Origin of the sequence: Paenibacillus dakarensis (assembly GCF_001373415.1) — a bacterium.
Classification (GTDB): Bacteria; Bacillota; Bacilli; order Paenibacillales; family Paenibacillaceae; genus Paenibacillus_AQ; species Paenibacillus_AQ dakarensis.
In genome coordinates, this window is record NZ_CDSE01000099.1 from 1 (window position 1) to 47,573 (window position 47,573).

The 47,573-nt window shown below is 46.1% G+C and carries 47 protein-coding genes and 1 pseudogene; 46 read left to right on the plus strand and 2 right to left on the minus strand.

The features are described from left to right. From BN1234_RS22645 to BN1234_RS21315, 3 genes and pseudogenes are all read left to right on the plus strand, one after another. A pseudogene (locus tag BN1234_RS22645) lies at positions 1 to 1,133 on the plus strand (hypothetical protein); the annotation flags it as partial. After that, the gene (locus BN1234_RS21310) at positions 1,130 to 1,462 is read left to right on the plus strand and encodes an EscU/YscU/HrcU family type III secretion system export apparatus switch protein (RefSeq protein ID WP_156337294.1); all 333 of its coding nucleotides are present in this window, start codon (positions 1,130 to 1,132) and stop codon (positions 1,460 to 1,462) included. The pseudogene BN1234_RS22645 and the gene BN1234_RS21310, both read left to right, overlap by 4 nt. Further along, entirely contained in the window at positions 1,459 to 1,848 is a 390-nt protein-coding gene (locus tag BN1234_RS21315) for a YraN family protein (RefSeq protein ID WP_054958651.1), read from the plus strand. Before BN1234_RS21310 ends, BN1234_RS21315 begins: the two co-directional genes overlap by 4 nt. Before the next feature lie 171 nt (positions 1,849 to 2,019). Here the strand turns inward: BN1234_RS21315 and BN1234_RS21320 are convergent, their stop codons facing one another. Further along, entirely contained in the window at positions 2,020 to 3,648 is a 1,629-nt protein-coding gene (locus BN1234_RS21320) for a YifB family Mg chelatase-like AAA ATPase (RefSeq protein ID WP_054958652.1), read from the minus strand. 288 nt (positions 3,649 to 3,936) lie between these two features. On the opposite strand from BN1234_RS21320, the gene BN1234_RS21325 reads away from it, so the two are divergent. The 3 genes from BN1234_RS21325 to BN1234_RS21335 all read left to right on the plus strand — a co-directional run bounded on the left by BN1234_RS21325 (position 3,937) and on the right by BN1234_RS21335 (position 7,394). After that, positions 3,937 to 5,472 carry an extracellular solute-binding protein gene (locus BN1234_RS21325; protein ID WP_054958653.1) on the plus strand — a complete coding sequence of 512 codons (1,536 nt, stop codon included), beginning with the start codon at positions 3,937 to 3,939 and terminating at the stop codon, positions 5,470 to 5,472. Between the two features lie 125 nt (positions 5,473 to 5,597). Continuing rightward, positions 5,598 to 6,518 carry an ABC transporter permease gene (locus BN1234_RS21330; protein ID WP_054958654.1) on the plus strand — a complete coding sequence of 307 codons (921 nt, stop codon included), beginning with the start codon at positions 5,598 to 5,600 and terminating at the stop codon, positions 6,516 to 6,518. A gap of 12 nt (positions 6,519 to 6,530) precedes the next feature. After that, on the plus strand, positions 6,531 to 7,394 hold the full coding sequence (locus BN1234_RS21335) for a carbohydrate ABC transporter permease (RefSeq protein ID WP_054958655.1): 864 nt from the start codon (positions 6,531 to 6,533) through the stop codon (positions 7,392 to 7,394). 308 nt (positions 7,395 to 7,702) lie between these two features. On the opposite strand, the gene BN1234_RS21340 is transcribed toward BN1234_RS21335, so the two are convergent. Then, the gene (locus tag BN1234_RS21340) at positions 7,703 to 9,952 is read right to left on the minus strand and encodes a helix-turn-helix domain-containing protein (protein ID WP_054958656.1); all 2,250 of its coding nucleotides are present in this window, start codon (positions 9,950 to 9,952) and stop codon (positions 7,703 to 7,705) included. Between the two features lie 375 nt (positions 9,953 to 10,327). Here BN1234_RS21340 and sucC point away from each other — a divergent pair, with 375 nt between their 5' ends. The 40 genes from sucC to BN1234_RS21540 all read left to right on the plus strand — a co-directional run. Next, a complete protein-coding gene (gene sucC, locus BN1234_RS21345) occupies positions 10,328 to 11,488 on the plus strand; it encodes an ADP-forming succinate--CoA ligase subunit beta (protein ID WP_054958657.1) in 1,161 nt (386 codons plus the stop codon). 98 nt (positions 11,489 to 11,586) lie between these two features. After that, the gene (sucD, locus tag BN1234_RS21350; protein WP_054958658.1) at positions 11,587 to 12,516 is read left to right on the plus strand and encodes a succinate--CoA ligase subunit alpha; all 930 of its coding nucleotides are present in this window, start codon (positions 11,587 to 11,589) and stop codon (positions 12,514 to 12,516) included. A 112-nt stretch (positions 12,517 to 12,628) separates the two neighbouring features. Beyond that, a complete protein-coding gene (gene dprA / locus BN1234_RS21355) occupies positions 12,629 to 13,750 on the plus strand; it encodes a DNA-processing protein DprA (protein WP_054958659.1) in 1,122 nt (373 codons plus the stop codon). A gap of 34 nt (positions 13,751 to 13,784) precedes the next feature. After that, entirely contained in the window at positions 13,785 to 15,884 is a 2,100-nt protein-coding gene (gene topA, locus BN1234_RS21360) for a type I DNA topoisomerase (protein WP_054958660.1), read from the plus strand. Between the two features lie 20 nt (positions 15,885 to 15,904). Further along, positions 15,905 to 17,236 carry an FADH(2)-oxidizing methylenetetrahydrofolate--tRNA-(uracil(54)-C(5))-methyltransferase TrmFO gene (gene trmFO, locus BN1234_RS21365; protein WP_054958661.1) on the plus strand — a complete coding sequence of 444 codons (1,332 nt, stop codon included), beginning with the start codon at positions 15,905 to 15,907 and terminating at the stop codon, positions 17,234 to 17,236. A gap of 26 nt (positions 17,237 to 17,262) precedes the next feature. After that, a complete protein-coding gene (gene hslV, locus BN1234_RS21370) occupies positions 17,263 to 17,805 on the plus strand; it encodes an ATP-dependent protease subunit HslV (RefSeq protein WP_054958662.1) in 543 nt (180 codons plus the stop codon). A 25-nt stretch (positions 17,806 to 17,830) separates the two neighbouring features. After that, positions 17,831 to 19,234 (plus strand): ATP-dependent protease ATPase subunit HslU, encoded by a 1,404-nt coding sequence (gene hslU / locus BN1234_RS21375; protein WP_054958663.1) that lies wholly within the window; start codon positions 17,831 to 17,833, stop codon positions 19,232 to 19,234. A 383-nt stretch (positions 19,235 to 19,617) separates the two neighbouring features. Then, positions 19,618 to 20,025: a flagellar basal body rod protein FlgB gene (gene flgB / locus BN1234_RS21380; protein WP_054958693.1), complete on the plus strand. Its 408-nt coding sequence runs from the start codon at positions 19,618 to 19,620 to the stop codon at positions 20,023 to 20,025. 6 nt (positions 20,026 to 20,031) lie between these two features. Continuing rightward, positions 20,032 to 20,484: a flagellar basal body rod protein FlgC gene (gene flgC / locus BN1234_RS21385; protein ID WP_054958664.1), complete on the plus strand. Its 453-nt coding sequence runs from the start codon at positions 20,032 to 20,034 to the stop codon at positions 20,482 to 20,484. A 37-nt stretch (positions 20,485 to 20,521) separates the two neighbouring features. After that, complete coding sequence (fliE, locus tag BN1234_RS21390) at positions 20,522 to 20,830, plus strand: flagellar hook-basal body complex protein FliE (RefSeq protein WP_054958665.1); 309 nt, start codon at positions 20,522 to 20,524, stop codon at positions 20,828 to 20,830. A 33-nt stretch (positions 20,831 to 20,863) separates the two neighbouring features. Beyond that, complete coding sequence (gene fliF / locus BN1234_RS21395) at positions 20,864 to 22,441, plus strand: flagellar basal-body MS-ring/collar protein FliF (protein WP_054958666.1); 1,578 nt, start codon at positions 20,864 to 20,866, stop codon at positions 22,439 to 22,441. 12 nt (positions 22,442 to 22,453) lie between these two features. Continuing rightward, the gene (gene fliG, locus BN1234_RS21400) at positions 22,454 to 23,470 is read left to right on the plus strand and encodes a flagellar motor switch protein FliG (RefSeq protein ID WP_054958667.1); all 1,017 of its coding nucleotides are present in this window, start codon (positions 22,454 to 22,456) and stop codon (positions 23,468 to 23,470) included. After that, a complete protein-coding gene (locus BN1234_RS21405; RefSeq protein ID WP_054958668.1) occupies positions 23,463 to 24,326 on the plus strand; it encodes a FliH/SctL family protein in 864 nt (287 codons plus the stop codon). Before fliG ends, BN1234_RS21405 begins: the two co-directional genes overlap by 8 nt. Next, on the plus strand, positions 24,313 to 25,632 hold the full coding sequence (gene fliI / locus BN1234_RS21410) for a flagellar protein export ATPase FliI (RefSeq protein ID WP_054958669.1): 1,320 nt from the start codon (positions 24,313 to 24,315) through the stop codon (positions 25,630 to 25,632). The genes BN1234_RS21405 and fliI overlap by 14 nt, the downstream gene beginning before the upstream one ends. A gap of 10 nt (positions 25,633 to 25,642) precedes the next feature. Continuing rightward, complete coding sequence (fliJ, locus tag BN1234_RS21415; RefSeq protein ID WP_054958670.1) at positions 25,643 to 26,086, plus strand: flagellar export protein FliJ; 444 nt, start codon at positions 25,643 to 25,645, stop codon at positions 26,084 to 26,086. Between the two features lie 43 nt (positions 26,087 to 26,129). Next, positions 26,130 to 27,056 carry a MotE family protein gene (locus tag BN1234_RS21420; RefSeq protein WP_245640249.1) on the plus strand — a complete coding sequence of 309 codons (927 nt, stop codon included), beginning with the start codon at positions 26,130 to 26,132 and terminating at the stop codon, positions 27,054 to 27,056. A 44-nt stretch (positions 27,057 to 27,100) separates the two neighbouring features. Further along, positions 27,101 to 28,540: a flagellar hook-length control protein FliK gene (locus tag BN1234_RS21425; protein WP_054958671.1), complete on the plus strand. Its 1,440-nt coding sequence runs from the start codon at positions 27,101 to 27,103 to the stop codon at positions 28,538 to 28,540. Between the two features lie 20 nt (positions 28,541 to 28,560). After that, positions 28,561 to 29,127: a flagellar hook capping FlgD N-terminal domain-containing protein gene (locus tag BN1234_RS21430; RefSeq protein WP_054958672.1), complete on the plus strand. Its 567-nt coding sequence runs from the start codon at positions 28,561 to 28,563 to the stop codon at positions 29,125 to 29,127. Next, positions 29,127 to 29,516 carry a TIGR02530 family flagellar biosynthesis protein gene (locus BN1234_RS21435; protein ID WP_054958695.1) on the plus strand — a complete coding sequence of 130 codons (390 nt, stop codon included), beginning with the start codon at positions 29,127 to 29,129 and terminating at the stop codon, positions 29,514 to 29,516. The genes BN1234_RS21430 and BN1234_RS21435 overlap by 1 nt, the downstream gene beginning before the upstream one ends. Before the next feature lie 75 nt (positions 29,517 to 29,591). Continuing rightward, complete coding sequence (flgG, locus tag BN1234_RS21440) at positions 29,592 to 30,407, plus strand: flagellar basal body rod protein FlgG (protein WP_054958673.1); 816 nt, start codon at positions 29,592 to 29,594, stop codon at positions 30,405 to 30,407. 57 nt (positions 30,408 to 30,464) lie between these two features. After that, positions 30,465 to 30,689 (plus strand): flagellar FlbD family protein, encoded by a 225-nt coding sequence (locus BN1234_RS21445; RefSeq protein WP_054958674.1) that lies wholly within the window; start codon positions 30,465 to 30,467, stop codon positions 30,687 to 30,689. Then, positions 30,686 to 31,138 carry a flagellar basal body-associated FliL family protein gene (locus tag BN1234_RS21450; protein WP_054958675.1) on the plus strand — a complete coding sequence of 151 codons (453 nt, stop codon included), beginning with the start codon at positions 30,686 to 30,688 and terminating at the stop codon, positions 31,136 to 31,138. Before BN1234_RS21445 ends, BN1234_RS21450 begins: the two co-directional genes overlap by 4 nt. Positions 31,139 to 31,170: 32 nt before the next feature. Continuing rightward, positions 31,171 to 32,169 (plus strand): flagellar motor switch protein FliM, encoded by a 999-nt coding sequence (gene fliM / locus BN1234_RS21455; RefSeq protein ID WP_054958676.1) that lies wholly within the window; start codon positions 31,171 to 31,173, stop codon positions 32,167 to 32,169. Then, a complete protein-coding gene (fliY, locus tag BN1234_RS21460; RefSeq protein ID WP_054958677.1) occupies positions 32,159 to 33,436 on the plus strand; it encodes a flagellar motor switch phosphatase FliY in 1,278 nt (425 codons plus the stop codon). The genes fliM and fliY overlap by 11 nt, the downstream gene beginning before the upstream one ends. A gap of 26 nt (positions 33,437 to 33,462) precedes the next feature. Then, the gene (locus BN1234_RS21465) at positions 33,463 to 33,828 is read left to right on the plus strand and encodes a response regulator (protein ID WP_054958678.1); all 366 of its coding nucleotides are present in this window, start codon (positions 33,463 to 33,465) and stop codon (positions 33,826 to 33,828) included. 12 nt (positions 33,829 to 33,840) lie between these two features. After that, positions 33,841 to 34,359, plus strand: a complete 519-nt coding sequence (locus BN1234_RS21470; protein ID WP_054958679.1) for a FliO/MopB family protein — start codon at positions 33,841 to 33,843, stop codon at positions 34,357 to 34,359. Beyond that, positions 34,356 to 35,108 carry a flagellar type III secretion system pore protein FliP gene (gene fliP / locus BN1234_RS21475; protein WP_054958680.1) on the plus strand — a complete coding sequence of 251 codons (753 nt, stop codon included), beginning with the start codon at positions 34,356 to 34,358 and terminating at the stop codon, positions 35,106 to 35,108. The genes BN1234_RS21470 and fliP overlap by 4 nt, the downstream gene beginning before the upstream one ends. Positions 35,109 to 35,140: 32 nt before the next feature. Further along, on the plus strand, positions 35,141 to 35,410 hold the full coding sequence (gene fliQ / locus BN1234_RS21480; RefSeq protein WP_054958681.1) for a flagellar biosynthesis protein FliQ: 270 nt from the start codon (positions 35,141 to 35,143) through the stop codon (positions 35,408 to 35,410). Between the two features lie 11 nt (positions 35,411 to 35,421). After that, entirely contained in the window at positions 35,422 to 36,225 is an 804-nt protein-coding gene (gene fliR, locus BN1234_RS21485; protein WP_054958682.1) for a flagellar biosynthetic protein FliR, read from the plus strand. A gap of 5 nt (positions 36,226 to 36,230) precedes the next feature. Beyond that, positions 36,231 to 37,319: a flagellar biosynthesis protein FlhB gene (gene flhB / locus BN1234_RS21490; RefSeq protein ID WP_054958683.1), complete on the plus strand. Its 1,089-nt coding sequence runs from the start codon at positions 36,231 to 36,233 to the stop codon at positions 37,317 to 37,319. A gap of 24 nt (positions 37,320 to 37,343) precedes the next feature. After that, positions 37,344 to 39,377 (plus strand): flagellar biosynthesis protein FlhA, encoded by a 2,034-nt coding sequence (gene flhA, locus BN1234_RS21495; RefSeq protein ID WP_054958684.1) that lies wholly within the window; start codon positions 37,344 to 37,346, stop codon positions 39,375 to 39,377. Continuing rightward, complete coding sequence (gene flhF / locus BN1234_RS21500) at positions 39,374 to 40,777, plus strand: flagellar biosynthesis GTPase FlhF (protein ID WP_054958685.1); 1,404 nt, start codon at positions 39,374 to 39,376, stop codon at positions 40,775 to 40,777. The genes flhA and flhF overlap by 4 nt, the downstream gene beginning before the upstream one ends. Then, complete coding sequence (locus tag BN1234_RS21505) at positions 40,774 to 41,658, plus strand: MinD/ParA family protein (protein ID WP_054958686.1); 885 nt, start codon at positions 40,774 to 40,776, stop codon at positions 41,656 to 41,658. The genes flhF and BN1234_RS21505 overlap by 4 nt, the downstream gene beginning before the upstream one ends. Before the next feature lie 41 nt (positions 41,659 to 41,699). Further along, complete coding sequence (locus tag BN1234_RS21510) at positions 41,700 to 43,082, plus strand: protein-glutamate methylesterase/protein-glutamine glutaminase (RefSeq protein ID WP_054958687.1); 1,383 nt, start codon at positions 41,700 to 41,702, stop codon at positions 43,080 to 43,082. A 24-nt stretch (positions 43,083 to 43,106) separates the two neighbouring features. Next, positions 43,107 to 45,182 (plus strand): chemotaxis protein CheA, encoded by a 2,076-nt coding sequence (locus tag BN1234_RS21515; RefSeq protein WP_054958688.1) that lies wholly within the window; start codon positions 43,107 to 43,109, stop codon positions 45,180 to 45,182. A 102-nt stretch (positions 45,183 to 45,284) separates the two neighbouring features. Further along, positions 45,285 to 45,746, plus strand: coding sequence for a chemotaxis protein CheW (locus tag BN1234_RS21520; protein ID WP_054958696.1), 462 nt, complete (start codon positions 45,285 to 45,287; stop codon positions 45,744 to 45,746). A 37-nt stretch (positions 45,747 to 45,783) separates the two neighbouring features. After that, positions 45,784 to 46,377, plus strand: a complete 594-nt coding sequence (locus BN1234_RS21525) for a chemotaxis protein CheC (RefSeq protein ID WP_170308102.1) — start codon at positions 45,784 to 45,786, stop codon at positions 46,375 to 46,377. Beyond that, positions 46,370 to 46,867, plus strand: a complete 498-nt coding sequence (locus BN1234_RS21530; protein ID WP_054958690.1) for a chemotaxis protein CheD — start codon at positions 46,370 to 46,372, stop codon at positions 46,865 to 46,867. Before BN1234_RS21525 ends, BN1234_RS21530 begins: the two co-directional genes overlap by 8 nt. Positions 46,868 to 46,869: 2 nt before the next feature. Further along, positions 46,870 to 47,286, plus strand: coding sequence for a hypothetical protein (locus BN1234_RS21535; protein WP_054958691.1), 417 nt, complete (start codon positions 46,870 to 46,872; stop codon positions 47,284 to 47,286). A 15-nt stretch (positions 47,287 to 47,301) separates the two neighbouring features. Then, positions 47,302 to 47,573: sigma factor (locus BN1234_RS21540; RefSeq protein WP_281177665.1), on the plus strand; the 272-nt coding region annotated here is incomplete at its 3' end.

Genomic DNA, 47,573 nt, shown 5'->3' on the forward strand with positions numbered 1-47,573 from the left:
AGGCGGCGCAGCCGGCCACGCAGCCCGTGCCACCGCGGGCGATGCCTGCAGCGCAAGCGGCTCAGCCGCCAACACAGGCGCCGCCGCAGCTGCAATCGCCGGTGGCTAATCAGGCGGCTGCTCAAGCTGCGGTCCCCGTAAATTCAGCAACGGCCCAGTCTGCAGGGTCTGCACAACCTGATATTCCTACACAACCAGCATCCGCACCACAGACAGCAGCGCCTACGCCGCAGACAGCGCCACCGCAGGCGACCCAGTCAGCCCATGCCCAATCCACCCCAGTACAGCAGGCAGCCGCTCAGCCTTCCACAGGGACAGTGGCTGCCCAAACCGTAGCTGCACCAGCAACTACGCCAGCTTCGGTCAGAGCGGTGAACAACCCGGCATCGGCGCAAGTCGAGACCATCAACACACCTGAATCTCCGGTCACCTCGAGCGGTGACCGGAGCACGAACGCCGTCACAGCAGCCCAAGGGACCCAGCCGCAGGCTGGCCCGGCTTCAGTGGAGCGTCAGCCTTTAAACCCGGTACAACAACAGCTCGTATCGACCGCAGCCGTAAATCAGTCAGGGAAGGAGGCTGCTGAAACGCTCAAGGGACTGCTGCTTCAGCTGACTGGCACCCAGGATATCCCGCCAGCCCTGAAAGAGTCTGTACAGCAGGTCGTACAGCATCTTACAGGCCAGCAGCTGCTGTTGAATACGGACCGGACGGCCCCTTTTGCACAGGTTACCCTATTCATCCCGCTCCAGGGGCCAAGCGGAGAGCAGACAGCCTCCGTACATATTCAGTCCCGCAGGGGCCGCAAGGGCGAGCTGGATTCAAGAAATTGCCGGCTGTGGTTTGATCTGGACATGAAGCAGCTGGGCCATACCGTGGTCGATGTTAATGTGGTGGATAAGATCGTCAGCCTTCATATACGAAATGACCAGAAGTGGGCAGGAGAGCTGTTTGAATCGAAGCGTGAAGAGCTGGCAGCAGCTGTTGAATCGATCGGATATCAGCTGTTCAGCCTGAAGTCCGGGCCGCTTCCCGAAAATACTTCTGTCAAGCTGGAGCCGCAGCAGCCAGCAGGAGGAACAGCTGGAGAATATACTCCACAGATCTATAAAGGGGTGGACCTCAAAATATGAGCCCGAAAAAATTTCCAAAGCCTGTCCCCAAGCCTGGACGCGACTCTGACCTTGCCATGAAAAGGGCGGTGGCATTGAAATATTCTCCCGAGCAGAGTGACGCTCCGATTGTTACCGCCAAGGGCCAGGGAAAAGTGGCGGAAGCGATCCTCGAGCGGGCGAGGGAGCATGGGGTGCCAGTCCAGGAGGATGCAGCCCTGGTTGAAGTGCTGTCCAAGCTGGATCTAGACCAGCAAATCCCGGCCGAGCTGTACCAGCTGGTGGCGGAGGTGCTGAGCTATGTATATCAGGCAGAAGGCATGGCCAGAAAAGGGGGCGGAACAGGATGAAACCAGATATCCGTGGAAGACAACCGGCTAATCGCAGACAAAAAGGGGCTGCCGCAGAGGAAGCTGCCGCGCAGCATCTCATCCAGAACGGTTACCGTATCCTGGACCGTAACTGGCGCTGCCGGACCGGCGAGCTCGATATAGTGGCAGAGAAGGACAGCGTGCTGGTCATTGTAGAAGTGAGAAGCCGCAGTGGCAGCAGCAATTTCGGCACACCGAGCGAGTCGGTAGACCGGCGCAAAATGCAACAGGTCCGCAGCACGGCAGAGCATTACCTCCATGTCAAAAAACAGTACGGAAGACCGATCCGCTTTGATGTCATCGCTGTCATGCTGAATGCTGAACTTACTACGGCTTCCATCGAACATATACCAAATGCATTTTAAGAGAAAGAAGGGACAGCTTGATCGCAAAATCAAGCAAGCTGCAGGCGCCTTAAGGAATGTCGTCAACACCGGCTTTCTTAAAGCAGCAGCGTATTCCGTATTTATCCTGAAAACCGGTCTCCCCAGGCTAGCACGGAGACCGGTTTCGTTATTTTTGTTAGTACATTCTCCTTACATACTGCCTGCCTCGTCAGACACAATCGTCTTTATGTCCAGCTGGCGGTACTGGATCGCTTCCGCAATATGAGACGTCGAAATGTCGCCTCCACCTTCCAGGTCGGCGATCGTACGCGAAAGCTTCAGGATCCGATCATAGGCACGCATGCTGAGTCCGAGCGCATCCAGCGTGGCGTGAAGCAGCTTCGCAGCCTCAGGATTAAGCGGGGCAAATCGCCTGAGGGCGCTGCCGTACAGTTCACTATTCCAGCGAAATGACGTGTTTCGGTAGCGCTTGAGCTGAATGTCCCGTGCTGCCTCCACCTCACTGCGCATATCTCCCGATGACAGAGGCTCCGAGGCACCTGGTATTTCCTTCGGGCGGGGCACCTCCACCTGGATATCGATCCGGTCCAGCAGCGGACCGGATATTTTAGAGCGGTAGGCAGAGATTCTCTGCAAACTGCAGGTGCAGCGCTGTAAGGGGTGATCACTGCCGTAATAGCCGCACGGACAAGGATTCATGGAACAAGCGAGCATAAAACGGGCGGGATAAGTGAATACCGCCCGGGCCCGGCTGATCGTCACTTCATGATCCTCCATTGGCTGTCTCAATACCTCCAGAACGCTGCGTGAAAACTCGGGGAGTTCATCCAGAAACAGGATGCCCCGGTGTGCAAGGCTTACTTCTCCAGGCTTCGGTATGGTGCCTCCGCCAATAAGACCTCCTTGGGAAATCGTATGATGCGGCGAGCGGAACGGACGCCGGCGCAGCAGACCGTCCGCTTGCTTCAGCTTACCCGCTGCGCTGAAGATTTTGGTCGTTTCCAGCGATTCCTGTTCCGTCAGCTCGGGCAGAATGGACGGCAGGCGCTTGATCAGCATGGTCTTGCCTGTACCTGGTGGTCCAATCAGCATAATGTTGTGCATCCCGGCTGCGGCGATCGTAAGGGCGCGTTTAATATGCTGCTGGCCGATCACATCCCGGTAATCCTCCAGCTGATCCTCATTCAAGCGATTCACAGAGCGTCCACCCTTCCCGGCTGGAATGATTCCATCTGTAAGCCTCTCCAGTTCCACATGAACAGGTGCTGCTGTAGCACCGAGCCCTACAACTGCCTCCGAATTACCCTCAACTCCAGCCGCAGAATCCCGCAGATCATTCAAATGCCTGATACTGTAGATTTCTATGCCGCCGATCAGGGCGGCTTCCGGCGCATTTTCCAGCGGCAGCAGCACACCCTGAAAGCCGTCCCTCTTGGCGCGTTCTACCATCGAAAGTACGCCGGTTACCGGCCGGAGGCTGCCGTCCAGCGACAGCTCGCCGATGATGAGGAGCCGTTTCGTATCGGGCAGAATCAACTGACCACTCGTCGTCAAAATGCCAAGGGCGATCGCCAGATCGAAAGCTGCCCCTTCCTTCCGCAGATCCGCAGGCGCGAGGTTTACAGTAACCCGCTGAAGCGGATAAGTATAGCCGCAATTTTTGATCGCAGCCCGAACACGTTCCACCGATTCACGGATCGAGGAATCCGGCAGCCCGATGATGGAGGTTTGGGGGAGCCCGTTGGCCAAGTCTACCTCCACCTGAATCATCACGCCATCAATGCCATAAAGACAAGCACTGTATAATTTTCCATACATAACAAAACACCTTCCTTCAGATCAATCCGCACATAAAGAACGGGTGGTGACCGGAAAAAAGGTGCTTCCTTATTTTCACGTAATCTTGTATTCTAACGGTATTTTATGGCACAAGCACAGTGAAGTCAATATTTACTGAATTTAAGATGATTGCCATATTTTAAGATTCTAAAGTTTGGGCAGTAACGAGAAGGATTGGAAATAGCGTACTAACCAGTATCGAGATAAAATCAATGGCAAGCGCATCAATTGATAGCGTTTACAAAGAACAAAAAAGGAGAGGGTTATATGAAAGCACGAGCTAAAAAGTGGATTTCCATTTCTCTGGCAGCCATGATGGCAGCTTCCCTGCTGGGAGGCTGTGGTAAAGAGGAAGCGTCACCGAATACTGGAGGAGGCGGTGGAGATAAAGAGAGTAAGCCGATAACGCTGTCCATGATGACCAGTTCGCACACCAGCTTCCCTTATAAGGAGGACTGGCCCATTTATAAATTTTATAAAGAGAAAACCAATATTGGCTTTAAGGTCCAGCCGGTCATGGACGATTATGCAACTGTAATGAACTTGGCCATTTCGTCAGGCGAGATGCCTGATCTTATGCTGGTGACCGACCTGAGAGCGGCAAATACCTATGGTTCTAGTGGAGCGTTTGTCAACTTCTTTGACCATCTGGACATCATGCCGAACTACAAGAAATTCCTTGATGAAAATCCTGATGCCAAGGCCTCGATTCTGTCGCCGGAGGGAAAAAACTACATTCTGCCGTTATCCGGGCTTGAGCAGCAATCACGCCGCTCCTGGCTGTACCGCGCCGATATTTTCAAAAAACATAATCTGACTCCGCCGACAACCTACGAAGAGCTGTACACCGTTTCCAAAAAGCTGAAGGAAATTTATCCGGACAGTTATCCAATCGCTGCATTCAATAACTTGTCTACGCTCGAGAAAATGGCACCGGGCCTGAATACAAGAAACACCTACTATTATGACTACGAAAAAAATGAATGGCGCTATGGTCCAACTGAAGAGAATTACAAGACGCTCGTTACTTACATGAATAAGTTCTATAAAGAAGGTCTTGTCGCTCCTGATTTTATGGCACTCAAACGCAAGCAGTTCAATGACGCGCTCTTGCAGGACAAATCTTTTATTTCCATTGACTATATAGGGTTAATTGATGAAATTCCACAGATGCTGGGTGACCAAGCGGGAGATTTCAGTCTGGAGTTTATGGCTCCGCCTGTCGGCTCGCCGGACGGAAAACCGGAGAATATCTTCTCTGGATTGCTCGGTGACGGATTTGCCGTATCTGAAAAGTCCAAGGAAAAGGAAGCGCTGCTGAAATATATCGATTTCCTTTACTCTCCTGAAGGCATTGAAATTGCAACCTGGGGTAAGGAAGGCGAAACCTACACCGTGGAGAATGGGGCCAAAAAATTCAAGGCTGAGTACGAGGGCTTTGGCGATCTCCGTAAGAAGACAGGCATAGCAACCTACGGCTCGTATTTTGTGCTCGATATGAAAGCCTATGATCCAATGAACAGCGAAAAAATGCAGAGTGCAATGGATCAAATCGGTAAACACGAGACCAAAGCCCAACCACGCCTGCCATTTACCAATGAAGAAAATGAAGTGATCAGCTTGGTGGGTGAGTCTGTCAAGAAATATATGGAAGAATCCATTTCGAAGTTCATTCTGGGGCAAAAGAGTATGGACGAGTGGGACGCATACGTCGCTGAAGTTAATAAACTTGGAGTGGACAAAGTTCTGGACGTTTACCGCACAGCTTATGAACGGAATCAGAAGTTCGTAGAACAAAAATAACAGAATGAATAAACGCTAAATCAAGAACTTATAAAACCATGCCTCCGGCTGAAGCACTTGGTCTATGCCGGAGGGTTTCCTTTTAAGGGTTTGATGTGAAATATGGGTGGAGGAGGAATCATCGTATGAAGAAAGCCGGACAGCCCAGTTTTCTAAGCAGGGTAAGTAGAGATAAATATTTACTGATATTGCTCCTGCCCTGCGCACTTTATTATCTGATTTTTAAATATGTCCCTATTTTCGGGATCATTATCGCATTTAAAGACTTCAACCTGGTCAGAGGGATTTCAGAGAGCAGCTGGGTCGGGTTTAAATATTTCAAAATGTTCTTTAATACGCCAGATTTCTGGCCCGTACTGAGAAATACGTTTCTGCTTGGCTTCTATAAACTGGTCATCGGATTTCCGGCACCGATTATTCTGGCGCTGCTCATCAATGAGGTAAGAAAGTCCTTTTTGAAGCGCTTTGTGCAGACGGTCAGCTATCTTCCGCATTTTATTTCCAATGTGGTTGTTGCAGGCATAGCCGTAATGTTCCTGTCTCCTACAGGAGGGATGATTAACAACATTCTGCATGCGATTGGATTTGAAAAAATCAACTTTTTGGTTGAAGCCTCCTGGTTCAGAACCATCTACATTTCGACGGATATCTGGCAGCATATTGGCTGGGGAACAATTATTTATCTCGCGGCACTGACGGGCATTGACCCTCAGCTGTACGAGGCGAGCAGAATGGATGGAGCAAACCGCTGGAAGCAAATGAAGCACATAACACTGCCGGGGATTGCACCGGCGATCGTCATTATTCTCATTCTGGATATCGGAAAAATATTGGAGATTGGCTTTGAAAAGGTATATCTGCTGGCAACGCCTGCTACGTATTCAACGGCGGACATTATATCAACCTATGTCTACCGGATCGGTCTGACGCAGGGTAACTACAGCTATGCGACAGCCATCGACCTGTTTACAGGAATTATCAGTTTTATATTTATCATTTCCGCAAATACGTTCAGCCGCAAGGTCAGCGGCAGCAGCATCTGGTAAGGAGGGGCTGAAATGAAACAACGATTTGGATGGTTTGACGTGTTAAACGCCCTGATATTGTCAGGAGTCGTTGCTGCTTGTCTGTACCCGTTTATATACATGCTGGCAGTATCACTCAGCGATTCGGCTTCCATAGCCAAGGGGCAGGTTTGGTTATGGCCAAAGGGCTTCAACCTGGACATGTACCGATATGTGTTTGAAGATGGACGTGTATTAAAAGGTTACAAAAACACCCTGATCTACACATCTTTGGGGACGTTCATCTCCCTCATCGTGACGGCTCTCGGAGCCTATCCGCTGTCGAAGAGCAAAATGGTAATGGGCAAGCCGATTTTACTTATGATTGTCTTTACGATGTTCTTCAACGGCGGGATGATTCCTACTTTCCTCGTAGTAAAGGAATTAGGATTTATTAATACCGTCTGGGGAATGGTGCTGCCCGGTGCGGTAGCCACCTGGAATTTACTGATTATGCGAACCTTCTTTTTGGGCCTTCCGCAGGAGCTGGAGGAGTCAGGCAAAATTGACGGGCTGTCCGAGATCGGAATCTTTTTCCGGATCGTGCTTCCCCTGTCCAAGCCTGTGCTCGCTACCATTGGCTTGTTCTATGCCGTCAGCATGTGGAATAACTTTATGGGTCCGCTTCTATATCTGCGTGAGGCTGATCTACAGCCCCTTCAGGTTATCCTCCGGAATATCGTCCTTTCAGGACAGTTTACCGGGACGGAAGGGCCGGTTGTCGGAGATATTGTCGTCGTAGAGGATGGCTTGAAATTCGCCACAATCATGGTCTCCACACTGCCGATTCTTATGGTCTATCCTTTTATTCAGAAATACTTTGTTAAAGGCGCTCTGATTGGATCTGTAAAAGGTTAATCAGCCGGCCATTCACCCGTTGTCCCGGAAATGCTGTTATTTCCGGTATACCTCAGGGTGAAGGCCGGTTTATTTTCTTTATTTCATATATTTTACATATTTACGATTCTCAAGTTTGGGCAGTAAGGAGAAGGATTGGGAGCGAGATAGATCAATGTCAAGCGCATAATTAATAGCGCTTACCAAAAACAGAAATGAAAGCTAAATGGGAGATCAATGTCCTTCAGGACGATGATCTCCCATTTTTTTATAATTCATATTAAAGATGCTCTGGTCAGATCTGAAAAAGGTTAAGCGGCACTGGCCGGTTAACCGTTGTCCCGGAGTTGATGCTTTTTTCGATAGTCTCCAGGTGGATGGCCGGTTTCTTTTTTGAACATTCTGATAAAGGAGGTAACGTTACGGTAGCCGATACGGGTTCCGATTTCCTGAATCGAAAGGTCTGTCGTTTCCAGAAGCTCCTTAGCCTTGCGGATACGGATCGCGTTTAGATGCTCACTGAAATTGCTCCCAGTATTTTCTTTGATGTAGCCGGACAGGTAAGTCGGTGACATGTTGAACTTTTGCGCCAGTATATCAAGAGAGATATCCTCAGCATAATGGGTTTCCAGGAATCCAAGTATGTGTTGGTTTATACCATAGTTTTTCTCCAATTTCAGCTGAATCGCGTCAGCCGCCTCCGTAAGCTTCTTCTCCAAGAGTTCATGGTATTGAGCAGCTGTGGCACAGTAAGACAATGTTGAGGAAGGTTCCACTAACTCATCTGTTGTAATGCGGTATTGGTCCAGCACCTTCTGCACACGTTCCAAAACATAGTCGGCGAACCATCTTACTTGATCCGCAGTGGCCCCGTCCCGTTCAAGCTTCTCGATAATTCGGCTGACCCAACTGCGGCAAGCAGTCAGGTTTCCGGCCTGCAGATTCATTAAAAACTCCTGCTCCTGCTCCGGCGTCAGACCGGTGAGTTCTAGCGTTGAATCCATTTCCCATATGATCTGGGTTTCTTCCAAAGGCTTGCCAAGCCGGATTAGAGACAGTGCTTCAGAATAGGCCTGATCGAAATCTGCCGACTGCTGGAACAGAGAGGATACCCCTATTGTGACAAGGTAATCCTCATGGTCGTGGTCCAGAATGTGTTTGATGTTTTCCAGGCAGTCCTTCAGCGCGTCCGGTTCCTCATTTGCATAGATAACAGAAAGAATCTGATAGGACTCCATCTGGAAGGTATGCGACAGCGGAAAGGCTTCCTGCACGTGGATATTGATCATTTCTTTGATTTTCCGTGTCAGTTTGTAAATGGTTCTGTCATCTTGATTGGTTGAAAGCCGGCGGTATCTGAGCTGATAGACGACCACCGTAAAGGCTCCTTCAGCAAGCTCCATTCCGTCCAGTGGAGTGGATTCAAGATCCAGCTTCTTGAAGCGGGCCATATAGTTGTAGTTGGTCAACAGCGGCTTGGAGCTTTCAATCCAATCCTTGATCTGGCTGCGTTCCTTCTGAAGTCCCTTCAAATGGCTGGAGATGGCATTGAATTCGGTAATGCTGCCGTTGTAGCTGACAGCTTCATTACGGTTAAGTCCTTGAATGATGCTTTTGAGCGGGCGATTGATAGTCCGGCTGAAGAACAGCGATGCACCGATACCGATGAGCAAGGTCAGACCAAATAGCAGAATGGCGATCCAGTTCATCTTGCTGATTGACTGGTGCAAATAACGGTGTGGAATGACATTCACATAGGTGAAGCCTGAAGACTCTCCTTGTTCAAAAAAATAATAAGTTCCCTTGCTGAGTATCCATTCCTGTTTGCCGTCCCAGTCCGGAATTTGTGAAAGGTCTAATTCTTCAGTCGCTGATTGGAAAAGCAAACGTCCGCTGCTGTCCAAAAGAAAAAAATGCGAATCGGCTAAACCTTTATAGGACTGGTACCATTTCTTAACGTCCACCAGAGCGATGATTTCCCAGTTGTTAGCCGCTACATAGGTCTTCAATGGGAGCAATTCCGAGATCCGGCCCTCCGGTTTGATGATAAATCGGCTGGCAGGAAGGGCTTCAAGAAATGATGAACTCTTCTTCTCCTGCTTCCAAAAGGATAACGGGTAATCCTCACTCGTATAAAAATGCCCGAACATCCGATCCTCACTGACACTGCCATCCTTCTCAATCAGAAAACCCTGGTTATAGCGGATTATCACATTGTCCAGATTGTAATAAGTGTTGGAAACCAGGCTTCGGATCTGCCCGTTTATCTTGTTAACCTGCAAATAATCGATCCCGCTTTTCCCTTTTTCTCTGGCCTGGCGGTCAATGTTTTTCACAAATTCATTATGCTGAAGGTTAAGAAGTGCATTTTTCCAGTTCGTATACTGCTTTTCAAAGCTGTCCACGGTATTCCGCATCATGGTCCTGTTATATTTGACGATTTCGCTGCTGACATGACTGGAATAAAAGGACATGGTCCAGATATTGTAAACCGAGAGCAAAATAATAACGATTAGAAAGTACATCAACATTTTTACAAACAGCGAGTTAAATGGTAGGTATTTTCTTAATTGAGCCATAATAAGGCAATCTCCCTTTTTAAACGCCTTCATAAAACTAATCTTAGTAGAAGAATATCAAAAGATAAAGAAATATATGGGTATTTAAATGAGCTTGCGGTTATTAGTAAGTCCGCAGATTTTATTACATAAAAGCTATTAAAGCGGCGTAAACCGTTCTTACTATGAGGTAATGGTTAAGAAGAGTGAGTTCTTTTGTCTTCCATGTATTTCCAATTATTCTCTGGACGGAATCATATCCATATCAAAAAGCTGTGGATAAGTTGTGAACTTTTTAAGGTAAGCGTTTTAAAAACATGTTACAATAGCTTGGGTTGTTTGTATAGATAGGTTTAATAAGCCTTGTTCCAGTCATGTTGATAGGAGGATTCCAGAATGAATATCCATGAATATCAAGGAAAACAAGTACTGAAGCAATATGGAGTGGCCGTTCCTAACGGCAAGGTAGCTTTTACGGTAGAGGAAGCTGTTGAGGCAGCAAAGTCGCTGAACAGTCCCGTAACCGTTGTCAAGGCTCAGATCCATGCAGGGGGACGCGGTAAAGCAGGCGGTGTTAAAGTTGCCAAGAGCCTGGATGAGGTTCGTGCTTATGCCGAAGAGATTTTGGGCAAGGTGCTGGTAACACACCAGACTGGACCAGAAGGTAAAGAAGTTAAGCGTTTGCTTATTGAAGAAGGCTGCGATATCCGCAAGGAATATTACATCGGCGTAGTTGTGGACCGGGGAACCGGACGCGTTGTCATGATGGCTTCAGAAGAAGGCGGAACGGAGATCGAAGAGGTTGCTGCAGCAACACCTGAGAAAATCTTCAAGCAAACGATTGATCCAGCGGTCGGAATGCAGATGTTCCAGGCTCGCAAACTGGCTTATGCAATCAACATTCCAAAAGAATTGGTAGGCAAGGCAGCTAATTTCATGATCGCCTTGTATACGGCTTTTGTTGAGAAAGATTGCTCGATTGCTGAAATTAATCCATTAGTTGTAACAGGTGATGGAAACGTTATGGCTCTGGATGCCAAACTTAACTTTGATTCCAATGCGTTGTTCCGTCATAAGGATATTCAGGAACTGCGTGACCTGGAAGAAGAGGATGAGAAGGAAATTGAAGCATCCAAATATGATCTCAGTTACATAGCTTTAGATGGCAATATCGGCTGCATGGTAAACGGAGCTGGACTTGCTATGGCTACGATGGATATTATTAAATATTACGGCGGAGATCCTGCCAATTTCCTCGATGTAGGGGGCGGCGCAACAACGGAGAAAGTAACAGAAGCATTCAAGATTATTTTGTCCGATCCACAGGTTAAGGGTATCTTCGTTAATATTTTTGGTGGAATTATGCGTTGTGATGTTATTGCATCCGGCGTGGTGGAAGCGGCGAAGCAGCTCGGACTTACACGTCCGCTGGTTGTTCGTCTGGAAGGTACAAACGTTGATTTAGGCAAACAAATTTTGGCTGAGTCCGGACTGAATATCGTTCCTGCAGATTCCATGGCTGATGGAGCGCAGAAGATCGTTTCACTCGTTCAGTAATATTCATTCCTGAAGGGGCATGGCACGTGGGACGAAAGGTTAGTCCAGCCGTGCGGTTGCTTTCATTTTCAAATAAAGATAGGGGATGTGAATCAATCGTGAGTATTTTGGTCGATAAAAACACAAAAGTCATTACACAAGGGATTACAGGTAAAACGGCTCTGTTTCATGCAAAAGGTGCACTCGATTATGGTACGAAAATGGTAGGAGGAACTTCTCCGGGCAAAGGCGGAACAGAAGTTGAGATCACGCTTGAGAATGGTGAAACAGTAAGTCTTCCAGTATTTAATACTGTTGAAGAGGCGAAAGCTTCAACGGGTGCAACAGCAAGCGTCATTTATGTACCTCCTGCATTTGCTGCGGATTCCATTATGGAGGCCGTAGATGCAGAAATGGAGCTTGTCATCTGTATTACAGAAGGAATTCCGGTTCTGGACATGGTGAAAGTTGCCCGTTATATGGAAGGCAAGAAGACTCGCTTGATCGGACCAAACTGCCCTGGCGTCATTACTCCAGGTGAATGTAAAATCGGTATTATGCCGGGATATATTCATATGCCGGGTCATGTGGGTGTCGTATCTCGCAGCGGTACCTTGACTTACGAAGCTGTTCATCAGCTGACTACTCGTGGTATTGGACAATCTTCTGCGGTAGGTATCGGTGGAGACCCTGTAAAGGGCTCTGAGTTTATCGATATTCTTAAACTGTTCAATGAAGATCCACAGACTCACGCTGTTATTATGATCGGTGAAATCGGTGGTACAGCGGAAGAGGAAGCAGCTGAATGGATCGCTGCTAACATGACCAAGCCGGTTGTCGGATTTATCGGCGGTGTCACAGCTCCTCCAGGAAAACGTATGGGGCACGCTGGTGCAATCATTTCCGGAGGTAAAGGAACAGCTAAAGAAAAAATGGCAGTTCTTGAGGCTTGTGGAATCAAAGTTGCTCCAACACCATCTGAGATGGGTTCAACCCTTGTGAGTGTGCTTGAAGAAAAAGGTATACTGAGCTTGTGCACAACGCACTAAGCTAACATATTTAGTATAATATCGAAGTAGGTAAGCAACCTTTTATTTCCGAACAGGAAATGAAGGGTTGCTTTTTGTATTTTTCAATCCTATACGATGTGGGAGGTATATAATGAAGGAATTGCTTGAACGTGCATTGTTGATTGCCTTGCATGAGACAGAAGGAATAGGATGGAAAACAATACATCGTCTCATTGATAATGGCATATTCGGTGTGGCGATGATTGATTACGAAGCGAAGGATTGGATTGCTTGTGGACTGAGTGTCGAAATTGCTCATAAACTAGCAGCCGAGCTTCGTCCATCCGTTAATGATAAATATCGGAATTTGTCAAATAATACGTATCAAGTCATCACTGCACTTGATGAAGAATACCCTGACATGTTAAAGTCATCTCCTCAGGCACCATGGGTTTTATACCTGCTCGGTAACATCCAGTTGCTAAAACAATCGGGAATTGCAATCGTTGGCACAAGGGTACCCACTGCCTATGGACGCAAGGTTGGTTCAATTCTGACAGAGGAATTATGCAGAGCCGGTTTGGTTGTTGTGAGCGGAATGGCACGGGGCATCGATAGTGTAATTCATGAAACCGCACTTCAATGCGGAGGCGGAACGATTGCCGTTCTTGGAGCGGGTATTAATGTTGTATATCCTCCGGAGAATCGCTCTTTATATGAAGAGATTAGATTAAAAGGGCTTATTATATCTGAGTATCCGCCAGGGACGAAGGCGCATCCTGGTTTCTTTCCGCAGAGAAACCGGATTATTGCCGGTCTTACCTTGGGAACACTGGTGGTTGAGGCTGATGCCAGGAGTGGCTCATTGATTACTGCCGATGCTGCTTTAGAAGCTGGAAGAGATGTTTTTGCTGTTCCGGGTCCTATTACTTCGCCGAAGAGCCGAGGTACACTGGACTTAATCAAACAAGGTGCCAAGCTGATCACTTGCGGGCAGGATGTGATTGAAGAGTATGAATCATGGTTACCTAATTTGGAAAAGAGCAGCTCAATGTTTGAGCCGAATGACATTTCTTCTAATAATTATGATACGAGCGGGTTGACAAAAGACGAAATGGAAATATACCATATGTTGCATCAGGGGTCGGCTACGCTGGATGAACTGCTCGAGCGGACTCGTTGGGATTTTGGACATTTGCATTCAGTTCTGTTATCTTTAATCATAAAAAAGCAGATAACCCAATTACCTGGTGCAATATATAAGATTATTTAACCGTATATTCAAAGTTTGAGAGGAGGATGAACCTGTGGCGGATTCACTCGTCATCGTAGAATCGCCTGCTAAGGCGAAGACGATTGGCAAATATCTCGGCAGCAAGTATATCGTGAAAGCTTCAATGGGACACGTTCGTGATTTGCCGAAGAGCCAAATCGGGGTTGAGGTTGAAGACGACTTTAATCCAAAATACATTACGATCCGCGGAAAAGGTTCTGTCTTAAAGGAACTTAAGGATGCTAGTAAAAAGGTGAAAAAAGTGTATCTGGCAGCTGACCCCGATCGTGAAGGGGAAGCTATTGCATGGCATCTTGCCCATGCGCTTGAGCTGGATAATACTCAAAACCTTCGTGTTGTATTTAATGAAATAACGAAAACAGCGGTAAAAGACGCTTTTAAAACACCCCGCAAAATCAATATGGATTTGGTAAACGCTCAGCAGGCAAGAAGGATTTTAGACCGCCTTGTTGGATATAAAATCAGTCCATTATTATGGAAAAAAGTGAAGAAGGGTTTGTCTGCCGGCCGTGTTCAATCCGTTGCCGTGAAGATCATTTTAGACCGTGAGAATGAGATCAGTGCGTTTGAGCCGGAAGAGTACTGGAGTATTACAGCTAAGCTTGCGGTTAAAGGCTCTTCATTTGAAGCGAAGTTTCTGAAATTGAATGGTGACAAGAAGGAACTGAACAATGAGCAGGATGTAAACGAGATTCTCTCTCTTATAAAGGATTCTTCCTTTAAAGTGGGTGAGGTTAAGGAAAGAGAACGCCAGCGCCATCCATCCGCTCCGTTTACGACAAGCTCGCTTCAGCAAGAAGCTGCCCGTAAACTAGGCTTCCGCGCTGCTAAGACCATGTCTGTCGCTCAGCAGCTCTACGAGGGAGTTGAGCTTGGTAAAGAAGGCACAGTCGGATTGATCACGTATATGCGTACAGACTCAACCCGTATTTCGGAAACAGCACAAGTAGAGGCCAAAGAGTATATTTTGGAGAAATTCGGTGAGAAGTTTGTTCCTGAAACTCCTCGAAATTATTCGAAAAAAGCGGCTAATGCACAGGATGCTCACGAAGCGATTCGTCCGACCTCGGTACTTCGTAATCCGGAGAGTATGAAACCTTTCTTGAGCAGAGATCAACTGCGATTGTACAAACTGATTTTCGAAAGATTTGTGGCTAGTCAGATGGCTTCAGCTGTTCTGGATACTTTGTCTGTCGATATTACTGCTGGACCTGCAGTATTCCGTGCTACAGGCTCAAAGGTAAGATTCCCAGGCTTTATGAAAGTGTATGTTGAAGGTAATGATGATGGCACGACAGAAGAAGAGAAGTTCTTGCCTGAGCTTCGTACAGGTGATGAACTGACTCAAGAGGCGATTGAGCCGAAGCAGCATTTTACTCAGCCGCCGCCTCGTTATACGGAAGCGCGCTTGGTTCGTACACTCGAAGAGCTGGGTATTGGGCGCCCGAGTACGTATGCACCTACACTGGAGACGATCCAAAAACGTGGTTATGTTGCGATAGAGGAGAAGAAGTTTGTCCCAACTGAGCTTGGTGAGCTTATTATCGAGCAGATGGAACAATTCTTCCCGGAGATTTTGAACGTTGAGTTTACAGCTAATATGGAAGAAGATCTCGACCATGTAGAGGAAGGATCGGAAGACTGGGTTAAGGTTCTCGGTGTGTTTTATGAGACTTTTGAGAAAAGGCTAAAAGTCGCTGAGGAAGAAATGAAAGAAATCGAGATTGAAGATGAAGTCTCGGATGAAATTTGCGATAAATGCGGTAAACCGCTTGTATATAAACTAGGTCGGTTCGGGAAATTCCTTGCTTGCTCGGGGTTTCCGGATTGCAGAAATACAAAACCGATTGTGAAGAATATTGGGGTTACTTGTCCAAAATGTAAAGAAGGCCATGTCGTTGAACGCCGCAGTAAAAAAGGACGCGTCTTCTACGGATGTGATCGTTATCCTGAGTGTGATTTTGTATCCTGGGATAAGCCGTCACTCAAGCCATGTCCAAACTGCAGCAGCTTAATGGTCGAGAAGAAGAGTAAACAGGGCATTAAACTGCAATGCACTGCATGTGACCATTCTGAAATGGTGGAAGAATTAGACGAAGCAGAGGATCTGTAAGGCATACAGGGGGGATTACCATGACAGAAACACAAAGAGTTACGGTTATTGGTGCAGGACTCGCGGGCAGTGAGGCAGCTTGGCAAATCGCAAGTCGGGGCGTGCCGGTGACTTTATATGAAATGCGGCCGGTCGTAAAGACACCGGCTCACCATACAGATCAATTTGCCGAGCTCGTCTGCAGCAATTCGCTTCGCGCTAACGGGATGACGAATGCGGTTGGCGTGTTAAAGGAAGAAATGAGACAGCTAAACTCTCTGGTTATAGGATCAGCTGACCGAAACGCGGTTCCGGCAGGGGGAGCCCTTGCTGTGGACCGCGACGGTTTCTCTGGAGAGATAACGAAGACACTTCATGAACATCCGTTAATTGAGGTTGTAAATGAAGAAATTCAGCATATACCTGAAGAAGGTATTGTTGTAATTGCTACTGGCCCGCTCACATCACCGGCATTATCGGCGGAAATTAAAAAGCTAATGGGCGAGGATTATTTTTATTTTTATGATGCAGCAGCTCCGATCATTGAGAAAGATTCAATTGATATGAGCAAGGTTTACCTTGCTTCCCGTTATGACAAAGGTGAAGCGGCATATTTAAACTGTCCGATGACAGAAGAAGAATTCGATGCATTCTATGATGCGCTTATCCATGCAGAGGTAGCACAGCTGAAGGAATTCGAAAAGGAAATCTATTTCGAAGGCTGCATGCCGATTGAGGTGATGATGAAGCGCGGGAAACAGACGGCGCTCTTTGGCCCCATGAAGCCGGTCGGCCTTGTGAATCCCCATACCGGTGAACTTCCATATGCTGTCGTTCAGCTTCGTCAGGACAATGCAGCGGGTACACTGTACAATCTGGTTGGATTCCAGACACATTTGAAGTGGGGAGAGCAGAAGCGTGTATTCTCCATGATACCTGGACTTGAGAATGCTGAAATTGTGAGATATGGAGTAATGCATCGTAATACATTTGTGAATTCTCCGAAACTGCTCGAACCAACTTATCAGGTGAAGAACCGTCCAAACCTGTATCTGGCGGGCCAGATGACTGGTGTAGAAGGTTATGTCGAGTCGGCAGCCTCTGGACTGATCGCAGGTATTAACGCCGCTAGAGCAGCCCAGAATCAAGATGGGCTTGTATTTCCGCAGGAAACAACCATCGGAAGTATGGCCTATTACATCACGAATGCAGATCCGGAGCATTTCCAACCCATGAATGCTAACTTTGGTTTGCTGCCTGGTCTAGAGATTCGTATACGTAACAAGAGAGAGAAGAACGAGGCGCTCGCTAACCGGGCACTGGAGCAGGTTCGAGAGTTTATTAGCTTAAATGCGCTTCACACGAATTCTTAATCCGTAATATAGGGAGGTCCTTCATCATGGATATGACTTTTCACGCGACGACCATCTGTGCAGTACGGCATAACGGAAAGGCTGCTATTGCGGGAGATGGACAAGTTACATTCGGGGAAAGTGTAGTAATGAAGCAGACCGCCAAAAAAGTACGCCGACTTTACCGGGGACAAGTTGTCGCCGGTTTTGCCGGTTCTGTGGCGGATGCAATTACATTGTTTGAAAAGTTTGAAGGAAAGCTGGAAGAGCATCACGGAAATTTACAGCGGGCTGCCGTTGAATTAGCTAAGGACTGGCGTCAAGATCGAATTCTCCGCAAGCTTGAAGCGTTAATGATTGTAATGGATAAGACAGGAATGCTGCTTATTTCCGGTGGAGGCGAAATCATTGAACCTGATGATGATGTGCTTGCTATTGGTTCAGGCGGCAATTTTGCGTTATCTGCAGGGCGTGCATTAAAGCGGCATGCCGGGCATATGGAAGCTCGCGATATTGCAAGAGAAGCGCTGCAAATTGCATCTGAAGTATGCGTGTATACGAATAGTAATATCATCGTGGAAGAATTGTGATTAAAGCACAGGTGGAGGGATGACGATGAGTAATGAAGCAATGACCCCAAGACAAATTGTGGCGGAGCTTGATAAATATATTGTTGGTCAGAAACAAGCAAAGAAATCCGTAGCCGTCGCACTTCGCAACCGATATCGGAGAAGCAGACTGTCTGAAGAGGAAAGAGATGAAATCGTTCCTAAAAATATTCTAATGATCGGTCCGACAGGAGTAGGTAAAACAGAGATTGCAAGACGTCTTGCCAAACTGGTTAATGCGCCTTTTGTCAAAATCGAGGCAACGAAGTTTACAGAAGTGGGTTACGTTGGACGCGATGTAGAGTCAATGGTCCGCGATCTTGTTGAAACTGCAATCCGAATGATTAAGGCGGAGCGAACCGAAAAGGTTAAGGACAAGGCAGAAGAGATGGCGAATGAACGTATTGTACAGATCCTGGTTCCTTCGGCGAGTAAAAATAAAAGTCAGCGAAATCCGTTTGAGATGCTGTTTGGCGGAAACCAATCCAATAATGAAGTAGAAAATGACACTGAAGAGAAAGACAGTAACATTAAAGAGCAGCGGAGACAGGTAAGGTTTAAATTGCTGTCAGGAAGTCTTGAGGAAGACCTCATAGAAATTGATGTTGAGGATACAGCGCCAAACATGTTTGACATGTTTGCGGGTCAGGGCAATGATCAAATGGGAATGAACATGCAGGAAATGTTTGGGAACCTCATGCCCAAGCGGACGAAGAAGCGTAAACTTCCTATTAAGGAAGCTCGTAAAGTTCTGATTCAGGAGGAAGCTGCAAAGTTAATCGACATGGATGATGTTATCCAGGAATCTGTAAGAAGGGCCGAACAGTCGGGGATCATTTTTATTGACGAAATCGATAAGGTTGCAAGCCAAGGCAACTCATCAGGGCCTGATGTATCCCGTGAAGGAGTGCAGCGTGATATTCTGCCGATCGTTGAAGGATCCACCGTAATGACCAAATATGGTCCTGTAAAGACGGATTATGTGCTGTTTATTGCTGCTGGAGCTTTCCATGTATCCAAGCCATCGGATCTGATTCCTGAGCTTCAGGGACGTTTTCCAATTCGGGTCGAACTGAGCAGCTTATCTCTTGACGACTTTGTTTCCATTCTTACAGAACCTCAGAACGCGTTAACAAAGCAGTATGTGAACTTGCTCCGCACAGAAGACATTGAAATCGAGTTTTCGCCGGAAGCGATTCGGGAGATTGCGCAAATTGCTGCATCAGTGAATCAAAACACGGAAAATATCGGTGCCCGGAGGCTTCATACAATTTTGGAAAAGCTGCTCGAGGACTTATCGTTTGAGGCTCCTGAACTAACTCTGGAGCGAATGGTCATTACTCCCCAGTATGTTAAAGAAAAATTGGCTGACATTGCCCAGGATCGGGATTTGAGTCAATACATCCTGTAATGTCGAATTGTCGAAATGATTTCATAAGTCGGCAAGCAAGCAGGACCGATAGAGTATAGGTACATTTTCGGGCAAGACCTAGTCAGCATTTTAGAAAATGAAGTGATTTTTCCATAATTATCCACTGAAATTTGCAGATTATAGAAGAAAAATGGATAAAAATGAATAAAAAGCCCTTCTTTTTGACAAAAGATAGGGCTTTTTTCTCATTGAAAAAAGTCCCATTCTCTAAGAAACTTAGTTTATATGACATCATATTGTCTTTTTCTACTAAAGACCTAGATTACGGCATAGAGTTATAATAGAGAATGTCGAATAAAAGAGGATTTAGTTGGGTAATGTGGAATATGTTTCTTTAGCACTATTGAGAAGGGGTATGATTGGTGAACTTATTAAACAACAGCAGCTTTCAAAGGCTTCAAAGCGGGCTAAATGCCGCAAATCTTAGAAACCAGGTGCTTGCGAACAATATTGCCAATGAAGACACACCCTATTTTAAAAGGTCGGATGTAGCATTTGAAAGTCTCTTGCAAAAAGAGATGAACAGTGTACAGGGGACACTGCAAGGAAAGCGAACAGATCCCAGACATTTTATGATTGGTCCGTCAGGCCGTATTCCGGGTGTATCTGTACGCAGCGATAATTCAAGTTCAATGAACAATAACGGGAATAATGTCGACGTGGAGAGGGAAATGTCTCTGCTTGCAGAGAATCAGCTTCGATATAATTCCTATGTTCAATCTGTAAATGACCAGATCCGTATTATGCGGGCAGCAGTGGAAGGGAGATAAGGGTGCATGATGTTCAGTAACAGTTTTAGTGTCAGCGCCTCCGCGTTAACGGCACAGCGTTTAAGAATGGACGTGATTTCCTCTAACATAGCGAATTCGGAAACGACGCGTGCTCGCATAAGCAATGGAGAGCTTGTTCCATACCGCCGGAAGGTTGTTGTTATGGAGCCTCAGAAGAATTCTTTTGAGAGTGTTTTGCAATCTCAGATGGGCGCTGGTGCAGGAATTGGCCAAGGGGTAAAAGTCGGTGCGATCAGGGAAGATCAATCACCGCTCAAGCCCGTGTATAACCCCAGCCATCCGGATGCGAATGCTGAAGGTTATGTGTATATGCCTAATGTGGATATTACAAAAGAGATGATTGATATGATTTCGGCCAGCCGATCTTATGAAGCTAATATCACGGCATTAAACGCTTCGAAAGCGATGGTGATGAAAGCCCTAGAGATAGGAAAATAGAGAATTATACATATAGAAGGAAGAGGAGGGAATAGTCATGATTCAGAATACGATGTTCGGCCCCGCAGCGGTACAACCTTTGAAAATGCAAACCTCTGTTAAACTGGAAGCAACTCCTTCAGAATCGTTTCAGAAGTTTGGTTCATATCTTGAGGATGCACTTCAATCGGTATCTGCCCAAGAGAAAAGTTCACATTTAATGACAGATAAAATGATGCTGGGCCAAGTCAACGTGGATCAAGCGATGATATCGGCCCAACAGGCTTTACTGAGCGTTCAGCTCACAACACAGGTCCGAAATAAAGTGGTAGAAGCCTATCAAGAGATCATGCGCACGCAAATCTAATGTTTCTAGCAAAGTTTCGGATGGGGTGAAGATGTGAACGAACGAATAGCCCAGTATCGGGAAAAAATTTCTCAATATTGGAATCAATTCAGCAAAAAAACAAAGATCATGCTTATAGCAACCGTGGCTATTACCTTGATTGCCATTACCGTACTCACGATGCAGTTCTCTAAAACAGAGTATGAAGTGGCATTCAGAGATTTAAACTCCAGCGATGCAGCCGGAATTATAGAACATCTTGAATCAGAGGGGATTCCATATAAGCTCAGTCAAGATGGAAGGAGCATATCGGTTCCTAGCACCAATGCAACGAAAGTGCAGATTGACGTTGGATCACAAGGGATTATACAGAACGGCACAATTGGCCTTGAGACATTTGAGAAGAACGCATCAGCGATTGGTATGACTGAAAATGAGTTTGAAGTAAAGTATGTCAATGCTCTGAACGGTGAGGTCGAGCGATTGCTTGAAAAAATGAGTGGCGTAAAGGATGCAACCGTGCTGCTTAATCTTCCAAAGGAAAGCATCTTTGCTACTACAGCGGATAGAGAGAAAGCTTCAGCATCGGTTGTCTTGCAATTTAAGCCGGGTTATCGACCGAACCAGGAGATTATTGACAGTTATTATAATCTGGTTAAAACATCCGTACCGAGTCTGCCGATTGAGAATATTACCATCACGAATGATGAAATTGAGCTGCTGGCAACCGCTAAGGGCGGACAAGGCGGATTAATCGGTAAGGTAGAAGAAAACTTTGAACTTCAGAAGAGGTTTGAAAATCAGGTCCGTGAAAACGTTCAACAGTTTCTATCCCAGTACATGGGACCGAACAAGGTGAACGTACTTGTTGCGTCCAAACTTAATTTTGATCAGATCCAAAGTAAAGAAAATTTAGTAGAGCCCGTTGATAAAGAAGAAATGAAGGGAATTGAAATCAGTGTCCAGGAAATTCAGAAGAATTATTCGGGCACAGGCAGTCCCACGGGCGGAGTTGCTGGTACAGGAGAGGAAGAAGTACCAGGGTATCCAAGTGATTCGACTAGCGGACAAACGCAATCAGAAGAAACTTCTAGTACGAGGAACTATGATGTGAATCGTATCACACGCGATATTATTTCAAGTCCATACACTGTTAAAGATTTAACCATTAATGTTTCGGTTGAACCACCTTCCGGACAAGAAATTTTAGACGAAACGACTAGAGGTGCGATTGAGAATGTTTTGGTGAACATCGTCAGAGCATCGCTTGCAGACTCTGGTATAAGCTACACGGATGCTGATTATTCGAATAAGGTTTCGGTGGTGTCAAGGGTAGTCAATACGAAACCAGAAGAAAATACGAAGACATTCCTTTCTCAGCCGCTTATGTGGGGTATCGGAGTCGCTGCGCTAGCCTTGCTGGCAGGAGGTACATTCTTCTTTATTCGCAGACGGAAGAAGCGGGATTTATTGGAAGAGGATATTCCACTTCCGCCAACAACGGAATTTCCGTCTATTAATCTGGAGAGTGTGACGAATGAAAGTCAGGTTCGCAAGCAGCTTGAAACACTGGCGAAGAAGAAACCGGACGAATTTGTGAATTTACTTCGATCTTGGCTAGCTGACGAATAGGGGTGGGACGAATTGGCTAGAGGAAATAATCTAACGTTAAGCGGACGCCAGAAAGCAGCAATCTTGTTAATCACGCTGGGACCTGAAGTGTCTGCTCAAATCTTCAAGCATTTGCGGGAAGAAGAAATCGAACAGCTAACACTGGAAATTGCCAACGTACGGAAAGTGGACAGCGGTGAGAAAGAGATGATCATGTCTGAATTCCATCAGATCTGTCTTGCACAGGAATATATCACACAAGGTGGTATCACGTACGCGAAAGAGATATTGGAAAAGGCTCTTGGACCACAGAAGGCGATGGAAGTAATCAACCGTCTGACGGCCACCTTGCAGGTAAGGCCGTTTGATTTTGCAAGAAAGGCAGATCCAAGCCAGATCTTAAACTTTATTCAGAATGAAAATGCACAGACAATCGCCTTGGTTCTTTCGTACTTGCAGTTTGATCAGGCGGCCGCAATTTTGTCTTCTCTTCCGCAAGAGAAGCAGGCTGAAGTTGCACGACGGGTTGCCGTAATGGACAGCACTTCCCCTGAGGTTATCGCTCAAGTGGAACGTGTACTTGAACAAAAACTGTCAGCCACAGTTACTCAGGATTACACAAGCGCCGGAGGAATCGAATCCATTGTACAAATCCTAAACGGTGTGGACCGGGGGACAGAGCGTACGATCCTGGATGCCCTTGAGATTCAAGATCCGGAGCTTGCTGAGGAAATCAAGAAGCGGATGTTTGTCTTTGAAGATATCGTAAATGTGGACAACCGATCCATTCAACGAATTATTCGTGACATTGAGAATGCTGATTTGCAGCTTGCGCTTAAAGTGGCCAGCGAGGAAGTTCGGGACGTTATTTTCCGGAATATGTCCAAAAGAATGTCCGAAACATTCAAAGAAGAAATGGAATATATGGGACCTGTGCGGTTGCGTGACGTTGAGGAAGCCCAGACTCGTATCGTAAGCACCATCCGGAGACTTGAAGAAGCGGGAGAAGTGATTATAGCTCGCGGCGGAGGAGATGACATTATTGTCTAACTTGATCAAATCGTCCCAGTATATGCCGTTGGATGTCTTGAAAAAGTTGGATTTATCCCGTCAATATACAGTTTCATCAGTACAAGACAGTGAAGAAAAGGATACCTCTGAGCAATTACAGACTTCTGATCCAGCAGTCCACCATGCATTAGCTGAAGCTGAAAGAATAAAGGAAGAGATGCTGAAGGATGCGAAGGATTTCGCAGAACGGCAAATTCGGGAAGCTTCTGAAGAAGCAGAGCGGATTCTTGCAGATGCCCAGGCTCAAATCACAGCATGGTGGGAAGAAAGGCGTAGCCAGGACGAGGATCTTGGAGAAGCACTGAAAGCCGAGGGCTTCCGTCAGGGATACGAAGAGGGAACAGCAAAAGCCGAGTCTGAAATGAAAGAAATAATGGCTAGGACAACGGAAGAAGCACGTATTCTCCTTCAGCAGGCTTATGAGGCGAAGGAAGAGTTGATTCAAGAGGCGGAACCGTTTTTGGTTGATCTGAGCTGTGCAATTGCCGAGAAAATACTGGACAGACAGTTAACCGTTGAAACGGATTATATGCTGGAACTTATAAGGAAGAATTTGACCCGTAAACGAGAAAAAGGAGTTATTTCACTCTGTGTATCTCCAACACATTTCGCATTTGTGCATGCGGCTAGGGAGGAGCTGGCGCTGGCACTCGATTCTCAAGCAGAGCTTGAGATATTACCGGACGCAACGGTCAAAGACAGGGGCTGTGTTATCCGTTCTTCGTTCGGCAGCGTAGATGCCAGAATCGATACCCAGCTAACGGAGATAAAGAAAGAGTTAATAAGGCTGTCACTTGATGATGAGGAACGGAGAAATCAAGATGAAGAAGCTTGACAGTAACCGTTACAAAGATCATCTAAGACATATTGATCCTGTACGTATTAACGGCAAGGTAACGCAGGTGATCGGTTTGATGGTTGAATCGGAAGGGCCTGATGCCAGTGTAGGCGAGGTGTGTTATATCTACCCAAGCAAGCAGTCCAAGCCTCTTCAGGCAGAAGTTGTAGGTTTCCGGGACAATAAGGTGCTTCTGATGCCTTTAGGTGAGCTTCATTCGATCGGCCCTGGCTGCGATGTAGTCGGAACGGGTAAGCCGCTTAGTGTACAGGTGGGATCAGAGCTGCTTGGAAAAGTGCTGGACGGGTTGGGTCAACCACTTGACGGATCTCTTATACCGGCGAGAATGCCTTACAGTTCGACGAATAATATTCCCCAGAATCCGCTGAACAGACCGCGTGTGCTTGAGCCGATCAGCATTGGGGTACGAGCAATTGACGGACTGCTCACGATCGGTAAAGGTCAGCGCGTCGGGATATTTGCTGGATCGGGTGTGGGAAAGAGTACGCTCATGGGAATGATCGCCCGGAATACTTCTGCTGATGTAAATGTTATCGCGTTGATCGGTGAGCGGGGCAGAGAGGTTCTTGATTTTATTGAACGGGACCTGGGTCCTGAAGGGCTCAAGCGTTCAGTCGTTATTGTTGCTACATCAGATCAGCCTGCACTAATCCGGATTAAAGGCGCCTTGATTGCTACATCAATAGCCGAGCATTTTAGAGACCGCGGGCTGAATGTGATGTTGATGATGGACTCTGTTACACGGTATGCGATGGCACAGCGAGAAGTGGGGCTGGCCGTGGGAGAACCACCAGCCATGCGGGGTTATACACCGTCAGTATTCGCAAGCCTGCCCAAGCTGCTGGAAAGAGCAGGCACTGGACCTGCGGGCTCTATTACTGCCTTTTATACGGTATTGGTAGACGGGGATGATATGAATGAACCCATTGCAGATGCCGTTCGAGGGATATTGGATGGTCATATCGTTCTGAATCGGAGTATCGCCAATAAAGGTCATTTTCCTGCGATCGATGTGCTTGCCAGTATCAGCCGGGTGATGAAGGATATCTCGCCGGAGGAACAGATTGAAGCCGCAGATAACATCAAGCGATTGATGTCAGTCTACAAAGATTCTGAAGACCTGATTAATATCGGAGCATATCAGCCGGGATCCAATGCGGAAATTGATGAGGCAATGGATTATATTCAGAGGATTTGGGATTTTACGAAGCAAAAGGTGAATGAAAAAACGACATTAAGCGAAGTTCAGGAGCGTTTGATATCCGAATTCTCAAGGAGATGACCACTGAAAGATGAAATTTCACTACGCATTTCAAAAAATTGTGGATTTAAAAGGTAACGAAAAGACACAAGCAGAGTGGATGCTGTCATCCGCGCTAGGCAAACTTCAGGCTGAGGAAAAAAGTCTGAGTGAACTTTTTGAAATGCGTGAACAGATGTACGAGGCTCAACAAAATGCGGCAGAACGTTGTGCGCCGGTCCTTGAAATTCGGAACATACAGACATATATCGAATATCTAGAATCCTGTATCGCAAAAAAACGTGATGATATCAAGCTGGCTCATATTAACGTCAATGATAAAAAACAGCAGTTGAACGAAAAGATGCTGGATGAAAAGGTTTGGCTTAAAGCGAGGGATAAATCGAAAGAAAAGTTCCAGCATGAAAGTCTCCTAAGGGAACAAAACGAGCTGGACGAAATGGCAACGGTTCGTTTTGCCATGAACGCCCATTAAGCTCTGATCTGCCACAAGGTTGCCCGCAAAGGAGGAATGGAAAGTGGCACGAAATGATATGCCGATAGATCAAGAGGAATCAAGTGGGGGGGTTGAAAGGATTCTGCTCTTCCTGATCCCGATTATTTTTACCATAGTATTAGTGGGTGTATTGTTAACCCTGTTCAACATCAATGTTCGTAACGGAGTACTTGATATAGCTAACAAAATCCCTATTGTTAAGAATTGGGTGCCTGATGCGGAGCTTTCGCCCGAACAGGAAAAGCTGAAAGAAGTTAAAAAGCAGGAGGAAAGCTCTGAAGCAACGATAAAGGAGCTCAAAAAGCAATTAGCGGAGAAGGAAAAGTCGCTTACAGAATTGATAGCGGAGAAGACAGCCCAAGATGAGAAAGTGATGGAGCTCCAGACACAGGTTAAGGACATGAAAAACCAAGCTGCCGCCCCCAAGGAGCCCGAAGAAGATCCTTACGCGAAACAGATTAAGGACTTGGCCAAGCTGTATGGCGATATGAGTCCAAGCAAAGCAGCACCCATTATGCAAAATCTTGCGCTAGAAGAAATGGTGTTAATGTTCAGCGAGATGAAGAGCGCAAAGCGAATTGCCATTTTGGAAAAAATGGACCCGAAAACGGCAGCTGATGCTACGATGATGCTGAAAGATGCAGTGCCGTCAGATGATCTGGTTGTCTCAGCACTGCAGGCCAGGTTGAAGAAAAATGAGAGCAGTAAAACAGCCGTGAAAACGACGGATAACCTGGATAAAAACCAGTTAAGTCAAACTTTCTCACAGATGACGCCTGCGAGCGCAGCTGAGCTGCTCTTGCAAACCTATAAAATCAGTCAGGCCAAGACCATTACCATACTGAATACGGTTGATGATGGGACCCGGGCTCGAATATTAAATGCGATGTCTACGGAAGACCCAGAGCTGACAGCTAAAATTCTCAACAGACTAATGGGTTCGAAGTAGCGATTCAGCAGGACTTCGCTTCATTGAAAGGAGGTGAGAATACAATGACGTTAATATTTCAAGGTCTTACTTCAGGTGTTAATGGAGCCGTATCGCCGGATAAGAGTGCTAACAACGGCGGAACAAGCACGGGTGAGGTTTTTGGACAAGTGCTGGGTCAGCAAATGTCGAATGCTGCTGCTCCTTCTGTAAAGGATACAGCTGCGCTCATGTTGGATATGTCTTCGGCTTCTATGTTCAAGGGCTTATCTGTTCCATCATTAAGTGGTGAAGCTGTAGAAACTACGGAAACAGCTGTGACCGAAGGAAGTCCCGGACAAGATAACTTCCTGGGCTTAAGTGATCTGATTCTTTCATTATTGAAAGATCTAGAGAAACTGGAAGAAGCTTTAGAGGAAGATCCATCATTATTACAACAGCTTCAGAACTGGTTGCAGCAGGCAGCATCCATACTTAATGGAGCACAAGTTCAAGGAGAGGGTCAACAATCCGGACAGGTTCCAGATCCTCAAGGTGAAATGCAGATCATTTCGCCACTTGCTGCGCATTCCGAAACCATTCGTTTTGCCGTACTTGATGCGATTACCCAGTTGAACAGTCTGCTGAAAAATAACGGTATGAGTGAACAAGCAAAGCCTCAGCTTATGCAGCTGGCCCAATCCTTTTCTTCATTATTAACAGGGAAAGGAGATGAAACCAGCAAACAGGAAGCTCATAACCGCGTTCAAGCTATCCCGACCGTAAACAACAAGGTTAGCATAGAAACGCTGTTAAGCACGGATAAAGCTGAACTTCCGGTTCGTGTGAAACCTGCAGTGCGTCTTGAGCCAATGACGGAAGGCAAAGTGAATTTGTCCGGCAATGGGTTGGATGGATCAGCGAGTGAAGAAGCAGGAGCCAGCGGTGAGATCACATCCGGGCAGCACACAATGACAGCAGGTCAACTTGTACTCCGGTCAGGTACTAACACTCCGGTCCAACCGGTGGCTCAACCGGTGCCTGTGGAGCAGTTCGCAAAAGAAATGACAAACCTGGTGGTAAACAAATTGGAGTTCGTTAAGCTGCAAGGTTTTACAGAAGCGAGAATATCACTAAATCCTGAGCATTTGGGTCAGGTCGATATTAAAATCACCATGCAGAACGGCCATCTGGTAGCCCAGTTTATGACTCGCAATTCAGATGCAAAAGAGCTAATCGATCAACAGATGTCACAGCTTCGTTCCGCACTTCAGGGACAGGGACTGCAAGTTGAGAAGCTCGAAGTCACCCAGAGCAGTCAAACGTCTTCATCCCAGCTATATCAAGATGGAAGACAACCCGGTTCAGGTCAGCAGAATCCGAATCGACGTTCCAGAGAAAGAGATGCTCAATCAGACGATGCGATTGCAGCAGCAGCTATAACCGAAGAATGGAATGAATGGCTGGCAGAGCGAGAAGAGGCAGAAACACAGGTACACAGCGGTTCATTCACAGCAACCGTTTAGGTGAAGGAGGTGAGAGATAAGTGGGTACACCATTTGTCAGTAATAATGTCTGGCCGAATTATGCCAAAGGTAACGTGGCTAAAGCCAGCGCAACCAACGGACAGGAACTTGGAAAGGACCAGTTTCTAAGTATTTTGATTACGCAGCTTCGTAATCAGGATCCGCTTCAACCGATGCAGGATAAAGAGTTTATCGCCCAGATGGCGCAGTTCACATCTCTGGAGCAGCTGATGAATATTTCTTCTCAGATTACGGATATGAGACAGTCGCTTGGAACAGCATCGAGTTTAATCGGAAAGAAGGTAAGCTGGCTTGAGTTCGCTCAGGGTAGTAACAGTGAAACTGTTATAAAAAGCGGTGTTGTTGATTCCGTTCTCATTCGGGATGGAATACATTTTGCCAAGGTTGGTAAAGACGAAATTGCACTGGATTACATTGTTCAGATTGAGAATCTTGTGCCAGAAACGAATAACCCGGATCCCGGTGGGCCTGTAGAACCGGAAGCTCCTTCAGAGAATCCGGATAATCCAGCTGAACAGGGCGATTCTCCACAGGAAAGTGGTACGGATAACGGGGGTGAGGCATGATGAGTAATCCGATTACGATTGGTCAGCTGTACCCCGGCAAGATGCAGCCAGCCGTAGTGCAGCGAGATCGTCATAACGCAGCTAACTCAAAGTTACACCCGTCAGGTACGTTTAAAGAGCTTTTGGATGAGAAGCTTCTGAAGTTCAGCAATCATGCAGCGAAACGGTTAGAACAGCGAGGGATTGAGCTTAAGGGAGATCAGCTTGCACAAATTCATTCAGCCATTGAGAAGGCGGCAGCCAAGGGAAGCAAAGAATCGCTGATCTTAATGAACGATATGGCACTGATTGTTAATATACCTAACCGTACTGTTGTAACCGCGATGGATAATCAATCCATGAAAGATAATGTATTTACCCAAATCGACAGTGCAGTCATCATCTCATAATTACTGGTTGGCCCGAAAAGGAGACCAGACGGCCGCCGATCGACTGACGCGGCTCAAATATAAGGAGGAATTTCAATGTTAAGATCCATGTATTCGGGTGTATCCGGTATGAAAGGCTTTCAAACCAAACTGGATGTAATCGGAAATAACATTGCTAACGTAAACACGGTAGGCTTCAAGGCTAGCCGGGTGATGTTTAAAGATATTTTAAGTCAGACCGTATCCGGTGTGACAGCTCCTACGGATACTCAGGGCGGGGTTAATGCGAAGCAAATTGGTCTTGGTACAACAGTAGGTTCTATTGATACGATTCATACGCCGGGTAGTGCTCAGACAACTAATGTTCCTACGGATTTGCGTATAGATGGTGATGGATTCTTTATGGTCAAGATGTCTGATGAACAGGAAACTCCTTTTCTGACAAGAGCAGGGGATTTTCATATTGACGGGAACCGTAACCTGGTTACTTCAGACGGCTTGTTTGTTCTGGATTCTGAGGGTGCGATTATTACTCTCGGAGATGAAGTGACCGGTTTCTCGATCGCTCAGGACGGCACCATCGTAACTCAGGGCGGAGATGAAGGAGAAGGCGTTAAAATCGGTATTGCTAAAGTGATCAATCCTGAAGGTCTTGAAAAGATGGGGGGCAACCTGTATCGGGTCACTGCAAATGCGCTCGGCGGCGATGAAACCGAGGTGGTACCACTCGGAGCTAATAGCGTTGAGGATGGTACCGGCGCAATTATCGCGGGACAGCTTGAGATGTCAAACGTCGATTTGACAGGTGAGTTTACGGAAATGATCGTTGCCCAGCGCGGTTTCCAGGCGAACTCCCGAATCATTACAACCTCTGACGAAGTTCTTCAGGAAGTCGTTAACCTGAAACGCTAATAGATGGGAATAGGGGAGGCTTTGTCCTCCCCCAATGTATGTTGAAGGAGGCTGCTTATGATTTCGGTCACGAGATTAAACGGCACGCAATTTTGGCTGAACGCGTTATTAATTGAAATGGTAGAGGAAACACCTGATACCTATGTGACATTAACGACAGGTAAAAGACTGATTGTTTTGGAAAAGGCAGCAGATATTATCGCATCAATCAAAGCGTATCATGGTGAGGTTGGCGTACATCAAGCGACTATTAAAGTGCAACAAATGGAGGAACCTTCATGAAAAAGATGCTTCCCTGGCTCATTACAATACTGCTTTCAATTACGTTAATCGTATTAGCGGTATTCTTATTGTCCAATAAATTTCTTGGCAATGACAAGACGAATATATCTGCTGCACCTGTATCATTGTCAGCTGATCAGATCGTTGAAATGACCTCTGAAATCAGTGATGTAATCACCAATCTTTCAGACCCTGACTTTATTGCCAAGATGAGCTTCTCATTTCAATTGAATGACAAGAAGGCAAAAGAGGATTTTGACAAGATCAAAGAAATTAAGGTTAAACCGATTATCATTAAGGCGCTGGTCGACACCAAACCAGAAAGCTTCAAAGATTCCAAGAGTACCGAACAATTTACTTCGAAACTGTTAGAACAGATTAACAAAGCATTGCCCAGCGGCAAGGTCGAACAGATTGAAATTACGAATAAGATTGTTCAACCTTTATAGAGGAAACCTGGATTACGTAAGGGGGTGAGATGATGGTTGATGTATTATCACAAAATGAGATAGATGCCCTGCTGGCCGCTCTCTCTTCCGGCGAGATGGATGCAGAAGAACTCAAAAAAGAAGAAACCCAGAAAAGAATCCGCTCCTATGACTTTAAGAGAGCGGTCCGTTTTTCCAAGGATCATATCCGCAGCTTAACTCGTATCCATGAAAATTTTGCTCGTTATTTAACGACTTATTTCTCAGCTCAGCTGCGTACTTTTGTGCAAATCAATGTTGTCCAGGTAGAGCAGCTTCCTTACGATGAATTTATTCGATCTATCCCCAAAATGACTGTCCTTAATATCTTTGAAGCAGAACCGCTTGTGGGACGCATGGTGCTTGAAGTTCATCCGAACATCGCCTATGCCATGCTGGATCGATTGCTAGGCGGGACAGGGAACGCTCCGTCAAAGATCAATGCAATGACAGAAATTGAAACCATCATTATGGAACGGATCTTCAGTCGAGCTTTTGAAAGCCTGCAGGAGGCTTGGAAAACAGTCCTGGATATTTCTCCTCGTCTTGAGGCTTTGGAGACTAATCCGCAATTTATGCAAATTGTATCACCGAACGAAACGATTGCTCTTATATCACTTAGCACTAAGATCGGCGATACGACCGGCATGATAAATCTGTGTATCCCTCATGTGGTTCTGGAGCCCATCATGTCGAAGCTATCAGCACATCAGTGGTTTACTTCAGAGAAGAAGACTCGGGTACCGGAAGAAGTTGAAGCTCTAAAGCAGCGGGTAAGCAAAGCGAAGCTGCCTATCATTGCTGAGCTCGGAGAGTCTAAGCTTACCATATCAGAGTTTCTGGGCTTGAATGTGGGAGATGTAATATCCCTGAATAAACCCGTTCATGATGGCCTGTCTATTAAAGTAGGCGATAAACTGAAATATATCGGCAGTCCAGGAACAATGAAGGATCGGATTGCGGTGCAAATCGATGAAATCGTCAGCGAAGGAGCTGAAGAAATTGACGAGTAAAGATTATTTATCCCAAGAAGAAATTGATGCCCTATTAAAACAGACTGAAATGGCATCAGCTCCCTCTTCTTCGGTAGCAAACGTTGATGACGTATTGACACCGCTGGAGCAGGATGCATTAGGTGAGATCGGTAATATCACATTTGGCAGTGCGGCAACAGCTCTTTCAACACTGCTCGGTAAAAAAGTGGATATTACAACACCGAAAGTATCTATTATATCCAGAAGCCAGTTTGAAGAGGAATTCCCTAAGCCGCATGTAGCCGTTCATGTAACCTATGTTGACGGATTTGAAGGCATCAATTCTCTCGTTATCAGGACGCGGGATGCTCAGGTTATTGCGGATTTAATGCTTGGAGGAGAAGGGAATCCCCAGGATGAAGAGCTTAACGAAATTCATATAAGTGCAGTCCAGGAAGCTATGAATCAAATGATGGGCTCATCCGCAACAAGCATGTCTACGATCTTTAACCGATTCGTAAATATCTCTCCTCCGGGAATTGATATTTTGAACATGTCCAGCGGTGATGGAGTCAATAATCTGCCTGGTGAAGAAACGCTGATTAAAATATCATTCAGACTTATTATTGGAGACTTGATCGACTCATTCATCATGCAGCTTCTGCCGATTGGGTTCGCTAAGGATATGGTCAACACCCTGATTAATGGAACAGATGAATCAGCTGAAATACCGGAAGCAGAAGCTTTTGAAGAGAGACCTGCAGCAGAAGAAACACATGAGCAGATGCATCAACCACAGCCACAGGAGCAAATTCCTATGCAGCACCAAATGCCGCCACAGCAGGGCTATCCTCAGGATCAGGGTTATGGATATAACCAGGGTATGATGGGAGGCGCGGTACCTCCGCAAATGCCTTACATGCAGCCTCAGATGCCTTATCAACAGCCGGCTCCTCAGCAATATGGTGGAATATCAAATCGTAATGTTAATGTACAGCCAGTGCAGTTCGCAAATCTGCAAAATGCACCGTACGCTCAGGTAGAGGAAAACAATCTCAACTTACTGATGGACATTCCCCTTAAAGTCACCGTAGAATTAGGAAGGACCCAGAAGCAAATTAAGGATATACTGGAAATGTCTCAGGGCTCGATTATTGAGCTGGACAAGCTGGCTGGCGAACCTGTAGATATTCTTGTGAACCACAAGCTTATCGCCAAAGGGGAAGTTGTTGTTATTGACGAAAACTTCGGCGTGCGCGTTACGGATATCGTAAGTCAATGGGACCGAATACAAAAATTACAATAGCACACATTTAGGGAGGATTTTTATCAATGGCTAACCGAATTCTGATTGTGGACGATGCGGCATTTATGAGAATGATGATCCGTGACATTTTGACAAAAAACGGTTTTGAGGTCGTAGGTGAGGCTCAGGACGGAGCCCAAGCGATCGAAAAATTTAAAGAAGTTCGTCCGGACTTGATTACAATGGATATTACCATGCCGGAGATGGATGGAATTGCAGCCCTTAAGGAAATTAAAAAAGTAGACCCGAACGCAAAAGTCATTATGTGCTCGGCTATGGGACAGCAAGCAATGGTAATTGATGCGATTCAGGCGGGCGCAAAAGATTTTATCGTAAAACCATTCCAGTCTGATCGCGTTATTGAAGCAATTAACAAAACGCTCGGCGTTTAAGGAAGCTTATTTATGACGGTGGCTTCAGAAGGGATGAGATCAGATACGTCGGGGTATTATCTTCAACTTTTTTACGTGTTTATCGTTCTTGCCATTATTGTAACAGCCATTATATTTCTGATCCGGTTCCTGGGCCGGAAGAATCAGGGTTGGATGCAGGGCCGTTCTATTCGGACACTTGGTGCGGTAGGAATCGGCCCCAATAAATCGATACAGTTAGTTGAAGTGGGGGACAGCATTTATCTGATTGGTGTCGGCGAGAATGTCTCACTCCTCGACAAAATTTCTGATCCGGAAGCAGTTGCACAAATACAGGCTGCTTTTGACCAGGAGCATGGATTTAAATCGGGTACGTTACCACCGTTTATCGGTAGCTTGATGGCAAGGTTTCGTAAGGGACAAAAGTCAGAGGATATTGAGCTGGAGGATACATCATCTTTTCATGAGGTGTTTGAATCGAAGCTGCGCAGCGTACCGGACCGGAAACAAAAGGTGGAAGAACTGCTGCGGGAGGATCATAAGGATTCATGAATAAAAAGATTGCATCAGCTGTCGTGTTACTCATGTTGATCGGACTGATTCTTACTACTTCTGCATGGGCAGATCCGATCCCGAACATCGATATACAGATTGGCAACGAAGGAGATCAACCAGGGACAAGCGCATTGTCGCTCATCCTCTTGATCACGATTTTAAGCGTGGCTCCGGCAATTCTTGTCTTAATGACGAGTTTCACCCGCATCGTAATTGTACTGGGATTTGTACGGACGTCACTGGGTACACAGCAGACTCCGCCAAATCAGGTATTGATTGGCCTGGCTTTATTTTTAACATTGTTCGTCATGGCTCCGACGCTGTCAACGATGAACGATACAGCTCTGCAGCCGTATCTTAAGGGTGAAATTACACAGGTGGAGGCGCTGGATAAGGCTCAAGAACCCATGAAGAAATTCATGTTCTCACATACGAGGGAGAAGGACCTGCTGCTGTTTATGAAATATACAGGAGCAGAGAAGCCGGAGAATTACCAAGACATTCCGTTAACCGTATTAGTGCCGGCGTTTGCGATCAGTGAACTTAAAACCGGTTTCCAGATGGGTTTCATGATCTTTATTCCTTTTCTAGTCATTGATATCGTGGTAGCGAGTGTTTTAATGGCGATGGGTATGATGATGCTGCCGCCTGTTATGATCTCTCTGCCGTTCAAAATTCTGCTGTTCGTTTTAGTTGACGGATGGTATCTCGTTGTGAAGTCGATGTTAATGAGCTTTAATCCGTAGCGGCAAGTATTTGCTATAGAGGAGGACTCGCCGTGAGTGCAGAGTTTATTATCGGTTTAGCGGGGCAGGCAGTATATACCGTGCTTAAAGTTAGTGCTCCTATGCTTGTTCTCGCCTTGGTTGTGGGATTAGTCATCAGTATATTTCAGGCAACAACGCAAATTCAAGAGCAGACGCTTGCCTTCGTACCGAAGATTATTGTTGTTCTGCTCGCACTGCTGCTGTTTGGTCCTTGGATATTAACAACACTAGTGGATTTTACCGGCGGAATTCTCGAAAATCTCCACAAATATATCGGATAGGCTGAGTGTCCATGGAATGGTTGGAGAGAAGTGTTCCTGTCTTTTTGCTTATTTTTTGTCGAATTACATCATTTTTTGTTGTAGCGCCGATTTATTCGGCTCGAGGAGTTCCTGCGCAATTTAAGATAGGGATTTCCTTCATGGTTGCCGTTCTTGTATTCCTTACTTTTGGTATAGGACAGACGGTTACCCAGGACGCAGCTTACATCCTGCTGATTGTTCAGGAAGTGTTAGTAGGGCTGTTACTTGGGTTCACCGCTTTTCTGATGATGGCTGTTGTTCAGACAGCAGGTGCACTTATTGATATACAGATCGGATTCAGTATGGCGAATGTAATTGATCCGTTTACGGGTGTCTCAACACCTTTAATCGGTAATTTTAAATATATGCTGGCATTGCTCGTATTTTTAAGTATGAACGGTCATCATTATCTGCTTGATGCGATTATGTACAGTTATGATTGGATGCCGATTACAGGCAATGTCTTTACCAAGTTTCAGGATGGCAGCGTGACCGATTTTCTGGTTTCTACTTTTGCTCATTCATTTGTTTTGGCTCTGCAAATGGCAGCCCCACTTGTAGCGGCGCTGTTCCTTACGGACGTTGGACTCGGTTTTTTGGCGAGAACAGCACCTCAATTTAATGTGTTTGTGATCGGTATTATTTTGAAGGTTATTGTTGGCTTGGCTTTGCTTCTGTTGCTGATGCCGGGCCTGACAGCGCTGTTTGATCATTTGTTTGCAGAAATGTTCGAAGCCTTGCAGAAACTGCTGAGCGTGATTGGCAGTAAGCCGGTGGGATGGAGTAAGGAGTGATAGGGGTGTCATTAAGGTACAGCGTGGACTTGCAGCTGTTTGCGGGTGAGAAGACGGAGAAGGCAACCCCTAAGAAGAGACAGGATACCCGGAAAAAGGGGCAGATCGCCAAGAGCATGGAGCTGTCAGGGTCGTCTGTTCTCATGGCTGCATTTTTGTGCCTGATGATTTTTGGCGGTTATATAAGAGAGCACCTGGTTCGACTGTTCACCGATGTGTTCTTGAATCGTCTTTCAATGGATGTTACAGCAGACAATGTCATCATGCTGCTGGGCGAATACGGTATACAAATCCTATTGCTGATTGCCCCGCTGTTTATCGTTGTATTTGTTATTGCTTTGGCTGTGAACTATATGCAGGTCGGATTCCTCTTAACTGGTGAATCTTTGAAGATGAAATTCAGCAAGATCGATCCGATTAAAGGGTTTAAGAATATCGCCTCCATGCGTTCACTCGTTGAATTTCTGAAATCGATTATCAAGTTGTCTATTATAGGATATCTGGTCTACACCTCTCTGTGGGGTGCAAGACAAGGATTATCATCCTTATCATTGATGAGTCCGACAGCCATATTTCAATTTACTGCAGACGTAACGCTTTCTCTCGGCATCAAAATCGCAGTGGGCCTAATCATTCTTGCAGTTCTTGATTACATGTATCAGAAGTATGAGCATGAGAAGAACATTCGGATGTCGAAGCAGGACATAAAAGATGAGTACAAGAAGATGGAAGGGGATCCGCTGATCAAAGGAAAGATTCGAGAACGGCAGCGGCGTATGGCGCTGCAACGGATGATGCAAGAAGTTCCGAACGCCGATGTAATCATCACGAATCCGACTCACTTTGCAGTAGCGTTAAAATATGACGGTTCCTCTATGGAAGCTCCTGAGATTATTGCTAAAGGCCAAGATTATATGGCACTGCGAATCAAAGAAGTCGCCAAAAAAAACGGTGTAATAACGATGGAAAACAAGCCGCTTGCACGAGCTTTGTATCAGCGGGCTGAGATCGGGGACTCCATTCCCGGTGATCTGTTTCAGGCTGTAGCTGAAGTGCTGGCGTATGTATACAAATTAAAGGGCAAGACGAAATAACCAGGGATCGGAGGCCGGGGAATAGTGAAAATTAAAGAAATTTCCATACTAGCGGGTGTTATAGGCATCGTACTCATGATGATTCTTCCGATCCCTGAATGGCTGTTGGACGTATTGCTTGTTATTAATATTTCATTGGCTCTCATCATTTTGCTTGTTGCCATGAATACGAGAGAAGCACTCGACTTCTCGATTTTCCCTTCATTACTGTTAATAACAACGCTTTTCCGATTGTCACTTAATATTTCAACAACCAAACTGATTTTATCACAAGGTAAGGCAGGAGAGGTTGTTGCAACCTTTGGAAGCTGGATTGCCGGAGGAGAAATTGCAATCGGCTTTATCGTCTTCCTTATTCTCGTTGTCGTGCAATTCATTGTAATTACCAAAGGATCCGAGCGGGTTGCAGAAGTGGCTGCAAGATTTACACTCGATGCCATGCCTGGTAAACAGATGAGTATAGATGCTGATCTGAATGCCGGAATGATTAATGAGAATCAAGCGCGTGAACGCCGCCGTAAAGTCGAACGGGAAGCTGACTTTTATGGAGCCATGGATGGTGCCAGTAAATTTGTTAAGGGTGATGCTATTGCATCGATTATTATCCTTCTAATCAACTTGATCGGTGGATTTATCATCGGAATATCCATTCACGGAATGCCATTCTCTGAAGCGATGAGCACATACTCGATCTTGACGATCGGTGACGGTTTGGTTAGCCAGATTCCAGCGCTCTTAATTTCAACAGCTGCAGGTCTCATTGTGACCCGTGCCTCCTCTGAAGGCAGCCTTTCAGATGATCTGACAGGTCAATTGTTTTCATACCCGAAGCTGCTGTACATAGTCGCTGTAACGGTAACCTTTTTAGGATTATTTACTCCAATTCATTTCATCACAACGTTTCCTATCGCAGTGCTTCTCTTTATTGCGGCCAGGCGGATGCAAAGCAATCTGGAGCGTAAGCAGGTTGAGGTCGAGCAGATGGAAGAGGAGCAGCAGATCGAGGAAGTTAGAAGTCCTGAAAGTGTAATTAATCTGCTGCAGGTCGACCCTATCGAATTCGAATTTGGGTACGGTCTTATACCTCTTGCGGATACACAGCAGGGTGGGGATTTGCTGGATCGGATTATTATGATTCGCAGACAATGCGCGCTAGAACTAGGACTTGTGGTACCGGTTATTCGCATTCGTGACAATATTCAACTAAAACCGAATGAATACGTCATAAAAATTAAAGGGAATGCTGTCGGCGGCGGTGAATTATTACTAAACCACTATTTGGCAATGAGCCCAGGGTATGAGGATGATTCTGTTACAGGCATTGAAACGACAGAGCCAGCATTTGGTCTGCCGGCCTTATGGATCGATGAGAATGCCAAGGAGCGGGCGGAGCTTGCCGGTTACACGGTGGTGGATCCGCCATCAGTGGTTGCTACCCATTTGACGGAGCTTATCAAGAGACATGCTCACGAATTAATTGGGCGTCAGGAAACGAAGACGCTGGTTGACAATATTCGTGAAAGCTATCCTGTTCTTGTCGATGAGCTTATCCCTTCCGTCCTCTCCATTGGGGAAGTACAGAAAGTGCTGGCTAAGCTGTTGAAAGAGAAAATTTCGATCCGGGATCTGGTTACTATTTTCGAAGCGCTAGCGGATTATGGCCAATACTCTAAAGACCCGGAGGTACTTACTGAATATGTAAGGCAATCGTTATCCCGCCAGATTACTCAGCAGTATGTACAAGAAGGGGAAGCGATGCGAGTTATCACTGTAGGACCGTCTCTTGAGAAGAAGATTGCAGAAAGCGTTCAACAGACCGACCAGGGCAGTTATATTGCCATGGACCCCGTTTCTACTCAGAATGTGTTCCAAAAGCTGAGCGAACAGGTAAATCGTCTGATTCAGATGGGCCAGCAGCCAGTACTGCTAACATCTCCGGCGATCCGGATGTATCTTCGTCAGATCATTGAACGAGGTATGCAGGATATCCCCGTGCTTTCTTACAGTGAACTTGAGCCTAATGTCGAAATTCAGAGCGTCGGAGTGGTGAATTTATGAGAGTGAAACGATATATCGTAGACACAATGCCGGAAGCTATGAAGTATATTCGAAATGAACTCGGTAGTGAAGCGGTCATCCTCAGTTCAAAAGAAATTAAAACAGGCGGTTTTCTGGGCATATTCACAAAAAAGAAAATCGAGGTTATTGCGGCGGTTGACAAAGGGGAGAAGAAGGAAAACTCCAAACCGGAGGCGCCTGTCACGCCTGTAACCCCTGTTCCAAGGAATATGCTCACCAAGGCCTATAAAGGCTCGGAGACTGCTGCTCAAGTTCAGTCGGAAGTGAAAGAGGCTATTCCTCATCAGGTATCGGCTGAACTGGCTATTGACAGGGAGCGGGCGGCAGTTGATTTTGCTGCAGCCTATGCCCAGGCAGCTTCTGGTGTATCGGAAAAATATCAAGACAACCGTACCGAACAAGGCGAGGATCCTCATTCTGATCAAAAATCGTGGGAGCCTGTTGTCAAGTCAGGATCATCAATCGATGACTCTGTCGTCGCATCGGATAACAGGAGTCAGACTGATCGAATCATGCTCGAAGAGATGCGGGAGATGAAGGAATGGATTGCTCGTCTTTCCCGTCAAACTCAAGTTAAACAGGAGCTGCCGGCAGTGCTCGAATCCATGCGGGATCGGCTTACAAGGCAGGGGCTGTCTGACTCACTGTCTGAGAAATTTCTGACTGCTGTCATTGAAGAATGGACTCAGAGCGGCAAGACCTTAACAGATGAGCAGCTTCATCAAGCGATGGAGGAGCAGCTTGGATTGTTTTTAGAAGGACGTTATGGAGGCGGACTGCAAAGAGATACACGAATTGTTTATATTGCTGGTCCTACTGGCGTAGGAAAGACAACAACAATTGCAAAGCTCGCGGCAGAGCAGTTGTTTCGATATCAGAGGAGGGTAGGCTTCATTACCTCAGATACCTATCGGATATCGGCTGTTGAACAGCTAAGAACATATGCCTCTATATTAAATGTACCTCTTGAGGTTGTTCAGTCTCCTGGGGACATGAAGCGTGCTATGGAGCGGTTGGCTGCTTGCGATTTAATATTAATGGATACCGCAGGCCGCAATTATCGAAACGAGCTTCTGGTTTCAGAACTGCAGAGCTTGCTTAACGCATCTGACCAGAGTGAAACGTATCTCGTACTCAGTTTGACATCAAAGAGCAGTGACATGCTTGAAATTACGGATCATTTCAGTAAGTTTGGCCTCGATAAGGTGATCTTTACAAAGCTGGATGAAACGGGAAGCTATGGTTCACTGTTTAATGTGCTCGAGGCATATCCGCTAAAGCTGTCTTACATGACCAACGGTCAAAATGTCCCTGATGACCTGATCATGCCGGACACTGCTATGCTATCCCGTATGCTGCTTGGAGAGATACGAACATGAAGGATCAGGCGCAATCACTCAGACAGCTGGTTTCAGAAAAAGCGATGATCCCTTCGCAAGCTTCCTCAAAAAAACTTGGCAAAGTGATTACCGTTTCCAGCGGTAAGGGAGGGGTGGGAAAATCTAATTTCACGTTGAACTTTGCATTGGCACTCAAATCCATGGGTAAGAAAGTCCTCATATTTGATGCTGATATAGGCATGGCCAACATTGATGTTCTGATGGGAGTATCCTCAAGATTCAATCTTTATCATCTGCTCCACAGAGAGAAAAGCATTGAAGAGGTTATCCAGTATGGACCAGAAGGGCTGCCGTACATAGCCGGCGGTTCAGGAATAGTGGATATGCTCTCCTTATCAGAGGATGATCTTAATTATTTCGTGGCTCAAATGGAGAGCATGGCAGCTGAAATGGATTACATTATATTTGATACAGGCGCCGGGATATCTAAACAGAACATGAAGTTTATTACCTCGGCGGACCAGTGTTTGGTCGTGACCACGCCGGAGCCAACATCCATTACAGACGCTTATGCCTTGATCAAGGTCGTACACGGAAGTCATCCGGAAGTGAAATTTGACCTTGTCATAAACAGAGCTGGTGATGAAAAGGAAGCTGCCCAGGCAGCCGATAAAATTATTCTAACAGCTCATCGGTTTCTGGACCTGGATATTAAGATGCTGGGGTACGTGTCGGATGATCCGTATGTTGTGAAATCCGTAAAGCGGCAGGTACCATTCTCTATTGCTTATCCTAAGTGTGAAGCAGCACGAGATGTGCAGCGTTTGGCATTGCGTTATTTGGCGGTTCCGGCGGCTCGGGAACCAGGGTCCCATTCAGGAATCAAGGGCTTCATGCATCGATGGCTTAAACGAACATAATGATTCTTTTATGACTAACAAGGGAACTGGGGTGGACTTACGTGACACCATTTCGTGTGCTCGTGGTAGATGATTCTGCATTTATGAGGAAAATTATTTCCGATCTCATCGAACAGGATAGCCGGTTTCAAGTGGTAGGTACTGGTACCAATGGCAGGGAAGCTATTGAGAAAGTTAAAGAGCTTAAACCTGATGTCATTACGATGGATGTAGAAATGCCTGAATTAAACGGACTGGATGCACTCCGAACGATTATGGAGGAAGGCGATCACACCGTTATTATGCTGTCTGGGGTTAATGAAGAGGGGATGCGCGAAACGATTCTTGCATTGGAGTTCGGTGCTTTCGATTTCATACGTAAACCTTCAATTTCAAATGCTCAAGACATAGAGCACGTTGGCAGTGAGCTGCTGAGTCAGTTGAATGCAGCAATGCATGCTAAAGAACGGAGGGCATTGTGGGAGGAAGAAGAGCATAAGCGACGTGAGAAATCAAAAGCTAATCCTCTTTCGCCAAGGCCTTCCGATCGACAGATTTCGTTCAGCAAGGATGAGCTGTGGAAGACTTCGGCTATTAAGCCAACAACAAGAGGCTCTACATACTTACGGAATAAGAACGGAGCTCAGATTCACGAAGGACAACCGGGTTCAAATTCTTCCAAACGTGCTGAAGAAGGTAAAGCCAAGCCAGTTAAAGCAAGGCAAGTTCCGGAAGAACAGCCCGTATCTATTCCTCCTAAGAAGAGGCGACAGGCATCAGCTGGTGTGCATGATGTTGGTAATCATTCAGTTGTTAAGGAACGTGATGAGCGCCTGCATAAGAGGGCTCAAGATTCGGATATTAATCAAATTGTAGCGGTTGGTTGTTCTACCGGCGGCCCGCGGGCTCTGAAAACATTACTGGAGAATATACCTGCAGACTTCCCTGCTCCAATCGTGATTGTACAGCATATGCCGCCTAACTTCACCAAGTCTCTGGCCCAGCGTCTTGATTCCTTCAGTGCGTTGGATGTGAAAGAGGCTCAGGACGGAATGCTCTTGAAGCCTGGAGCTGCCTATGTTGCGCCGGGTGGCAGGCATATGACTGTAAGTCAAGCTGTAAATGGACAATATCAGATTGCAATCCGGGATGGTGAGCTGTGTAATGGACACCGGCCATCCGTAGATGTGTTATTTGAATCTCTTCTTCCGCTCACTTCTTTGAAACGTCATGTTGTACTGATGACCGGAATGGGAAGCGACGGGGCGAGGATGATGCGAAAGTTGTACGATTCTGGAGTGACATCAACGTTCGCCGAAAGTGAGGAAACCTGTGTAGTGTATGGCATGCCTCGTTCCGCTGTTGAATTAGGTTGTGTCCGTTATTCTCTGCCGCTGCACAGCATGGCGGGGAAATTGGTACAAGCAGTAAGTCTCGAAAAGTGAACTCATAGAGGGGGTATCTCGGAAATGGACATGAATCAATACTTATCCATGTTTATTGATGAGTCGAATGATCATCTGCAGTCATTAAATGAAAATATGCTTCAACTGGAAAGCAGTCCGGATGATTTAAGTATTGTACAGGTGATCTTCAGGTCAGCACATACATTAAAAGGGATGGCGGCAACCATGGGTTTTGAAGATCTTGCATCCCTGACACATCAAATGGAAAATGTGCTTGACCTGGTTCGAAACGAAAAGCTGAAGATGCAGGATTTTATTTTTGACACCTTATTTAAAAGCTTGGATGCACTTGAGTCCATGGTTCAGGATATTGTGCAGGGTGGTGAAGGAAAGGCTGATGTTTCCTCTATTGTAGCTTCCCTTCAAGCAATTGTGCGCGGTGAAGTCCCTGGCGCTTCTACAGAAACTGCTGCAGCCTCCTCAAAGCAAGCAGCTGACTCTCCGGTTAATCCAGGCATCGAATTGGATGAATTTCAGTATTCTGTGCTGGACCAATCCATTTCTGAAGGACACAAGGTTCTATATATTCAGGTAAAGCTTCGTGAAGACTGCCAACTCAAAGCAGCTAGGGCTTATATGGTATTTGAACTGTTAGAAAGATCAGGAGAAATCGTAAAGACATACCCGGATGTGCAGGATATTGAGCAGGGTGAATTTGACCAAATGTTCTCACTGTACTTTATTACACAGAGGGATGCAGCAGAGCTTGAAGCCCAAATTCTGAATATTTCAGAAATCGATACAGTAAATGTAGCGGATCTTGATCATGAATCATTACACCAGATGGTTCAGCAAAGTACTGCCACAGCTGAAACTGTACAGAAAGAAGCTGAATCCCCTTCTGTTCAGCCAGCGGCTTTTTCAGAGACTGATGCAAAAGAAACCGCTTCTTCCAAAACGGCTTTAAAAAATACCGGGTCCGGGACGCCATCACGCACGATTCGTGTTGATATTGAGCGTCTGGACACATTAATGAATCTGTTTAGCGAACTGTTGATAGACCGTGTTCGTCTGGAACAGCTGGCTGAAGATGCGAAGAACCAGGAACTGACAGATACCGTGGAGCACATGAGCCGTGTCAGCAGCGATCTTCAAAATATCGTACTCAAATTGCGGATGGTACCTGTGGATACTGTCTTTAACCGTTTTCCAAGAATGGTACGGGATCTTGCCAAGTCCCTTGATAAAAAAATCGATTTGATCATTACGGGTGCAGAAACGGAACTGGATCGAACAGTAATCGACGAAATTGGAGATCCGCTGGTTCACCTTCTCCGGAACTCTGTCGATCACGGGATAGAACCGGTTGAGGATCGGGTTGCTGCAGGCAAATCGGATACAGGTAAGGTTCATCTCCGGGCTTTCCACAGCGGGAACCATGTGTTTATTGAAATCGAAGATGATGGCAGAGGGATTATAAGGGAGAACATTATTCAAAGTGCTCTCCAAAAAGGCGTAGTGACTGAGGAGCAAGCAGCCTCCATGTCTGATGAAGAAGCACACCAACTCCTGTTTGCACCGGGATTCAGTACAGCCGAGAAAATTTCGGATGTATCCGGAAGGGGTGTAGGCTTGGATGTGGTTAAATCCAAGATCGTCTCACTCGGCGGTAATGTAACTATTCACTCAACACCAGGAAAAGGGACAAACTTCTCGGTCCAACTTCCGCTAACGCTTTCTATTATCGCGGCGATGCTTATTAAAATGGGATCCGAGAAATATGCAATTCCATTGACATCAATCATGGAAACCGGAATCATCAAGAAATCGCAGATTCGTACAGTTCACGGCATTCGCATGATTCCGTTCAGAGAAGCCCATATTCCTATTATTTCGCTTAGTCGTGTGTTTGATGTACCGGATTTTGATGATCTGACTGAAGAAGAGACAGAGATTGTCGTGATTCGTAAAGGAGATCGTCTTGCAGCGTTAGCCATCGACGATTTTATTGGGCAAAATGAGATCGTTATTAAAAATTTGGGCAAATATTTGCCTGTGATCCAGGGTGTTTCCGGGGCTACAATTCTCGGTGATGGTCAAGTGGCTCTGATTATTGATCCGAATGCCTTTTTTAAGTGAGTGTTAGGCAAAAGGATGAGTAATAACAGACTTGGGCGCTGCACACCAGCTGCTCTGATGAGTATATAAAGGGAGGCAATTAATATGGGAGAAGAAATTAATATGGGAGAAGAAATTAAAGTAATCGTCTTTAAGCTCAGGGATGAAGAGTACGGGATTGAAGTAGAGAAGGTTCAGACTATTGAACGGCTGATGCCGATTACTAGAGTGCCCAAAACATACGCTTTTGTAAAAGGTGTTGTCAATTTGCGCGGGGTAGTTATTCCCGTGATCGATCTGCGCGGTCGTTTTGGCCTGCCGGAAACGGAGTACACGGATCAATCACGAATTATTATTGTTTCCGTTAATGAAATGCAGGTTGGATTTATTGTGGATTCAGCGAGTGATGTTATCGATATAAACAGCGATAGTATTGATACGCCGCCGGAAGTTGTGGGTGGTATAAAAGCGAAATATCTCCGCGGTGTTGCTAAAATCGGCGAGGGGCGTTTGCTGATAATGCTTAATCTGTCCGAGGTTCTAAACAAAAGTGAAATTATACAACTTGAAGGTTTAGAGGAATAGCATAGTGGATCTCTTTAAGTATGATAAAGATTTGAAAATGGATGTTCTCAAGGAAATAGGGAATATAGGGGCGGGCAATGCCGCGACCGCCCTCTCCCGGCTCTTGAACAAGCCTATAGATATGGAGGTTCCGAAGGTTCAGCTTCTTAACTTTGAGGAAATAGCCGATAGTGTTGGAGGCGCTGAACAAGTAGTATTGGCTGTTTTCCTGCGAGTTGAGGGTGACGCGCCGGGTAATCTTTTCTTTATTATGAGTCCTGAGGCGGGAAAAAAGCTCCTTCAGCGGCTTGCCGGAATAGAGGTATTGGAAGAGTTCGAATTTTCTGAAATGGAACAGTCAGCACTTAATGAGATCGGTAACATTTTGGCAGGATCATACTTATCTTCCCTGGCAGACTTTACGAAGCTGTCTATGACACCAACCGTACCCGGCTTGGCCTTGGATATGGCAGGAGCGATATTAAGCTATGGATTGTTGCAATATGGTCAGATGGGTGATGATGCCCTGTTGATCAACACGACGTTCTTGGAAGGGCATCATGAAGTGGAGGGACAGTTTTTCCTGATTCCGGACCCTCAGTCTTTTGCTCAAATATTTGAAGCTTTAGGAGTGCCTCTGCAGAATGATTGATGAGCAATGTTTAGTGAAGGTAGCAATGGCGGATTTAAACGTCGCGGGTCCGAGCGGATTATTACGTACAACAGGTTTAGGCTCTTGCGTGGGTCTGACACTTTATGATCCTCTGTTGAAGCTTGGAGGGATGGCTCATGTCATGCTTCCCTCTTCATCCATTGCTAGAGAAGGTCAGTTGAATTTAGCAAAATATGCAGATACTGCCCTTCCGGTTCTTTTGACTAAACTTAAGGATATGGGAGCGTCCCATAGCAGATTAGTTGCTAAAATGGCTGGTGGAGCCCAGATGTTTTCTTTTGCGGGCGCAGGTGAAAGCATGAGAATAGGGCCGCGGAATGTGGAGGCCTGTAAAGCGGTTTTGGAACAGCTGGGTATTCCTCTCCTTGCTGAAGATACCGGGGGAAATTACGGAAGAACTGTTGAATTGGACTGCACAACGGGTAAATTTACCATACGTAGTGTACAAAAGGGCGTAAAGGAATTGTAGTCATGATAGGAAATCTTCGAATTAATATAGGTGCCGGACTTATCGGATTTATACTTACGCTTGTATTTTCATTACAAAACAATCTGTGGTTGACAAGTTTAATCCGGGCTGGCGCTGCATTTGCAATTTGGTTTGCATTAGCATACCTGCTCAGATGGGTTTTTACTGTGGCAGGTGAACCAGCTAAAGATTCTGCACAAGGCAGAGAAGGTAATAGTGATGCCGCTGATGACCAGCTTGGAAACAGACTTGATATGGTAACACCGGATGAAGATGAAGAATTGATGGAACTCATTAAACCGGAACCAGAGCAGAGACAAGAAGGCAGCGGGTTTGTACCGCTTAAACCTCCAAAACTGGTTTCAACAAAGGACCCCGAAGAACTGGCCAAGGCCGTTCGTCACCTGACAGAAAAATAAGGATGGTGAAGGCAATTGGACGAGCGCAAATCTGCTCCCCTTAACCATGCGGATTTATGGGCAGCATGGAAGGAAGATGGAGATCAAGAAGCGAAAAAGAAATTAATTGAAAATCATTTGCATATTGTTGACTACGTTTCAAGCCGTTTGGCAATCGGGCTCCCCCGAAATATTTCTAAAGGTGATTTAGCAAGCAACGGGGTAATGGGTTTGATAGATGCTATTGAGAAGTTTGATTATAAACGGGGACTCCAATTTGAAACTTATGCATCATGGCGGGTTCGGGG

Coding starts and splice junctions, on each gene's coding strand:
- hslV (WP_054958662.1), top strand. CDS start 17,263: ATGGATATGACTTTTCACGCGACGACCATCTGTGCAGTACGGCATAAC.
- hslU (WP_054958663.1), top strand. CDS start 17,831: ATGAGTAATGAAGCAATGACCCCAAGACAAATTGTGGCGGAGCTTGAT.
- flgG (WP_054958673.1), top strand. CDS start 29,592: ATGTTAAGATCCATGTATTCGGGTGTATCCGGTATGAAAGGCTTTCAA.
- BN1234_RS21435 (WP_054958695.1), top strand. CDS start 29,127: ATGAGTAATCCGATTACGATTGGTCAGCTGTACCCCGGCAAGATGCAG.
- BN1234_RS21340 (WP_054958656.1), bottom strand. CDS start 9,952: ATGGCTCAATTAAGAAAATACCTACCATTTAACTCGCTGTTTGTAAAA.
- fliI (WP_054958669.1), top strand. CDS start 24,313: ATGAAGAAGCTTGACAGTAACCGTTACAAAGATCATCTAAGACATATT.
- BN1234_RS21515 (WP_054958688.1), top strand. CDS start 43,107: ATGGACATGAATCAATACTTATCCATGTTTATTGATGAGTCGAATGAT.
- BN1234_RS21310 (WP_156337294.1), top strand. CDS start 1,130: ATGAGCCCGAAAAAATTTCCAAAGCCTGTCCCCAAGCCTGGACGCGAC.
- sucC (WP_054958657.1), top strand. CDS start 10,328: ATGAATATCCATGAATATCAAGGAAAACAAGTACTGAAGCAATATGGA.
- fliR (WP_054958682.1), top strand. CDS start 35,422: ATGGAATGGTTGGAGAGAAGTGTTCCTGTCTTTTTGCTTATTTTTTGT.
- flgC (WP_054958664.1), top strand. CDS start 20,032: ATGATGTTCAGTAACAGTTTTAGTGTCAGCGCCTCCGCGTTAACGGCA.
- BN1234_RS21470 (WP_054958679.1), top strand. CDS start 33,841: ATGACGGTGGCTTCAGAAGGGATGAGATCAGATACGTCGGGGTATTAT.
- BN1234_RS21335 (WP_054958655.1), top strand. CDS start 6,531: ATGAAACAACGATTTGGATGGTTTGACGTGTTAAACGCCCTGATATTG.
- BN1234_RS21425 (WP_054958671.1), top strand. CDS start 27,101: ATGACGTTAATATTTCAAGGTCTTACTTCAGGTGTTAATGGAGCCGTA.
- BN1234_RS21505 (WP_054958686.1), top strand. CDS start 40,774: ATGAAGGATCAGGCGCAATCACTCAGACAGCTGGTTTCAGAAAAAGCG.
- BN1234_RS21530 (WP_054958690.1), top strand. CDS start 46,370: ATGATTGATGAGCAATGTTTAGTGAAGGTAGCAATGGCGGATTTAAAC.
- fliE (WP_054958665.1), top strand. CDS start 20,522: ATGATTCAGAATACGATGTTCGGCCCCGCAGCGGTACAACCTTTGAAA.
- fliJ (WP_054958670.1), top strand. CDS start 25,643: ATGAAATTTCACTACGCATTTCAAAAAATTGTGGATTTAAAAGGTAAC.
- BN1234_RS21520 (WP_054958696.1), top strand. CDS start 45,285: ATGGGAGAAGAAATTAAAGTAATCGTCTTTAAGCTCAGGGATGAAGAG.
- BN1234_RS21450 (WP_054958675.1), top strand. CDS start 30,686: ATGAAAAAGATGCTTCCCTGGCTCATTACAATACTGCTTTCAATTACG.
- fliP (WP_054958680.1), top strand. CDS start 34,356: ATGAATAAAAAGATTGCATCAGCTGTCGTGTTACTCATGTTGATCGGA.
- BN1234_RS21325 (WP_054958653.1), top strand. CDS start 3,937: ATGAAAGCACGAGCTAAAAAGTGGATTTCCATTTCTCTGGCAGCCATG.
- BN1234_RS21445 (WP_054958674.1), top strand. CDS start 30,465: ATGATTTCGGTCACGAGATTAAACGGCACGCAATTTTGGCTGAACGCG.
- fliM (WP_054958676.1), top strand. CDS start 31,171: ATGGTTGATGTATTATCACAAAATGAGATAGATGCCCTGCTGGCCGCT.
- BN1234_RS21525 (WP_170308102.1), top strand. CDS start 45,784: ATGGATGTTCTCAAGGAAATAGGGAATATAGGGGCGGGCAATGCCGCG.
- trmFO (WP_054958661.1), top strand. CDS start 15,905: ATGACAGAAACACAAAGAGTTACGGTTATTGGTGCAGGACTCGCGGGC.
- dprA (WP_054958659.1), top strand. CDS start 12,629: ATGAAGGAATTGCTTGAACGTGCATTGTTGATTGCCTTGCATGAGACA.
- BN1234_RS21465 (WP_054958678.1), top strand. CDS start 33,463: ATGGCTAACCGAATTCTGATTGTGGACGATGCGGCATTTATGAGAATG.
- BN1234_RS21315 (WP_054958651.1), top strand. CDS start 1,459: ATGAAACCAGATATCCGTGGAAGACAACCGGCTAATCGCAGACAAAAA.
- BN1234_RS21320 (WP_054958652.1), bottom strand. CDS start 3,648: ATGTATGGAAAATTATACAGTGCTTGTCTTTATGGCATTGATGGCGTG.
- BN1234_RS21535 (WP_054958691.1), top strand. CDS start 46,870: ATGATAGGAAATCTTCGAATTAATATAGGTGCCGGACTTATCGGATTT.
- BN1234_RS21330 (WP_054958654.1), top strand. CDS start 5,598: ATGAAGAAAGCCGGACAGCCCAGTTTTCTAAGCAGGGTAAGTAGAGAT.
- flhF (WP_054958685.1), top strand. CDS start 39,374: ATGAGAGTGAAACGATATATCGTAGACACAATGCCGGAAGCTATGAAG.